A 57,671-nucleotide genomic window follows, 5' to 3' on the forward strand; every position below is an offset into this window, starting at 1 on the left:
CCGGGCCACGTGGCCGCCTCGCCCGCAGAGGGGGCCGGTGTGCTGCTCGTCGTCGACTACGCCGACCGCTGGGCGCACAGCGAGTTGGAACGCCTGCTCTCCGAACCCGTCCTGCACCAGCAGCGGCCCACACGTGTCCTCCTGATCGGCCGCACGGTCCGCTGGTTCGCGGCCCTTCGAGGTGAGCTCGCCGACCGCCGCGCCGCCACCGGCGACCTGCTCCTTCCCTCCCTGGACGCGGACCGGCCGCGGATGTTCACCGCCGCTCGGGACCGCTTCGGAGCAAGCGACTTGTACGACCTGCCGGACACGGCGAGCGTCGAACCGCCCGCTTCCCTGGACCGCCGTGACTTCGGCCTGACGCTGAACCTGCACATGGCCGCCCTGGTCTCCGTCGACGCCCACACGCGCGGTGAGCGGCTGTCCCTCGCGGAGCCGCACGAGCTGTCGGCGTACCTCCTGGACCGCGAATACCGGGCATGGCAGCGGCTGTTCGACGCCGGTGGGCACGGGCAGGACTACCGAACCCGGCCCGCGGTCATGGCCAAGGCGGTGTTCACCGCCGCACTCACCGGTGCGGTGAGCCACGACACCGGGACGCGGGCGCTGCGCACCCTCGATCTGCCGGGCCATCCGCAGGAACTCCTCCTCGACCACCGGTTCTGCTACCCGCCCTCCGACCGCGAACTGGTGCTGGAGCCGCTCTACCCCGACCGGCTCGCCGAGGACTTCCTCGGCCTGCTCACCCCCGGGCACGACATCAGCGCGTACGACCCGGACCCGTGGGCGAGCGGTGTCCCGGCCGCCCTGCTGGACGGTGAGCTGAAGCCCACCGTGGCCCCGCGGGCCGTGACGTTCCTGGCGTCCGCCGCCGACCGATGGGCCCATATCGGCGAGCGGGTGCTCTACCCCTTGCTGCGCGCCGAACCCGGCCTCGCGATCGCCGCCGGCAGCCCTGCCCTGACCGCGCTCGCCGCTCTCGCCGACGCGGGCGGCGCGGGCGGCGCTGCCGAGGGGGACCTCGACCCCTCCCTGCTCGCGATCCTGGAGGCCGTCGAAGCGGAGCTGCCCTCGGGCCGCCACGCGGATCTCGACAGCGGAATCCTGGCCGTCGTCGAGACCCTGATCGCGCACCGTCTGGCCGTGACCACGGACCTCGGTCAACGCGCCTGGCTGTACGGTACGTTGGCGTGGCGCCGGGCCAACGCCGGCCGCCGGGAGCAGGCGGTCGCCCCCGCCGAGGAGGCCGTGCGCCTGCACCGTGAGCTCGCCAAGAGCGACCCCGGCCACCTTCCTCAGCTGGCGAACTCCCTCAGCGTGTTCGGCGACCGGCTGTCCGCCGCGGGCCGCTGGGAGGAGGCACTGTTCGTCGCCGAGGAATCCGTGGCGATCAGCCGCCGTCTGGCCGACGCCGACCGCGCCGCTCACCAGGACCGCCTGGCGGGCTCGCTGGCGGGGCTCGGCAACCGGCTTTCCCGGCACGGCCGCCCCGAGGAGGCCCTGGCCGTCACGCAGGAGGCGGCCGAGCTGTACCGGCGCCTGGCCGCCGCCGACCCCGTGTACCGGCCCGACCTGGCCGGGCTGCTCAACAACCTGGGGCTGCGCCTGATCGACGCGGGCCGCATCGATGAGGGCCTTGCCGCCAGTGAGGAGGCGGTCGGGCTGTACCGGCGCCTGGCCGCTGCCGACCCTGATGCCGAGCGGCACCACTTCGCCATGTCGCTCGCCAACCTCGGGGTCGCGCTGCGTGCTTCGGGCCGCTCCGAGGAGGGCCTTGAGGTCACGGAGGTGGCCACCGACCTGTACCGGCAGCTGGCAGCCGCCAACCCCGCCGCCCACCAACCGGACCTGACGACCGCGCTGATCAGCCTCGGGGCCTTCCTCGCGGACGTGGGCCGCGGGGAGGAGGCCCTCGCCCCGGCCGAGGAGGCCGTGGTCATCCAGCGGCAGTTGGCTGACACCGACTTCGCCGCCCACCGCCACGATCTGGCCAAGGTACTGAACAACCTCGGCACCCGGCTCCTTGCCCTGGGCCATGAGGAGCGGGCCCTGGCAGTCACGCGGGAAGCCGACGACCTGTACCGGCAGCTGGCACTCGCCCACCCCACGGTCGACCTCCCCGAGCACGCGGACGTACGCCATCGGCTGGCACAGGCCCCGAGCAGGATCCGGGAGGAGGCGCTGGCAGCCACGCGTGAAGCGACCGAGCTGTACCGGCAGCTGGAAGTGACGTCCTCCGGTGCCGAGCTCTCAGATCTCGCGTCGTCATTGGGTAAGGCCGGCCAGACCCTGGCCCGCCTCGGGCGTTTCGAGGAAGCCGTCATCGCCGTGGAGCGGGCCGCGGCCGTCCACGTCGAGACCGGTGACCGCCGTCGCGCGGCCGAACTGCTCCTCGAATCGGGCCACGCCGTGATGGGCATGGGGCGCTCCAAGGACGCGGCCGCCCTCTTCGACGGGGCCGCCGGCCATTTCCGCCGGACCGGTGACCGCAGCCTGGAAGGCGCCGCGCTGACCAACCTCGGCACCGCACTGGCCGACGACGGCCGCCCCGACGCGGCCGTCGCCGCCTGTGAACGGGCCGCGGCCATCTTCCGGGGCGCCTCCGAGCGGCTTCTCGAGATCGCGATGCTCACCAACCTGAGCAATGCGCTGACGGCCGCGAAGCGGTTCGCCGAAGCCGCCGACGTCAGCCGGCGTGCCTCCGCTCTCTCCGACGGGACCGGCGGCGGCCGCCGTGAAGGCCTACCACTCCACAACCTCGGCAACGCCCTCCTCAGCCAGGGGCGGTACGAGGAGTCCCTCGTCCCCACGCGGCAGGCCGCGGCCATCTACCGCGAGAACGGCGACCGCCGCCGCGAAGCCGACTCCCTCAGCAACCTGGCGGACGCCCTGTACGAGACCGACCGGCTCGACGAGGCGATCACCGCCTACCAGCGTTCGGCCGCGCTCTTCCACGAGACCGGCGAGCGCGGCAAGGAAGGCCGGGTGCTCAGCCGGCTCGGCACCACCCTGGTGCGCACGCGGCGCTACGACGAGGCCGTCACCGCCACACTGCAGGCCGCCGCGGCCTTCCGCGAGCTCGGCGACCGCACCGGTGAGGCCATGGCGCTGATCAACCTCGGCAACGCCTGCACGGAAACGAGCCGTTACGCGGAGGCCGCCACCGCCTGCGGGAAGGCCGCCGCGCTCCTGCGGGAGACCGGTGACCACGAGCGCGAGGCCCATGCGCTGGCCAACCGCAGTGAGGCCCTGGCCAGAGTGGGGCGGTTCGAGGAAGCCGTCACCGCCTGCGAACAGGCCGCCGCCGGTTACCGCAAGGCGGGCAACCGCGAACGCGAGCGCGTGCTGCTGCACAGCCTCGGCACCCATCTCTTCCAGGCGCACCGGTCCGCCGAAGCGATCACCGCGTACCAGCAGGAGCTGCGGATCTGCCGGGAGATCGGCGACCGCGACGGCGAGCGGACGGTGTTGCACAGCCTCTCCCTCGTCCTCGTGTACGAGGGCCGGTACGCGGAGGCCCTGCCCGTCTGCGAGCAGGCCGTAGCCGGCTACCGCGAGGCCGGCGACCGGGGCCGCGAGGGCGAACTGCTCGACCGGCTCGGGTCCGTGCTGGTGGAGCTGGGGCGCGTCCAGGAGTCCGTCGCCGCCCGCGAGCAGGCCGTCACCGCGTTCCGTGCCGCGGGTGACGCACGCGGCGAAGGTACGGCGTGGAGCGGACTCGGTGAGTCATTGGTCCGGTTGGGGCGGTACGCGGAGGCCATCACCGCCGGCCGGCACGCCGCCCGGATCCACCGGCGGTCCGGCGACCGCCCCCGGGAGGCCCACGCCCTCACCATCGTCGGCCGCGGCCTGGAGGGTCGGGGAGAGCCGAAGAAGGCCATCACCGTCTGCACACAGGCCGCCGAGATCTTCCACGAGACCGGCGACGGCCGCGGCGAGGCGGAAGCGCTGGTCCGTCTCGGCGACGCCCTCTCCTCGGCGGGCCGGCAGGCGGAGTCCGTCGCCGTCGTGCAGCGGGCCGCCGTCCGTTACCGGGAGTCGGGCGACCCACGTGGCGAGGGCTTGGCCCTCTACCGCCTGGGCGAGGCGTTCATGGACGAGGGCCGGTTCGAGGAGGCCATCGCCACGTACACGCGCGCTGCCGCTCTCTTCAGGGAACTCGACCTCGCCGACCTGGAGGGATCCGCACTCCTCAACCTGTGCCGTGCCCTGCGGGCACTGGACCGGAACGAAGAGGCCGTCACCGCCTACCGGCGGGCTGCCACCGTCTACCCCCGAACGGACGACCGCGACCGGGAGTCCCAGGTCCACTTCCACCTCGCCCACCTGCTGGAGAAGATGGGCCGGTCCGCGGACGCCGTCCCCGCCTACCGGCGCGCCGCGGAGCTGTTCCGCGCCGGACAGGACCGCGCCAACGAAGGCCAGGCGCTGTTCCGGCTCGGCGTGGTGACGGTGGAACTCCGGCGGTACGAGGACTCCGTCCCCGCTTTCGAGCGGTATCTGGAGATCTGCCGGGAGACCGCGGACGGTCAAGGAGAGGGCACGGCACTGCTCCTCCTCGGCGGCCTGCTGGTGGATGTCGGGCGGTACGAGGAGGCCGTCACCGTCAACCAACAGGCAGCCGACCACTTCCGCGACTCCGGCAGCCCCGACGCGGCGAACCTGGCCTTGAGCCACCGGCGGAAGGCACTTCGCGCACTGGGGCGCGGTGACGGGTAGGCATGGGCGGCCTGGGACGGGGTGAGCGTGCCGTCCTCGACCGTGCAGTCGTCGTTCAGGAAGCTCCGGCGGCGCATCCATGGTGGACGCGCGCACTCCTGCGCCCAGAACTATGGCGTCCCGCCACATACGCCGCTGACCCGCCCCTTCCTACGGTGTGGCGACACGGAAACGTCCCCACCCGGTCTCGGGCCGCCGCGGTCCGGCATCCGCCCGAGGCGACAAACTCAAGCTGCCCTCATGCCGGATGACCACCGCCACCGCGTCCGGGGCGTACCCCTTCCTCGCCGAGGGCGGACTCGGGGCCGAGGGCATCTACATCGGCCGTGACGTTCACGCCCGGCCTGTCGATGGTCGCTGCCTGAGGCGAAGTTGGCGGGTGGGCCGACCGGGAGGCCGACCACGGGCGAGACGGCACGGACGCGTCGAGGTGCCGTCGACCGGCGGGTGGATCTGCTCTTGTCACGTCGTGGCGATGAGACGTATAACGTTGCAAGCCCGGCATGAGAACTTCCGAGCCAGGGCCGCGGCTCCGGGCCGAGCACGCGAACGGAACGATCGGCCGGGCCTCAGGCAGCAGACCGGAAGGAACGTCGTGCGGGTCAGCCTCAAGGACGTCGCGTTGCGTGCGGGCGTGTCGATCAAGACGGTCTCCAATGTCGTCAACAACTACCAGCACGTCACTCCGGCCATGCGGGCCCGGGTGCAGCAGGCCATCGACGAGCTCGGTTACCGGCCCAACCTGACCGCACGGCACCTGCGAAAGGGGCGCACGGGCATCATCGCCCTCGCTCTCCCCGAGCTCGGCAATCCGTACTTCGCCGAGCTGGCCGCCGCGGTGATCGACGCGGCGGCCCGGCACGACTACATCGTGCTCCTGGACCACACGGGCGGCCTGCGCGAGCAGGAGCTCCTGGTGAGCCAGGGCTTCCGGGCCCGGGTGATCGACGGTCTCATCCTCAGCCCCATCGAGCTGGAGCCCGAGGACCTGCGCGGGCGCGCGGAACAGGTGCCCCTGGTGCTGCTCGGCGAGCGCGACTACGACCTGCCGTACGACCACATCGCGATCGACAACGTGGCGGCGGCGCGCAAGGCGGTCCGCCACCTGATCGACCTGGGCCGTACCACCATCGGATTCATCGGTGCCCGCCGGGGCCGCAGCCAGCCGGCCCAGCTGCGGGTGCGGGGCTGGCGCGAGGAGCTCACCGCGGCGGGACTGCCCGCCGACGACGGACTGGTGGCCACCACGGACGGATGGGGACACGCCGACGGGGCACGCGCCATGGCCCGGATGCTCGACGCGGGCCGGCGCCCGGACGCCGTGTTCGCGTACAACGACCTCGTCGCCATCGGGGCGATGCGGGTGCTGTCCGAACGCCGGCTACGCGTACCCCAGGACGTTGCGGTCGTCGGCTTCGACGACGTGGTGGAGGGGCGGTACGGCGCGGTGACCCTCACATCGATTTCCCCGGACAAGACGGCGATCGCGCGGATGGCGGTGGAGTCGGTGCTGGCCCGGCTCGACGGCGAAGAGCACGAACCCCGGCGCGTACGGGCGGACTACAGCCTCATCGAGCGCGAGAGCACGCGCGGCCGGGGCTGACGCGCCGGGCCGTCGCGCCCGAACGCCTTCCTGGCGGCCTCGCGCGCCAGGCCCCGAGTTTCCCGGCCTGAGCCGGACGTCCAGCGGGCCGTGTCGCTCCGCGGCCGGTGGACGGTGTCGCAACGACCGAAGCTCAGTCCGATCGGGGTCTCCTTACGGTGGAGGCGCTCGCGTCACCCTTCGAGCCGGCCCGCATCCGGTAGCGGCGCCGCATCTCCGGATGGTGACGCGCCTCAAGGTCCACCACCTCCTCGCAGTGACCGAAGTACTTTTCGAAGGTGCGCTTCTCCGCTTTCTTACATCGTTATAAAGTCTCGGGCCCCACCCCGAGCTCCCCGTAGTCGCCCTCGTCGCAAGACACGTCGAGTGGTCCGCGGGGGCCATCGCGCCCGAGGAGATCCATGTCGTCCACCTCCCTGTCCCGCGAGGACTTCGGCACCTCACCTTCCGGCGCCCCTGTCGACCGCTGGACCCTGCGTTCGCCGAGCGGCGTGGAGGCGGCTGTGCTGACCTTCGGCGCCGTACTGCACTCGCTCGAGGTGCCCGGCCCTTCCGGGGCCGCCCCCGCCGACATCGTGCTGAGCCTGCCGGACGTGAAGCATTACGCGACGCACGGCGCGTACCTGGGCGCGGTTGTCGGGCGCTACGCCAACCGCATCGCACACGGCTCCTTCACCCTGGACGGCCGTACGCACCGGATACCGGCCAACGACCGGGGCAACGCCTTGCACGGCGGCCCGGACGGCTTCGACCGGCGGGTGTGGCATGCCGAGCCGGTGCGGCGGCCGGACGGCGCCGCGGCCGTGCGCATGAGCCTGCGCAGCCCCGACGGCGACCAGGGCTTTCCCGGCACGGTACTGGTGACCGTGGTGTACAGCCTGCACGCCGACGGGACGCCGGCATTCGACTACCCGGCGACGGCGGACCGCCCGACGGTCGTGAACCTGACCCAGCATGCCTACTTCAACCTGTCGGAGCGACCCGGTCCCGGCATCCTCGATCACGTGCTCACGGTGGACGCGGACGCCTACCTCCCCACCGACGCCACGGGCATCCCGCTGCCGGGGGCACCCGTACCGGTGGCCGGCACACCGTTCGACTTCACCCGCCCACGGCGCATCGGCGAGCACATCGCACAGCCGGATCCCCAACTCGCCCTGGCAGGCGGGTACGACCACTGCTGGGCACTGCGCGACAGACCGGCGCGCCCGTCACTCGTTCTGCGGCGAGCCGCGCGACTGGAGGACCCGGGCAGCGGCCGGGTGCTGGAGGTGCGGACGAGTGAACCGGGCCTCCAGGTCTACACCGGTCACCATCTCGACGGGGCAACGCCCGACATCCATGGCCGACCGCTCACCCCGTACGCCGGCGTGTGCCTGGAAGCCGAGGCCTTCCCCGACTCCCCGACCGCCCCGATCACCCGAGCACCCTGGTCCGGCCAGGGCAACCGATGCGCAGCCGCACAGAAATCAACTTGCCTCACCTCACGCTGAGTTGATTTTCCATCAAGTGCCGAGTCGGGCTGATGTCACGGCAGGGTCACGCCATGCGGAAAGCCTTTACAGCCCTCTTCCAACGATGTAAAAACCTCGTGCGGAACAGCCCGGACACCGCGCTCCAGCTCACTGGAAGCAGGCTGTGCTGCGCGCAGTCCTCCCTGCCCACCACTGCCATCGCCATCGCACCACCCGGATCGGGGTCACTCATGAAGTGCAGCACCATCCACCGCAAGAAGTTCCTCGTCCGTCCCGCGATCGTCTCCCTCGCCGCGGCCGTGACTCTCGGCGCCGCCGCCGGCTGCGCCAAGTCCGAGGACGACGCGTCGAACACGCCCGAGGCCTCGGCGCCGGCCGCGGAGGCCGGCCAGAAGGTGGCTTCTCCGAGGCCGGGCGGCAAGGGCTGCACCATCGAGGCGTACGGCGGCGAGAAGACCGACCTCAAGGACGCCACGATCGGCTTCTCCCAGTCCGAGAAGGAGGCCAATCCGTTCCGCATCGCGGAGACCGAGTCCATCAAGGACGAGGCGGAGAAGCGCGGCCTCAAGCTGCTCACCGCCAACGCCCAGTCGCAGTTCTCCAAGCAGATCAGCGATGTGCAGGACCTCCTCGCCAAGGGCGCCGACTTACTCGTGATCGCCCCGCTGAACTCCGACGGCTGGGAGCCGGTCCTGCGCGCCGCCGCGGCGAAGAAGGTGCCCATCGTCACCATCGACCGCAAGATCAACGCCACACCCTGCAAGGACTACGTCAGCTTCATCGCCTCGGACTTCGTCGAGCAGGGCAGGCGCGCCGCCGACCAGATGATCGAGGCGACCGGAGGCAAGGGCAAGGTCGCCATCCTGCTGGGCTCCGCGGGTAACAACGTCACCACCGAGCGCACCAAGGGGTTCAAGGACCGGATCGCCGAGAAGGCGCCCGACCTGGAGATCGTCTTCGAGCAGACCGGCGACTTCGCCCGGGAGAAGGGCCAGCAGGTCACCGAACAGCTCATCCAGTCCCAGCCGGGCATCACCGGGATCTACGCCGAGAACGACGAGATGGGCCTGGGTGCCGTCGGCGCCCTCAAGGGCGCGGGCAAGAAGCCCGGCGACATCAAGATCATCACGATCGACGGGACGCGCAACGCCGTCCAGGGCATCGTCGACGGCTGGATCCACGGAGTGATCGAGTCCAACCCGCGCTTCGGGCCGCTCGCCTTCGAGACGCTGGACAGCTTCACCCGGGGCGAAGAGGTCGCGCAGGACATCGTCATCCAGGACGGCGCGTACGACACGAAGAACGCCAAGCAGGACATCGGGAAGGCGTACTGACGGCGCATCGAGGCGGCTGTCGGGACGTGACCACAGGGCACAGCCCCCGGACCCGTTGCCGCAGGTTACTGAAGGGACGTCAGTTCTGTGGGCGTTCCCCCTGGCTGTTTCGCGGCCCGCCGCCCGGACCGTGCACGCACACCCGCTGGGACCGCGCCTCACACCCCCCTGGGACCGCACATCTCGCGCATCCCCTCCCACGCCCCCACCCACCCCCTGGAGGCACAGGTGGCACCCCCCGCCGAAGTCCTCGCCGCCCGCGGACTGTCCAAGGCGTTCCCCGGCGTCCGGGCCCTGGACGGCGTCTCCCTCTCCCTGCGCGAGGGCGAGGTCCGCGCACTCATCGGCGAGAACGGCGCCGGCAAATCGACCCTCATCAAACTGCTGACCGGTGTGTACCGGCCCGACGCCGGAGAGATCACTTTCCGGGGCGACCCGGTGCGGTTCACCACTCCCCTGGAGGCCCAGCACGCCGGGATCTCCACGATCTACCAGGAGGTCAACCTCATCCCGCTGATGAGCGTGGCCCGCAACCTGTTCCTGGGCCGCGAGCCCCGCAACCGCTTCGGCCTGCTCGACTTCGGCCGCATGCACCGCGAGGCCGAGGAGACCCTGCGGACGTACGGTGTCCGCGTCGACGTCCGGCAGCCGCTGCGCGCCCTCGGCGTCGGCGCCCAGCAGATGGTCGCCCTCGCCCGGGCCGTCTCGGTGGACGCCCGGGTCGTCATCATGGACGAACCGACGTCCTCACTCGAACCCCGCGAGGTGGAGACGCTGTTCGGGGTGATCCGCCGGCTGCGCGAGCACGGTATCGCCGTCGTCTACGTCAGCCACCGCCTGGACGAGCTGTACGCCGTGTGCGAGACCGTCACGGTGCTACGGGACGGGCGCCTCGTGCACCAGGGCGACCTGGCCGGGTTCGACCGGCTCTCCCTGGTGTCCGCCATGCTCGGTCGCGAGCTGGGCGAGGTGCGCCGCGACGGTACGACGAAGTTCAGCGGCCGCCACAGCGCGGCGGACGAGCGGCCCGTCCTGGAGGCCGGCACGCTGAGCGTCCCGCACAAGCTGCACGGCGTGTCGCTGGCCATCCGGCCCGGCGAGGTGGTCGGCCTCGGCGGACTCCTCGGCTCGGGGCGTACGGAGACGGCCAAGGCGATCGCCGGTGCGCTGCCGCCGCAGTCGGGCGGTGTCACGGTCGCCGGAACCCCCCTGCGTACGGGATCGACACCGGCCGCCATCCGCGCGGGCATCAGCCTGCTGCCCGAGGACCGCAAGACCGAAGGGATCGTGCCCGGCCTGTCGGTGCGCGAGAACATCGCGCTTGCCGCGCTCCCCCGGCTCTCCCGCTTCGGGCTGGTGTCGGAGGCGCGTATCGACGACATCGTCGACACGTTCATGAGGAGGCTCCGGATCAAGGCGTCCGACCCGCACCAGAAGGTCGGCGAACTCTCCGGCGGGAACCAGCAGAAGGTCCTGCTCGCCCGCTGGCTGGCGATGAACCCCAAAGTGCTGCTGCTGGACGAGCCGACCCGCGGCATCGACGTCGGCGCCAAGGCCGAGGTGCAGAAACTCATCGACGAACTGGCCGAGGACGGCCTGGGCGTCCTGCTCATCTCCTCCGACCTGGAGGAACTCATCGAAGGGTCCGACCGCGTGGTCGTACTGAAGGACGGCGCCGTCATCGGCGAGCTGACCGGCGACGACGTCACCGAGGACCGGCTGATGCGGACGATCGCCACGGCTTCCGCCGGGGAAGCGAAGGCGCATGACTGACACGACCGCCCTGCGCCCGGCCGCCCTCGACCGCGCCCGGGTGCTGCAATGGCTCCAGAACTACGGGGTGTACGCGGGGGTGGTAGCCCTGATCGTCGTCAACATCGCCGTGACACCGCACTTCCTGTCCGCCGAGAACTTCCGTACGCAGGCGGTGCAGGTCGCCCCGGTGATCATCGTCGCGCTCGGCATGGCCCTGGCGATCGGCACCGAGGGCATCGACCTGTCGGTGGGCGCCGTGATGGCGCTGTCGGCCTCCGTCCTCGCGCTCTACCTCGGTTACGGACTGCTGCCCGCGCTGCTCGTGGTGGCCTTCTTCGCCGCCGCGGTCGGTCTCGCCAACGGTGCGCTCGTGGCGTTCGTGGGCGTACAGCCCATCGTGGCCACGCTCGCGCTCATGGTGGCGGGCCGGGGCATCGCCCTGGTACTGCTGCCCCAGCTGGAGGACATCCGCAACCCCGCCATGGCCTCGCTCGGTTCGGGAGCCCTGTTCGGCGTCCCGTATCTCATGCTCATCGCCGCCGCGCTCGCCCTGGCCGTCGCCTTCGTCGTCCGCCGCACCACCTTCGGCCGGCAGCTGCTGGCCATCGGCGACAACCGCACCGCCGCCCAGCTGGCGGGGCTGCCGGTCCGCCGCGTGCTGACGCTGGTGTACGTGGGGTGCGCGCTGCTGGCGGCCGTGGCCGGGGTACTGGCGACCGCGCGGCTCCAGGCCAGCGACCCCACCTCGCTCGGCACCCTCATGGAACTCTCCGCGATCACCGCCGTCGTGGTCGGCGGCACACCGCTGAGCGGCGGCCGGGTGCGGATCGCCGGCACGGTGGCGGGCGCGGTGCTGATCCAGCTCCTCACCGCCACCCTCATCAAGCACGATCTGCCGCCCTCCTGGACGCAGATCGCCCAGGCGGTGGTGATCGTGCTGGCTGTGTACGCGGCACGAGGACGGGGGAAGCGATGAGCGCGACCAGGACAGGCGAAAAGCCCGCAGTGAGCGCCGGACGCTCCCCTTCCCCAGGGCCGGTGAGCGGCGGCCGTACGGAGCGGCTCAGCGCCCTGGCCCAGCAGCACGGCGCGCTCGCCGTGCTGGTGGTCGTCACCGTGGCGGCCTCGTTCGGCTTCGACTCCTTCGCCACTGGCGACAACTTCTCCAACATGGCGGTGTCCTCGGCGTTCCTCGCCGTCGTGGCGCTGGGGATGACCTTCGTCATCATCACGGGCGGCATCGACCTGTCGGTCGGCTCGCTCTTCGCGCTCGGCGGCGTGCTCGCCGCCTGGGGGTCGCGATACGGCACGGTGGTGGCGCTGCTGCTGCCGCTGGCCGTGTGCGGGCTGATCGGCGTGGTGAACGGGCTGCTGATCGCCCGGTCGCGGCTGGCTCCGTTCATCGTCACACTGGCGGCGATGCTCGGTGCCCGCGGACTGATGCTGACCATCACCGACGAGGGCGCGGAGACCTACCTGGTGACCGAGGGGACGCTCCTCGCCGAGCTGGGCCAGGGCACGACGTTCGGCCTCGGCAACCCGGTGTGGATCACCCTCGCCCTGTTCGTCGCCGGGGCGGTGGTGCTGCGCCGCAGCCGCTTCGGCCAGCACGTGTACGCCCTGGGCGGCAACGAGGACGCCGCGGCGCTGATGGGCGTACCCGTGGCCCGTACGAAAGTCATCGTGTACGCGCTGTCCGGGCTGCTCGCCGGACTGGCCGGAGCGCTGAACGCGGCCTGGCTGGCGTCGGGGGTGACGATCCTGGGCGCCGGAATGGAGCTGGAGGCGATCTCGGCGGTCGTCATCGGCGGCACGCTGCTCACGGGCGGACTCGGCTTCGTCAGCGGGTCGCTGGTGGGGGTGCTGCTGCTGAAGGTCATTCAGAACGTCATCAACCAGATCGGCTCCCTCGACTCGGCGTACCAACAGGTCGTCAGCGGCGTCTTCCTGGCGCTCGTCGTCATCGCCCAGACCTGGCTGGGGCGGCGGCGCCGGGTGCTGTGACCGCTGTCCCGTCCGTGTCGTGCGACGGTCCCCGTCCGGAGGTCTTCCCGTGGTACGGGCGGGGGCCGCGGGACAGTCAGGAAAGGGGTGCATGGGGGATGGACAGGTCACCACAACCCTGTTGTCATGGCTCTGGCAGTAACTTTCCAACGTTGCAAGGTCGGTGGACGGCGCCACGGCCTCGCACGGCGGCAGCCCGCCCCGCCCGTCGGCGGGCGCGCGCCCTGACCGCTCGCTCCCTCGCACCGTGGCCCTCTTATCGGCGCGTCCGCACACGTCCCCCCACCCACGGAGAGCCGTATGTCCTTGAGCCGTCGCCATTTCGCCGTCCTGGCGTCGCTGGTGATCGCCGGTGTCACCAGCGGCGCCCCCGCCCTGGCCGCCGCTCCCTCCCTCCGCCCCTCGCCGGCCCGCGTTCGTCCGGCGCCGGGCGGCCTCTACCACCCCAACGCCGCCCCCCTCCATCCGACCGCGCTACTGAGACTGCCTGTCACGGCCGTCCGGCCGCGCGGCTGGCTCGAAGGTCAATTACGCCTCCAGCTCGCCGGGCTGTGCGGCCGGTACGACGAGATCTCGCACTTCCTCGACTTCACCACGTCCGGCTGGGCCCATCCCGAGCGCGGCGCCTGGGAGGAACTCCCGTACTGGCTGCGGGGGTACGTCGACCTCGCGATCGTCACCCGTGACGCGGACGCGCTCGCCACCGCACGCCGCTGGTTCGACGCCATCCTCACCACGCAGCAGTCCGACGGTTTCTTCGGCCCCCGCTCGTTGCGCACCTCCCTCGGCGGCGGCCCCGACTTCTGGCCCTACCTGCCACTGTTACAAGCGCTGCGCTCCTGGCAGGAGTACACCGAGGACAGCCGGATCATCCCGTTCCTCACGAACTTCTTGCGCTATATGAACGCTCAGGGCCCGTCGGCGTTCAACCAGAGCTGGGTCTCGCTGCGCTGGGGCGACGGCCTGGACACCGCCGTCTGGCTGTACAACCGCACCCGTCACTCCTTCCTCCTCGACCTCATCGACAAGATCCACGCCCATGGTGCCGACTGGACGGGAGCGCTGCCCAATCCGCACAACGTCAACATCGCGCAGGGGTTCCGAGAGCCGGCCCAGTTCGCGCTGCGCTCCGGCTCACCGGCCGACACACAGGCGGCGTACACGACGTACGACGGTGTGATGCGGGCGTACGGCCAGTTCCCCGGCGGTGGCTTCGCCGGGGACGAGAACATCCGCGCCGGGTACGGCGATCCCCGCCAGGGCTTCGAGACGTGCGGGGTCGTGGAGTTCATGGCCAGTCACGAGCTGCTCACCCGGCTGACGGGCGACCCGGTGTGGGCGGACCGCTGCGAGGAACTGGCGTTCAACTCGCTGCCGCCGTCGCTCGATCCGGAGGGCAAGGCGGTCCACTACATCACCAGCGCCAACAGCATCGACCTGGACAACGAGCCGAAGACCCTCGGCCAGTTCCAGAACGGCTTCGCGATGCAGTCCTACCGCCCCGGTGTCGACCAGTACCGCTGCTGCCCGCACAACTACGGCATGGGCTGGCCCTGGTTCACCCACGAGCTGTGGGCCGCCACCCCGGACCGGGGCCTGTGCGCGGCGATGTACGCGCCGTGCACGGTCACCGCGCGCGTCGCCGACGGGGTGGAGGTCACGGTCCGGGAGGACACCGTCTACCCCTTCGGGGACACGGTCACCTTCACGGTGTCCACGCCCCGGAACGTGGCCTTCCCGCTGGTGCTGCGGGTCCCGGCCTGGTGCCGCGCCCCGGTGGCGGCGGTCAACGGGCAGCCGGTGGACGCGCCCGCCGGCCCGGCGTTCACGACCGTCAGCCGCACCTGGTCGAACGGCGACACCGTCACTCTGCGGCTGCCGCAGCACCTCGCGGTGCGCACCTGGCCGGGCAACGGCGGTTCCGTCACCGTCGACCGGGGGCCGCTGAGCTACTCGCTGCGCATCGGCGAGCAGTACGTCCGTACGGGCGGCTCGGACACGTTCCCCGAGTACGACGTCCACGCCACCACGCCGTGGAACTACGGCCTCGCCCTGGACCCGGCCGACCTGACGGCCGGGCTTTCCTTCTCGGCTTCCGGCGGCACGCTCCCGGCCAACCCGTTCACGCTCGCGACCACTCCGTACCGGATCACCGCCCCGGCGCGCCGCATCGCCGAGTGGACCGCCGACAGCCAGCATGTCGTCACACCGCTCCAGCAGAGCCCCGCCCTCAGTACGGCCCCGGTGGAGACGGTCACCCTGGTACCGCTGGGCGCGGCTCGACTGCGGATCTCCGCCTTCCCCCTGGCATCACCCACGGGGACGCCGTGGACGGCGGGCGGTGCGGCCTTCCGTATCGCCAACCGCGACAGCGGCAAGGTGCTCGGCGTCCATCTGATGTCGCAGGACGACAGCGCCCAGGTGGTGCAGTTCCGTGACAACGGCACGGCCGACCACCTGTGGCGGCTCGTCGACAACGGCGACGGCTGGTACCGCGTCCGCAACGAGCACTCCGGCAAGGTGCTGGGCGTGGACGGCATGTCGAAGGACGACGACGCCCGGGTCGTGCAGTACGCCGACAACGGCACCCCAGACCACCTGTGGCAGCTCGTCGACAACGGCGACGGATTCCTCCGGGTGCGCAACCGCCACAGCGGCAAGGTCCTGGCCGTCCTCGGCGGCTCGGCGGCGGACAGCGCGCCCGTCGTGCAGTACGCCGACAACGGCGCGGGCGGCCATCTGTGGCGGCTGCTGCCGGACGGCGCGGTACGGCTGGAGAACCGGCACTCCGGCAAGGTGCTGGCGGTGAGCGGTATGTCGAAGGAGGACAGCGCGCGGGTGGTGCAGTACGCCGACAACGGCACGGCCGACCACCTGTGGACCTTCCTGCCCGACGCCGACGGCTGGTACCGCGTCCGCAACGAGCACTCCGGCAAGGTGCTGGGCGTCCACCTGATGTCGAAGGACGACAGCGCACCTGTCGTCCAGTTCGCCGACAACGGCACCGCCGACCACCAGTGGCGGCTGGTCCACGACGGCGCCGGCTGGTTCCGGCTGCGCAACCGCCACAGCGAAAAGGTGCTCGGCGTGCACCTGATGTCGCGCGACGACAGCGCGCCCGTCGTCCAGTTCGCCGACAACGGCACCGCCGACCATCTCTGGCGCTTCCGCTGACCTGGGCCCGGCCCCGTACATAGGCCGGGACCCACGTGAACCACCCGCCCCCCCGTGGACGGCGGGACCATCCGCACGCCTACCAAGGAGCATTGATGCGCTCTTCGCCCTTCCCGTGGACGGGACGACGACGGCGCGGCCTCGCCGCACTGCTGACCGTCTGCGCACTGCTGTGCGCCGGTCTGCTCACCGCCACGGGCACCGCCGGCGCCCGTGAGGCCGCATGGACGCCGAAGCCCTCCCCCATGACCACCCCGTGGACGAACCAGGTCCCCGTCGACAACCCGCTGCCCGAGTATCCGCGCCCGCAGCTGACCCGCTCGGACTGGGTGAACCTCAACGGCATCTGGGACTTCGCCGTGACGGCGGCCGGCGCCGGGCAGCCCGGTTCGTTCCCCGACCAGATCCGGGTGCCCTTCCCCGCCGAGTCGGCCCTCTCCGGCATCCAGCGGAAGATCACCCAGAACGACAAGCTCTGGTACAAGCGGACGTTCACCGTCCCCTCGAACTGGAACGGCCGCCGCGTCCAGCTCAACTTCGGCGCCAGTGACTGGCGTACGACGGTGTGGGTCAACGGGCAGCAGGCCGGTGCCCTCCACAGCGGTGGCTACGACTCCTTCACGTACGACATCACGCCCTTCCTCAACGGCGGCACCAACACCATCGTCGTCTCGGTGTGGGACCCGACCGAAACCGGCGGTCAGGCCGTCGGCAAGCAGCGCATCCGTGACGTGACGCCGCACCCAGGTGGTGGCATCTTCTACACCGCCTCCTCCGGCATCTGGCAGACGGTGTGGCTGGAGCCCACGGCCTCCGCCCACATCACCCGCCTCGACATGGTGCCCAACCTCACGAACAACACCCTGAAGGTGACCGTGCGCGGCGCCGGCGTCAACGGCCACCAGGCCCGGGTGACGATCACGTCCGGCTCCACCACCGTGGGCAGCGCGACCGGTCCGGTCGGCTCCGAGTTCACGGTCTCGATCCCGAACCCGCGCCTGTGGTCCCCGGAAGACCCCTTCCTGTACGACGTGAAGGCGGACCTGCTGTCCGGCACCACGGTGACCGACTCGGTGGGCAGCTACACCGGGATGCGCTCCATCACCGTCGGCAAGGTCGACGGCGTGATGCGCACCCTCCTCAACGGCAAGTTCGTCTTCCAGACCGGCACCCTGGACCAGGGATACTGGCCGGACGGCCTCTACACCGCCCCCACCGACGCGGCTCTCAAGTACGACCTGCAGAAGCACAAGGACCTGGGCTTCAACATGGTGCGCAAGCACATCAAGGTCGAGCCGCAGCGCTGGTTCTACTGGGCCGACAAGCTCGGTCTGCTGGTGTGGCAGGACATGCCGTCGATGGACCTGCGTACCCCTGACGCCGCCGCCCGCGTGCAGTGGGAGGCGGAGTACGACCGCATCATCGACCAGCACCGCAGTTCCCCCTCCGTGGTGATGTGGGTCAACCAGAACGAGGGCTGGGGCCAGTACGACCAGGCACGGATCGCGAACGAGGTCAAGGCGTACGATCCGTCCCGCCTCGTCAACAACATGAGCGGCGTCAACTGCTGCGGATCGGTCGACGGCGGCAACGGCGACGTGATCGACAACCACATCTACGTGGGCCCGGGCGTCACCACGCCCACCGCGACCCGCGCCGCCGTCCTCGGCGAGTTCGGCGGCCTGGGCTTCAAGGTGCCGGGCCACGAGTGGTACCCGGGCGGCGGGTTCAGCTACGAGGACCAGCCAAGCCTGACGGCCCTCAACAACCGCTTCGTCGGTCTGATCGACGCCATCCGGGAGAACCAGATGCCCGCGGGGCTCTCCGCCTCCGTCTATACCGAGATCACGGACCTCGAGAACGAGGTCAACGGTCTGCTCACGTACGACCGTCAGGTCGTCAAGGTCGACCAGGCCCGGGTGAAGGCCGCCAACCAGGCCCTGATCGCGGCGTCCCGCAACCCGGCACCGCCGGTCACCCTGCCCACCGACCAGAACAAATCCCTTCGGGTGACCACGCCCGGCCACACGAACAAGTACCTGCGGCACAAGGACGGGGCGGCCTTCACCGAGGTCGTCGACGCCAACAGCAGCGGCCTGCTGAAGAACGACGCGACCTGGAAGATCGTCCCGGGTCTCGCCGACAGCAGGTGCTACTCCTTCGAGTCGCGCAACTTCCCCGGCGAGTACCTGCGCCACCGCGACTTCCGTGTCTACAAGGAGGGCGGTGACGGCTCGGCGCTGTTCAAGGCAGACGCCACCTGGTGCGCCGTCCAGGGAGCCGGCGGAGTACGGCTGTCCGCGTACAACTTCCCCGGCCAGTACCTGCGCCACTACTACTCCGAGCTGTGGCTGGCCACCCCCGGCGGCTCGCACGCCTGGGACAACCCGAACACCTTCACCGAGGACACCACCTGGGCCGTCGAGAACCCCTGGGCCCCGTAACGGGGGCCCTGAAGCGACGGGACGAGGGAGTGGCGACTGCCGGCCACCCCCTCGTCCCCTGTGGTCCCGCCCGAAAGCGTTCGGACCTGACGGATGCGTTGTTGGACATCGCCGGTTCGCTGCTCGGCGCCGCGACCGCGCCGATGGCCGACAACGGACCGGGTAGGCGCGCATATCGAGGGAACACCGCGTGCACCTGCCGTGGTGTCAGGTCCGCCGTAGGAAGCGGCGGAGGATCAGGCGCAGGGTGATGATGGCGGACCGCTCCTCGTCGTTGTCGCGGCTCAGCAGCGCTTCGAGGTCAGGGTCGCGGTAGGCCTGGATCATCGCGTCCATGACGAGAGCGGAAACCAGCGCTTCCAAGGGGGCGGCCAGAGGGTCCACCCTGTCGAGGAGGGCGGTCCACGGGTCGTCGGCGGTACGGGCCGCGGCGAGACGCTCGGCCCTGGCGGCGCCGTCGCCCGGTCGGTGGGCTGCGCTGCGGGCCCGGACGCGGCTGTGCTCGACGACGAGGACGGCGCGGAGGACTGACGGCATCAGCAATCGACCAGGGTGACTGAGTGTCGTAGTCGGCCCGTACGGCCGACTACGACACTCGCAGCGCTGCTTCGTACGCCTCGCGGATGGAGGCAGGGATACGCCCCTTGTCATTGACGACGTAGCCGTTCGCACCGGCCCAGAGGCGTATCGCCTCGCCCTCCGGACTGTGATCGCGCATACGGCCCGCTGGGGGCGATTCCCTACACCCCAGCGTCACCAGACACGATCCGGCGTGGGGATGCCTTCCAGCACCGACGTCCTTCGCCAGAAGCCACTGCCGCGTCTCCCTTGGCATTTCAGCCCCATACGCGCTTCAGCATCGCTGATGGCCGTAGGGCTCCCCAGGCCGCCGAGGGCAGCGAAAACCCCGGTGCTGTTCGAGCCACCTGATGACCCGGCCCCACGCCTGGCGTACGTCTTCTGCCTCGTGTGTCGGGCTCCCGAGGCGGGCTTCCCACCGCGGGCGTCGTCGGCGGCGCGGGGCCGGCTGAGGTGGGGGTTACCGCTTGCCGGGGCGTCGGCCTGGGCCAGGGGACTCCTCAGCGCCTCCTGGCCACCTGGGGCCATGGCCTGCTCCGTCTGTCACCTACCGGCCCCGTCCGCCCCATGACGGCGCTTTGGCACGGCTCTGACAAACCCCGCGGTTTCCGAGCTAGGAGGGGTACGTCCAGCGCTGGTTGGCGGCTCCGGTACAGTCCCAGATCTGGACTCGGGTGCCGTCGGCCGTGCCGTTGTCGGCCACGTCCAGGCACTTGCCCGACTGGGGGTTGACCAGCGATCCGTTGCCCTGCGTGGACCAGGTCTGCGCGCCGGTGCCGTTGCAGGTCCACAGTTGTACGGCGGTACCGTTAACGGTGCCGCCCGACCGCACGTCCAGGCACTTGTCAAAGGCGCGCAGGGTGCCGTCGCCGCCGAGCGTCCAGCGCTGGACGCCCGTGCCGTTGCACGTCCAGATTTGGATTTTGGTTCCGTCGGCCGTATTGCTCGCGCTGACGTCCAGACACTTGCCGGTCGCCGCGCTGACGACCGGGCCCACCCGGGTTCCACCGGATCCTCCGGGGATGGAGACGCCGAAGTCCTGCTGCGCCTTCTCGAAGCCCGCGAAGCCCAGGCCCGAACCGCCCGCGCGGGTGGTGGTGCCGCGTGCGGTCACGGTGCCGTCGCCGTGATCCAGGTAGACCGGGCCACCACTGTCGCCGGGCCGTGCGGCGGTCTGGCCGTCCATCTGCCGCGCCTCCCACAGCCGCTGGGAATCGGTGTACTCGTACTGCACCTGGAAGTTGCAGACCGGGCCGCCCACCGCATTGGCGCTGGTATTGCCCGAGTGGCACAGCCGCTCACCGATGAACGGAGCGCCGCCGCCGGTGACCGTGCGCTGCTGGGAACTGCCGCCGCCACCCACGTAGATGCGGTTGCTGACGGAGCCGGTGGGGATGATCATCACATCGAAGTTGTTGTCGTCCGCCCCCCCGTTGCCGATGAACTCGCCGGCGCCGTCGGTGAAGCGGTGGCCGCTCTCGCCGCAGTGCCCGGCGGTCAGCACCGCTTGCACGCCTCCCGGGGTGGTGACGCCGAAGCCGGAGGTGCAGCCTGCCCCGATGCTCGTGTTGACGATTTCGGCCCCGCCCGACCACGGCGGGCTGTCGTTGCCACGGGAGACCGGTCGCAGCCGCTCCTCGACGCTCACGGTCGCCGGTACACCCGTATCGGGCAGGCGGGTGTCGGCGGGCACCGGATCGGCCGCGTCGAACTTCACGATGAGGCCGGAGCCGTCGGGTTCGGCCTTGATGCCGTGGAAGCGGGGATCGGTGTGCAGTGCGTGCTCGATTTTCGCCGAGGCGGCCCGTAGTTCGAGGATCGTGAATTTCGCGTCGGCCACCCGGACGGGGGCCGCTCGGTTCGCCCGCCCGACGGCTGTGGCGACCTGGCGGGGCAGGGCTTCTTGCCCGCCCTTCCACCACACCGTCACGGACTTCGTCCCGATGACGATCGACGCCAGGCCCTTGGCGCCGCTTTTCTCGACCGCCGAGCGCACGAGGGTGGCGGCGTCCACCAGCGGGCGCTGGTCCGGTGTCCGTGGCGGTTCCACGGCGGCGGACCGGCCCGGCAGCCGGGTTTCGGCCTGGGCTGCGAAGACGGGCCCGGCCACCAGGCACGCGACTGTGGCAGCCGCGCCGAGGATCATCGACCCCCGGCGCGGGTGGGGTAAGGACATACTCATCGATTTCGCTCCTCGCTCGGGGATGCTCAGGATGCGGATCTCGGGAGAGCGGGCGGATCGTGGGCGCACAGGCACAACAGCACCGAAACGATGCGCTCCGCGTCATGTCCGTCGGACCTCGTCATCGACGTGCACACGCCTCGGGTACGACGGACGGGGAGTGGCGTGCGGCCACCGTCCAGGACGGTTGCGGGCAGCCATTTGCCATGTACCCTTCATGTGGTTTCTAACGATGCAATGACCAGGTGTCAACGGCTGCGGTCCAGACTTTTCCGACCGGGGCGTCGGCAACCGGACCGCGCAGCCCGTACCCGGTGGCCACGGCCTTGCCACCGAGAACCGCACGTTCACAGGGCGAAGTAATCGGTGTAGTGCGGGGCACGGCTGCCGCCGAGCGCGTCCTCGCCGGTGATGTCCTTGAGCCCGATGTACACGTTGCGCAGGGCGCTGCCGAGAATGGGGTGTGATCCAGATACGCGCCAAACCCGCCACGGGATGATCTTGGAAGGTTGAGAGCTCCGTCCGTCACCCGATTGGCCCTGCCTCGTTGGTGGTGACGTTGGGCTGTCGTCCTCTGCGCGGCGACGAGACAGCGACCGAGGGATTTTCACAGGCCGCGTGAGCCCGTGTCCCGAGTCGGCGTCCGTCAGATCACCGCTCCACCTGGTCGGGCGTGATCTTCACGTCTCCGTGGGCTCCTGATCGTTGTGTTCTTGCTCCTGCGCCCAGGTGACCGCCCATTCGTCGAGCGGACGGAGGGCATGACGGAGTGCTGTCCCCAGCCGAGTCAGCTCGTAGCCATCGGCCGAGGGGGCGATGATCCCGCTCGATGCGAGTTCGCGGAGCCGCTGGTAGAGGACGCTGGATGATAGCCCTTCGCACCGTGCCAGCAGCGCGCGGGCGCCGAGCGGACCCTCACGCAGTTCCCAGAGAATTCGCAGCGCCCACCGACGGCCGAACAGGTCCATCGCGGCCATGAGGGGACGGCCGGTCGTCGATCCACGAACCGGTGTTCCTGGGCGCGGTGTCGGCATGACCCTCCTTGCGTTTCGTTATTCGAAACACTAGCATCCACCCAGCGTTTCTGATTTCGAAACGAACTCGACGGGAGAGCCGATGTCGCGGATAGCCCTGCTGGAACCGCCGTGCACCGACCAGGACGGCGCACTGCTCGCGCGCATGATGCCCGGGGACGCCCCGCCGATCGGGCTGTTCCGGATGTTCGCCAGAAACCTCCCGATGGCTGGCGCCATGCACGGGTGGGGTCGCTACGAGTTGGGCAGCCGGCTGACGTCTCTGGACGGAGGCCGTCATGCATAAGCTTGTTGTCCTGTATTCCGAGCCCGCCGACCCTGACCACTTCCGCGACTACTACGTGACCAACCACCTTCCGCTGGTCACGAATTGGCCCGGCCCGCTTGCGTGGCGCTACAGCTTCGACGTGGCGGCGCTCGAGGGAGAAGCGCCGTATTTCGCGGTCTTCGAAGCCGACTTCGCTGACGCCGCCGCCATGGACGCGGCGCTGGCGTCGCCGCACGGCCAGCGGCTGGCCGCCGATGTCGCCAACTACGCCACCGGCGGTGCGGTCATCATCCACTATCCGGTACAGGACGGCACCGGCTGAGGCAGGCCGGTACGCTCCGGGACGCGTTCGGTCGGCCGCTTAAGGCCAGGTCCGGCTAGCGGCGGACGCCGTTGGCGGTTGCCGGTTCGTTGAGCGTCAAAGGTGGGCCGATGTCCTGGCCGGATGTCACGGTGGTTGATGCGTGCGTGCGGCGCGACGGCCGGGGCGGTAGCCCCACGGCCGTCACCGACGACGACCTGGCGGCGACGGACGCGGACCGGCGTGCGGTCGCTGCTGCGGTCGGCACCTCGCACGCGGCGTTCCTCGGCCCGGGGCGGACGCCGGACGGTGGCTGGCCGGTCCGGTTCTTCACCGCCACCGCCGAACTGTCCGGCTGCGGCCACGGCACCGTTGCCGCGCAGGCCGTCCGGTTGACCCGCACCGCGCTGGGCGAGCTGAACGACCGCCAACACACCGGCGGGCGCACGTTCGACACCGTCGCGATCCGCCGCCCCGCCGGCATCGAGGTGTGGTTCGACCAGGGCCTCGTCGCGCTGCGTCACCCGGCACCGGACGAGCGCGCCGCGATCGTCGCCGCACTCGGGCTCACCGCGGACGATCCGCATCCGACCGACGCGCCACGGGTCGCCGCGCCCGGCGCACCACGCATGCTGGTACCGGTCCACGACCGGTCGGCGCTGCTCCGAGTCTGCCCACACCTCGGCAGGCTGACATCGGCGTGCCGGCGGTACGGGCTCCTCGGCTGTTTCGTGTACGTACCGCCGGTGGGCGACCGACCGGGTGCGGCGCGGATGTTCGCGCCGGCGATCGGTGTCGACGAGGACGTCGCCAACGCCAACAGCACCGGCTGCCTGGCCGCCCACCTGCTCGACACGACAGGGGCGCAGACGGTCGCGATCGAGGTGGAGCAGGGTGACACCCTCGGTCGACCGGCCAGCGTGCTCGCTTCGGCCCGACGCGGGCCGGCGGGCATCACGACCCGGGTCGGCGGGTTAGCGGTGGTCCGCGACTCTCACAAATGACCATCTCTACGAGTTCTGCGAACGCCCCCTCGGCGATCACGTTTCCGCAGGTCGCCGTTCGCAAAAAACCTCTCAAAACCAGGGCGTTCTGAGAATCGGTTCTGAGAGGGTGATCGCGTGGATCTCACCATCGTCAGGCCGCGAATGCGGTAAACGCCACGACTGCCTCAAATGCGATGCTCCGGCCGGAAGTCCTTGCCGCACCCGTGGCGGCAAGACCGCGACGAAGTACCACACCGCCCGCTTCATCCTCGTTCCCGCGCTCCGCGAAGAGCTCGATGTCGCCGTGCCCGACGACCGCGGCCCGGGCCGGCCCTGGGTGCCTGGCCCGCGCATCGAGCCCGCCGAGCAGGCGCCGGCCGCGGCCGCTATCCGGATCGGATACGCCCGCTGCTCCACCGCCCAGCAGGAGCTGCAGTGGCACCCCTGTGCCCGAGATCGCGAAGAAGCTCACCATCAAGACCGGCAAGAACGCTGGCCAGCACCCCTCCGTCGCCTCGCTCTACCGCGCGCTCGCCGAAGCCGACGACTAGAACAAGATCATCCCATGGCGGGTTCGGAGCGTATCTGGGTCACACCCCAGAATGGTCCGCTCCGCGTCGGTGCCACCGTCGACCGCGACCCGACCGAGCACGTCGCGCCACTCGGCGCGGGCCCGCGCCAGCGCCACGTCGAAGGTGCGGGCCGCACGGTTCGCGTGGCGGCGTGCGCCCACCACCGAGGCCAGGGACATGCCGGTGTGTGCGGACACCCGCGCGCCGGCCGGGAAGGTCAGCGTGATGCCCGCCCGGTGACCGGACCCGAGGGCGAGGCCGCGTCCGCCCGGTGTGTCAGGCTGCTGTCCACCCACGTCGCCGTCGCCGTGAAGGCCGTGTCGAACCGCGCGCTGAAGTACACCGTGCAGTGACCGCTGTTCCAGCCTCCCGCGAACTCGACCAGGCCCTCCGCCCGGTCATCGCCCACTGCTCGGGCCTCGATTTCTGCGGGCGCTGCTGCCACGACTGGGCGGTACCGAAGTCGACCGCGCTGGTCACGTCCAACTGCAGCTGTGCCGCGCGGGATGCCGGATAGGTGAAACGGGCATGACCGGTCATCCGCTCGGCGGTCAGTTCGGCCCGAACGCCGGAGGCGGTGAGCGTACCGGCGTAGAAACCGGCCTCACCGGTCTCGTCCGCGCACGGCGCGGTCGCGGGCTCGGCCCGCGCCTCGCCGGTGTAGGGCAGGAGGCGCAGATTGCCCCACATGCCACCGCCGGTGCCGCTGGCCTTCGTCTGGCTGAAGCCGAGGACGGGTCCGCCGGTGCGGTAGCCGTGCGGGGCGGCGCCCTCCATGTCGGGGCCGAGCTGGGCGAAACCGAAGGGGACCTGGGCACCGGGAAAGACGGTGACCCTCGCCGTCGGCACCGAGGAAGGTGTCGGCGGGGAGAACGTCACGGCGGACGGCTGTGCTTGCGGGAGAAGCGGAGGGGCCGGACGGCACCGAGGACGCGGCGGCCCGCGGTGGGCCGGAGAAGACGGCGGTCCCTGCCACAGCGGTGGCAGCCGCGACGAACGCGCGTCGCGAGGGAGGGGTGGCCGGGCTTGGTGCGGTCATGCGGGTTCCTCCAGGATGTCGGTGGTCGGGCGGGATCGGACGGGAGGGCCGTCGGCCGGAGTCGGTGCCGGTACGGCGCCGGGCGCGAGTGGTGCCGGCGCCGGACGGCTCGGTGCACTCCGGGCGGAACTGCGGGCCATGGACGCATGGGCCTATGACCGGATACGGGTGCGGAGCGACGGGTGGGCGGTACGGCGGGGGTAGGCATGCGACGGCCTCTCCTCGCCATCATGACAACGTTCTCACCTCGTTCGGGCGTCAGCCTCGTTCCGGCTCACGATGGGGGCCGCGCCTCGGCGGTCGAGGTGCGCAGTTCGAGTTCCGCCATGTTGCAGTGCCCCCCCGAGACGGACCCGTGTAGCGGTAGTACCGGTAGGGCTTGTCGTTCGCGATGAATACGGTTTGCCAATTCCCGGGCCACACCGCGTACCTGAGGTGTGCAGCGTGGTCCAGGGCCCGCCGGGGCCGTCCGCGGCCTGTACCTGTCCGCCGACGGTCCGGTTGACGTCGGCGTTCGCGCGGGGCCAGAAGCGGAGCTGGTCGACGGTGGTCGGCGCTCCGGCGTCCATACCCGCGTAGCAACCGTCGCCGTGCGCGGCGTCGTAGGCCGTGGCCGTGTCGCCGTCGAAGAGCGCGGCGGGCCCCGCCGTCTCGGAGGTGCCCGGGGTGCCGAAGACGCCGGCGGTCTCCGCCTTCGCGGGGAGTGGCACGTTGTGCACCGGGTTGCCGTCCGACCGCTGCCACACCCGCACGTAGTCCACATCAGTGGTGGTCGTGGACGGCGTACTGCTGTCCGGGCCGGATGTCCACCCGCTCCTGCCCCAGATCTCGGCCGACAGCAGCAAGGTGCATGGGCTCGGACGCCACGCCTTCGGGGTGGCGGGAGCGGGTGACTTCCCGGCCGTCGACGTACCAGATCAGTTGGCCGGGCTGCCAGTCGACGCCGATGGTGTGCCAGCCGCCGTCCGCCAGCGCGGCATTCACGAAGTCCTGGCTGTTGCTGGTGTTGCCGCCTTCGGGGCGGGCCCAGTGGTGGGTGGCGTGGCCGAGGTCGGGGCGGTCGCCGAGGTACTCGATCGCGTCGATCTCGGGCGGCCACTGGTCGTCGGAGGGGGCCGCCCAGAAGGCGCTGTACGCGCCGTTGCCGGGCGCGAACCGCATCCGCGCTTTCATGTGACCGTACGTGAAGTCGAACTTGGCCGGCTTGTCGGCGCGGCGTTGCCGATCCGTCCGGTGGTGACCATGCCACTGGTCCACTCGTACGTCTTGTCTCCGACGGTGTGCTGTTCGCGTACGGCCTTCATGTGCAGAGCCCCGTCACTGACCGAGACATTGCGGTCCAGCACCCATGATTGCTGCGGGTTGGCCCCGTTCGTGCAGCCGTCCTGTTCGCTGGATGCCCAGAACCAGCAGGTGACCCAGGTAATAGAGGCACACGCCGAGAGCCTGCGCCGGGTCAGGGACCGGGACCCCAGGGGCGCGGCCGCTGCCATGAGGGCCCACCTGGAACAGACTGAGCGTGATCTCCGCGCCGCGCTCCGGCTCGAGTGAGGCCCGGTCCGGCTCAAGCTCCCATCGGTGACCCCGCCGGTGGACGGCGGCGACTGCGGCACCGACGGCGCGCAATGCCGCTGCCGACGTCGTAGCCGGCGGCACGGGGCGAGTAGTTGGCGGGAGCCGAACCGCCCCCCAGGAGAGGCGTTCTCACCTGGTGATCCGGGCTCACCCCGTGCCACCCTCGTCCAGCTGCTCGCCGTTGGCCTGAACTACCGTGCTGCCGCGGCCCGGTCGCGTCATCTCGTGTACCACAAGCGTGACCTTCGCCGCCGGTGAGCGGTACTCGCGGGCCGAGGCCGACATGCGGGCGCACCCGAGAGGGGACCTCCATCGGCACGGCCGTTGCCGTGGACCTCGCGAGAGGCAGCACCTGCCGTGCGGAGCCGGGGTGGCGTACGGCCCGGGTGGCCACGTGCGGTGCGGAGCGCTGGGACGAGCTGGAAGCGTGCGAGGTATTGAGCCTACGACCGGACGCCCGCGTCGGCTTGGCGTCGCCTGCCCTCCACTGTGCGTCGGAAAGGTCCATCCACGGGTCCGACCGGAACTTTGCACACACCGGTGACAAAGTATGGACGCTCCGAGGAGAAGTCCTTACTGTGTCCGATGCGACGATGTGAGCCTCATGCCTCCCCGTTCGCACCTCTCCGTATCCGGGGCGACGGCGCGCTCCGGCAGCGATGGATTTCCCACTTGCCCGATCGAGTTCCTCAATCCTGAGGGACCGACAGGAGGACACGTGTATCCACGGCTGCACCCGCGCCGGCTGGGCAGACGCCTGGCCGGAGCGCTCATCGCCTCGTTACTGACTCTCGGGCTGTCGTCGTCTCCGGCCGCCGCGGACGACCCGGCCGCCGCCGATCTCCCTCCCCAGGTACCCGGTGTCACCCTGCGCGTCTTCGACGTGCAGGTACCGCTGAGCGAGATCTGCACCCTGAAGGCGGGACAGACGCCGAACGTCGACAAGCTGATGCCGGTGATCGACTGGTCCTCGGCCGCCGACTTCGGGCTGGAGTCCCAGTTCGTCTCGCACGTCATCGGCAATCTCAGCGCCCCCACCGCCGGGAGCTATTCCTTCCGGATCACCAGCGACGACGGTTCCCGTCTGTGGATCGACGACCAACTGGTCATCAACCACGACGGTCTGCACGGCCCCGAGCCGAAGGACGGCACGGTCCAGCTCACGGCCGGTTACCACTCCCTGCGCATCGAGCACTTCGAGCGCGACGGCGGTCAACAACTCACGCTGGCCTGGAAACCGCCGGGCGCCTCCGGCTTCAGCGTCGTACCGAACTCCGCGCTCAGCACAGACGCCGATGTCGTACGCGTGACGTCGCCGGGCCGCAAGGAGTGCGAGGGAGGCGCGGACTCGCCGGGTGACGGCCTGCCGCTCACCGGCGTGCACCCGAATTACACCCTGACCAACCTCCGGCCGAACGGCTTCGAGCCGCAGGTCTCCGCGATGGACTGGCTGCCCGACGGCCGCCTCGCCGTGGCCACCTGGGGCGGCAGCAACAACACGGCCGGTGAGGTCTACCTGCTGGGCAACGTCACGGGGAGCACCGGCCCGGACAAGGTGACGGTCAAGAAGGTGGCCGGGAACCTGAAGGAACCGATGGGCATCAAGTACGCCGACGGCAAACTGTACGTCTCGCAGAAGCACGAGCTGACCGAACTCAACGACACCAACGGCGACGAGGTCACCGACCAGTACCGCAGGGTCGCGGCGTGGCCGTTCGGCGGCAACTTCCACGAGTTCGCCTTCGGACTGCTCCACCGCGACGGGTACTTCTACCTCAACCTGTCGGTCTCCATCAACTACGGCGGCGCGACGACGGATCCGCAGCCCGCGGCGAACCGGGGCACCACGATCAAGGTGAACAAGGCGACCGGAGAGGTCTCGTACATCGCCGGAGGCCTGCGCACCCCCAACGGCATCGGATGGGGACCCGAGGGCGACATCTTCGTAACCGACAACCAGGGCGGCTGGCTGCCCTCGTCGAAGCTGGTGCACATCAAGCAGGACCGGTTCTTCAATCACTACACCAACCCGGACGGGCCCTTCGACTCCCGGCCGGTGACCAAACCGGTGCTGTGGCTGCCCCAGAACGAAATAGCCAACTCCCCCAGCACACCGCTGCAGTTGAAGGACGGTCCCTTCGCCGGACAGATGCTGTTCGGCGACGTGACGTACGGCGGCATCCAGCGCGGGTTCCTGGAGAAGGTGGGCGGCGAGTACCAAGGGGCCGTCTTCCGCCTCACGCAGGGGCTGGAGGCCGGAGTCACCCGGATCAGCGTCGGCCCGGACGGCGCACTCTACGCCGGCGGGCTGGGCGCGGGCGGCAACTGGGGCCAGGAAGGCAAGCTCACCCACGGCCTGCAGAAGCTGACGCCGAACGGCACCAACGCCTTCGACATCCGCGTTATGCGCGCCGTACCGGGCGGTTTCGCGCTGGAGTACACCCAGCCGTTGTCGACGGAAACGGCTGCCAACCTGGCCGGGCGCTACAAGATCAAGCAATGCGTTACGTACCGACCGCCGGCTACGGCGGCCCCAAGGTCGACGAGGAGACTCTCACGGCGCAGTCCGCCACTCTCTCCGCCGACCGCAAGACGGTCACCCTGGCGATCCCGGGGCTCAAGGCCGACCGGGTCGTCCACGTGCGCTCGCCCCGCTCCTTCACCTCGGCCGACGGTGCGCAATTGTGGAGCACCGAGGCGTGGTACACGCTCAACCAGCTACCCGGCGTGACGTCCCGCCAGGGTGAGGTGAAGGGAGTCAACGGCAAGTGCCTGGACGTCGACAACTCCCAGACCGCCGACGGCACGAAGATCCAGCTGTGGACCTGCAACGGCACCGGCGCCCAGACCTGGACCCTCCCCGGCGACGGAACCGTACGGGCCCTGAGTAAGTGCCTGGACGTTTCCAACGGGGGCAGCGCCGACGGCACCAAGGTCCAACTGTGGACCTGCAACGGCACCAGCGCCCAGACCTGGCAGCCCCAGGCCGACGGCACGCTGCGCAACCCGCAGTCCGGCAAATGCCTCGACGCATCCGGCGGCACCTGGAACGACGGCACGCCCGCCCACCTGTGGACCTGCCACACCGGCCCCAACCAGAAATGGACCCTTCCGTAGAAAGGAGGCGACGGTACATGCGCAACCGACTCAAAGCGACCGTCGGCCTGTTCATCGGCGCCGCGCTGTGCGTGGCACCCCAAGCCCTGGCCCTGCCCAGTCCGGCGGCCCATCCGCTCGCCACCGCACAAGCGGAGACGGCCGGGCACCCGGCGGCCGGCCCGGCGGCCGATCCGGCCTACAAAATCCTCGTGTTCTCGAAGACGGCGGGCTTCCGCCACTCCTCGATCGACAACGGCCTGGCGGCACTCAGGGACCTCGGCACGGCCCATGACTTCACCGTGGACGCGACCGAGAACGCCCAGGCCTTCACCACCGGCAACCTCACCCAGTACAAGGCGGTCGTCTTCCTGTCGACCACGGGTGACGTGCTGGACGGTGCCCAGCAGACGGCGTTCGAGCAGTACGTCAAGGGCGGCGGCGGATACGTCGGCATCCACGCCGCGGCCGACACGGAGTACGACTGGCCCTTCTACGAGGGGCTGGCGGGCGCTCTCTTCCACTCCCACCCGGCCGTTCAGTCCGCCACCGTCGAGGTCGAGGACCGGGCCCACGACTCCACCGCCCATCTGGGCAGCGCCTGGCAGCGGACCGACGAGTGGTACAACTACCGCTCCAACCCGCGTGCCACCGCCCACGTGCTGGCCTCCCTCGACGAGACCAGCTACTCGGGCGGCTCCATGTCCGGCGACCACCCGATCGCCTGGTGCAAGGACTACCAGGGCGGCCGGGCCTTCTACACCGGCGGCGGCCACACCGACGAGTCCTACGGTGAACCCGCCTTCCGCCGGCATCTGCTCGGCGGCATCCGCTGGGCCGCCGGGATGACCAAAGCCGACTGCCGCCCCGAGACCGGCTACACGGCCCTGTTCGACGGTTCCGGCACCACCGGCTGGAAACAGGCGGGCCCCGGCGGGTTCACTCTCGCCGACGGTACGCTCACCTCGCACGGCGGGCTGGGCATGCTGTGGTACTCCGCCAAGGAGTTCACCGGCGACTACTCGCTCAAACTCGACTGGAAGCTGGACGGCGACGACAACTCCGGTGTCTTCGTCGGTTTCCCGGCCTCCGACGACCCGTGGTCGGCGGTGAACAACGGCTACGAGATCCAGATCGACGCCACCGACGATCCCGCACGCACCACCGGAGCGGTCTACGGGTTCAAGTCCGCAGACATCACCGCGCGCGACGCGGCGCTGAACCCGCCTGGCGAGTGGAACACCTACGAGCTGCGCGTCACCGGGGAGCGGTTGGAGATCTTCCTCAACGGGCGCAAGATCAACGACTTCACCAACACGGACCCGGTGCGCAGTCTCCGGCAGGGGCACATCGGTATCCAGAACCACGGCGACGGAGACACGGCGGCGTTCCGCAACATCCGGATCAAGGAGTCGGGTGGGACCCAGCCGGGTCCGCGGTCCGGTGAGGTGAAGGGGGTGAACGGCAAGTGCCTGGACGTCGACAACTCCCAGACAGCCGACGGTACGAAGGTCCAGCTGTGGACCTGCAACGGCACCGGCGCCCAGAAGTGGACCCTCCCCGGCGACGGAACCGTACGGGCCCTCGGCAAGTGCCTCGACGTCTCGGGCGGCGGCACCGCCGACGGCACCAAGGTCCAGCTGTGGACCTGCAACGGCACCGGCGCCCAGAAGTGGACGCACCAGCCCGACGGCACGCTGCGCAACCCGCAGTCCGGCAAGTGCCTCGACGCATCCGGCGGCACCTGGAACGACGGCACGCCCGTCCACCTGTGGACCTGCCACACCGGGCCCAACCAGAAATGGACCCTTCCGTGACAGGACGCGGCGGAACCGGAGAGGCCGAACCGAGCCGAACCGCCCGCCAGTCGGCCGCTCGCGTTCCCAAGTGCGCAGATCCCCGCCCCCGACCCGAACGCATCTCCAAGCCCTTCCGGACGGCTGACAGCGACGCCCAGTAACCCACCGCGTGACAGAAGCCCCGCCCGAAACATTGCCGGCGGGGCTTCGTCGTCTCACGCCGCTCTCACACGGCTCTGGTTTCACTCGCCCGCTCACCGCGGCCGCGGCCTGCTTACCCGCGCCACCCTCGCCGCAGATCAGCACGACGGGGTCGGGGATGAGGAGCCGTTCCGCGGCATCCGCCATCATCCCCGGCGATCGTTCCGGATGGGTGAGGCCTTCATCATTGGGCCTTCGTCGCGAACGCTGCCGCGGTGGCCATGCGGTTGGAGGATGTCGCTCGGGAGGCGGGGATCTCGCGTGTGGGCGGCAGTCCTCCCGCTGCTGCCGGTGCCGGCCTGGTTTCAGGGCCTCGCGGGCGGTGCCCGCGGACTTCCCCGCCTGGGCCGGGTCTATGCCTTCTTCCGCCGGTGGCGCGAGCACGGGCTGATCGCGGAGTCCCACGACCGGCTGCGTGGCATGGACGACAAGACCTTTCGCCGACGGCTCGATGAACGGGAGCCGGTGGTCGCCGAGCGACTGCCCTACTCCCTCGAGCTCAAGCAGAACGCCGACGCCCGAGGAACCGTGCGTCTGCAGTGCCGGCAGCCGGCCCGTCCCCTTCGGTGAACTGTCCACGTCGAGAACGCCTCCGCCCAACGCGGCCAACCACCTCTGGCCCGCCTCAAACCGTGGTCCGGCTGGCAGATCGCCGATCCCGGGCCGGCCATCCATCGGCTCGCCCCACCGCCCAGCTTCCCGACAGCGAGTGGATGGATCCTCCCGGCGAGAACGTACTGCCGACCGTCTGCGTGGCATCCGCGATCAGCATGCCCGCCGACGCGGCCGGAGACCTGCAGACCGCCGCGTTCCGGCAGGACAGCCACTACCTCAGCCTGGCCTGGGAGCGAATCTACAAGCCGATCCGCTCCCACAACGAGGCATCAACGGCCACCTCAAGAGCGCCGGGAATCGGCTTGACCTCTGTCCCCCCCGTAAATGGACACAGAAGATGCGTGTGCCTGTTCTGTGCCGTATGCCGAAGTTCAACGCACCGTAGTCAGCTCCAGGTCAGCACGGGAGGGGTGGGAACAGGTGATGACGTGGGCTTTCAGTCAGCACGGAGCCGGCACGGCACCACCACAATCGTGCCCGAATAGTGCAACTCGGACAGCTCCCTTCGGGGGCCTCGCCGAGGCCCCCGAAGAGGCTCCGGCCGTCGCGCCGCAGGTGCCTCCATGGTGGCCACGCGCACACCGGCGCACAGAACTATGGTGTCCCGCCACATACGCCGCTGACCTGGGCGTTCCTACGGTGTGGCGACACGGAAACGTCCCCACCAACTGTCCGGAAGTGGTGTTCATGGCCGCCCCCGCATCCGTCCCACCAGCGCCGTCGTCGCTCAAGCGCATCGTCGCCGCGAGTCTCATCGGGACCACCATCGAGTGGTACGACTTCTTTCTGTACGGGTCTGCCGCCGCGCTCGTCTTCAACAGGCTCTTCTTTCCCGACTCCGACCCGCTCGTGGGCACGCTGCTGTCCTTTCTGACGTACGCCGTCGGGTTCGCCGCGCGGCCGCTCGGGGCGTTGGTGTTCGGGCATTACGGGGACCGGCTCGGGCGCAAGAAGTTGCTCGTGCTGAGTCTGCTGCTCATGGGCGGGGCGACGTTCGCCATCGGGTTGTTGCCGACGCACGCCACCATCGGGACGGCGGCGCCCGTGCTGCTGACCGTGTTGCGGTTGGTGCAGGGTTTTGCGCTCGGGGGTGAGTGGGGCGGGGCCGTGCTGTTGGTGTCGGAGCACGGGGACGCGCGGAGGCGCGGCTTCTGGGCGTCGTGGCCGCAGACCGGGGCGCCCGCCGGGCAGTTGCTGGCGACCGGGGTGCTGTCCGCGGTCACCGCGCTGCTGTCGGACGCGGCCTTCACCTCGTGGGGATGGCGCATCCCGTTCCTGCTGTCCGGGGTTCTGGTGATCGTCGGCTTGTGGATCCGTCTCTCCGTCGATGAATCGCCCGTCTTCAAGGCTGCGTTGGCCCAGGCCGAGGCGCGCAAGGCGGAAACCGCGCAGGTGGAGAAGATGCCGCTGGTCGCCGTGTTGCGGCACCACTGGCGCGATGTCCTGATCGCGATGGGCGCGCGGATGGCCGAGAACATCAGTTACTACGTCATCACCGCGTTCATCCTGGTGTACGCGACGACGTCGACCGGGCTCAGCAAGCAGACCGCGCTCAACGCCGTACTCATCGCCTCAGCCGTGCACTTCGCGGTCATCCCCGCGTGGGGCGCCCTGTCCGACCGTGTCGGGCGGCGGCCGGTCTATCTGATCGGGGCGGTCGGTGTCGGGGCCTGGATGTTCCCGTTCTTCGCGCTCATCGACTCCAGGAGCTTCGGCAGTCTGCTGCTCGCCGTGACCGTCGGGCTGGTGCTCCACGGAGCGATGTACGCGCCGCAGGCGGCGTTCTTCTCCGAGATGTTCGCGACCAGGATGCGCTACTCGGGCGCCTCCATCGGCGCGCAGTTCTCCTCGGTGGTGGCCGGCGCCCCGGCGCCGCTGATCGCGACCGCGCTGCTGGCCGATCACGGCACCTCGACACCGATCTCCCTGTACGTCATCGCCGCGGCGCTGCTCACCGTGGTCGCGATCGCGTGTGCCCGGGAGACCCGCAACCGCGACCTGGCCGATGTGGCCGAGGACCGGGAGAGGGTCGTGGTGGGGCGCTGAGCCTGTCGGCCTGGAACGGCCGGTCGCCCCTGCCGGGGGCGGCCGGCCGTTTCAGCGTGCGACCGCCGCGGACATCGCGTGCAGCCGCAGCGCGAGCTGGATCTCCAGGGCCCGGGGCGGGGACTGCCAGTCGGGGCCGAGGAGCCGGCCTATGCGTTCCAGGCGCTGCGCCACCGTGTTGACGTGGACGTGCAGTTCGTCCTTCGTACGGACCGGGCTCATCCCGCTCGCGAAGTACGCGTCGAGCGTGCGGACCAGGTCGGTGCCACGACTCCGGTCGTACGCGACGACCTCGCCGATCGTGCGGGTGACGAAGCCGGTGATGTCCCGCGTGTCGGCGAGCAGCAGGCCCAGGAACCCCAGCTCCGAGGCGGCCGCGCCCTCGCCGGGGCGGCCGAGCAGGCGCAGGGCGTCCAGGCAGCGGCGGGCCTCGGCGTACGCCGGGGCTATGGCGCCCGGCCGGGCGGCGGGCGCGTCGACCGGCGAGGAGGCCCCGACGGTGACCGGTTCGCGCAGGGTGCCGCCGAGGTGCTTGGCGGTCTGGCGGGCCAGCTCGGCCGCGGTGTCGCCCGGCCCCAGTGGGAGCAGCAGCACGGTGCCGCCGTCGCGGGCGGAAGCGAGGCCGCGGCGGGTGGCCGCCAGGTGCGAGGCCGCCGACCAGAGGCGCCGCCGGTCGGCGCTCTCCCGCTCGGTGACGTGCGGATCCGGGTGCGGATCGACGTGCGGATCCGGCCTGTCTATGCGGGCGGCCAGCACCACGTGCGGGGCGTCGAAGTCGGCACTGAGGCGGGCGGCGCGCTCCCGCAGCAGCCGCCGGTCCCGCTCGGGCGCGTCCAGCAGGTCGTCCAGCAGCTCCCCCCGTACCCGCTGTTCCGCCTCCCCGGCGGAGCGGCGCGCGAGCAGCAGCAGGGAGGTGACCATCGCGGCCCGCTCCAGGGTGCGCTGGTCGACCGGGTCCAGGTCCGGGTGGCCGCGCAGCACGAGCGCCCCGAGGGCCTCGCCGCCCGCCGACACGGCCGCCACCCACTCGTCGCCGCGCCGCGTCGCGTGGCCGTCGACGCACTCGGCGGGGAGCGGCCCTTCGGTGAACTCCACCGATCCGTCCAGGACTTCCGAGAGGGCCGCCGCCACGTCGTGGACCCCGCCGCCGCGCAGGACCAGCTCGGTGAGCCGGTCGTGCACCTCGGAGGCCCGCTCGATGACGCCGCTGTGGGCGCGGATGATGCCGTTGGCCCGCTCCAGCTCGGCCAGCGCCGACCGGGTCTCCGCGAGCAGGTTGGCGGTGTCGATGGCGACCGCCGCGTGCGCGGCGAACGAGCCGAGCAGCGCGACCTGTTCGCGTTCGAAGACGCGGGCGCGCCGGTCGGCGGCGAAGAGCACACCGATCACCTGGCTGCCCAGCATCAGCGGCACGCCCAGGATCGCCACCAGGCCCTCGTCCCGTACGCCGGAGTCGATGGCGCGCGTGTGCTGGAACCGCTCGTCGTCGAAGTAGCTCTCCGTCACATACGGTCGGGCCGTCTGGGCGACGAGACCGCCGAGCCCCTCCCCCATGCCCAGGCGCAGCTGCTGGAAGCGGGCGGAGACCGAGCCCTCGGTGACCCGCATGTAGGTGTCGCCGGCGGCCGGGTCGTTGAGGCTCAGGTAGGCGACCTCGGTGCCCAGCAGTGAGCGCGCGCGTTGCACGATCGCGCGCAGCACCGCGTCGAGGTCGCGCAGCCCGGCGAGGTCGTGCGCGGTCTCGAAGAGCGCGGACAGCTCGGCCTCGCGGCGCCGGCGGCCCTCCAGCTCGGCGCGGACGCGCAGCGCGAGCTGCTTGGCGTGTTCGAGCGCGGTGAGCACGTCGGGACCGGCGCCGCCGGCCCGGGCGAGCAGCACGGGCCGGTCGTACGCCTCGACGGCCGCCCCACGCGCCAGAAGCCCCAGGTAGGCGGCCGGGTCGGCGCTGGGCTCCGGCTCACGGAGCGGTTCTTCGGACATGGTCACAGGGATACCTGTCGTACGGGTGCTCGCACCAGCCCTGTGGACAACTCGCGGCCCGCCTCGCGGCGCGCTCAGTGCGCGGTCCAGCCGCCGTCGAGGACGAGCGAGGTGCCGGTGATGAACGAGGCGTGCGGGGCGCAGAGGTAGGCGACGGCTTCGGCGACCTCTTCGGGTTCGATGAGCCGCTTGAGCGCCGAGTCCTTCAGCAGGACGTCGGCCAGGACGCGCTCGGGCGGGACGCCGTGGGCCTCCGCCTGGTCCGCGATCTGTGCTTCGACCAGGGGCGTGCGTACATAGCCGGGGTTGACGCAGTTGGCGGTGACGCCGTGGGGTGCGCCTTCGAGGGCGGCGGTTTTGGACAGCCCCTCCAGGCCGTGTTTGGCGGCCACATAGGCGGACTTGTAGGCGGAGGCGCGCAGCCCATGGACGGAGGAGAGGTTGACGATACGCCCCCAGCCTTGCGCGTACATGTGCGGCAACGCGCCCCTGATCAGCCGGAAGGGTGCCTCCAGCATCACGGTGAGGACGGTGTGGAAGACGTCCGGAGGGAACTCCTCGATGGGCCGCACGCATTGCAGTCCGGCGTTGTTGACCAGGATGTCGGTGCCGGCCGCCAGGTGTTCGGCGGCGTCGAGGTCGGTCAGGTCGAGTACGTGGGGTTCGACCGCCCCGGCCAGTGCGGGCGCCGCTTCTGCCAGGGCGTCCAGTCCCGGGGCGTCCCGGTCGACGGCCCTGACCTTCGCCCCGGCGGCCGCGAGCCGCAGCGCGCAGGCGCGGCCGATGCCGCTCGCCGCGCCGGTGACGAGGGCGGTGCGGCCGCCGAGGTCGAGAGGGGTGACGGTGGGGTGGGGTGCGGTCATGCTTCGCACCCTAGGGAGCGCGGACCCCCTGACCGATGTGGCGTGGACCCACACTTTTCCCTAGTCAGGCATGGTGGAGAACCATGTGGGGCCGTCGGTGAGGGCCTGCTTGATCCGGAACCGTTCGCTCTCGCGCAGTGGCGGCAGTGCGTCCAGCGGGAACCAGCCCACCTCCAGCGACTCCTCGTCGTTGACACGCGCCTCCCCGCCGACGGCTCGGCAGCGGAAACAGGTGTCCATGTACTGGCACTGGTCGCCGTTGGCGTACGTGACCGTCGGCAGCGTCTCCACGAGGACCACGCGCTCGACGACGCACTCCACGGCCGTCTCCTCGTACACCTCCCGTACGGCGGTGACGGCCGGCTGCTCCCCCGGCTCGGGGATCCCGCCGATGATCGACCACTTGCCGGTGTCGGCGCGTCTGACCAGGAGGACCCGCCCCTCGTCGTCGAAGACGACGGCGCTGACGCCCGGCAGGAACAACAGCTGGTGTCCGGCGGTGGCCCGTACGGCCCGGATGAAGTCGGGAGTTGCCATGCCCCGACCCTAGGTGGTGGCGGTCCTCCGGCGGCGTGCGGCGGCGCCGAACGCCGCCCAGCCGAGGCCCGCGGCGGCGAGCGCCACAAGCGCCGCCTCGGGGAGGGGGCCCATGCGGGTGGCCGGTGTCAGCGAGGAGCGCAGCGGCACCTCCGCGACCAGGGCGTCGGGGGTGAACATCCGGGACTCCCGCACGATGGTGCCGTCCGGCCGGATGATCGCGCTGACGCCGCTGGTGACGGGTACGACGACGGAACGGCTGTGCTCGACGGCCCGCACCCGGTCCATGGCGAGCTGCTGGTAGGTCATCTCGCTGCGCCCGAAGGTGGCGTTGTTGCTCGGTACGGAGATGAGCCGGGCGCCGTGCGTGACGGTGTCCCGTACGGCCCAGTCGAAGGCCGCCTCGTAACAGGTGGCGAGCCCGACGCGGGTGCCGGCGAGGTCGAAGACGCCCACCTTGTCGCCCGGTCCGAAGTCGCGGCTGACCCGGTCGACGTTCTTGTTGAAGACGCGGACGACGGATCGCATCGGGATGTACTCGCCGAACGGCTGGACGTGCCGTTTGTCGTACGTCGCGACGGGCCCGCGTTCCGGGTCCCACTGGATCAGGGTGTTGCGCAGCGTGCCGGTCTCGGGGGTGAGGACGGCACCGATGACGGTCGGTACGCCGATGGCCCTGACCGCCCTGTCGATGACGCCCCGGGCGTCATCGTTGCGGTAGGGGTCGAGGTCGGAGGAGTTCTCCGGCCACAGGACGAAGTCCGGCTTGGCGACCCTGCCCGCCGCGACGTCGGCGGCGAGCTGCTCGGTGCGGTCGGCGTGGTTGTCGAGGACGGCTCGGCGCTGTGCGTTGAAGTCCAGGCCGAGGCGCGGCACGTTGCCCTGGATGGCGGCGACGGTCGCGGTGCCGTCCTCCGCGGCGTCGGAGACGAGCGGCTGGGCGGCGAGGGCTGCCGTGACCGGCACGAAGAGGGAGAGGGCGGCCGCGGCGAGGGGGCCGCGCGGGAGGGTGCCGGTCGCCCTGTACGTACGGAGGACGCGTACCGCCTCGTACAGGCCGAAGCCGCACAGGGCGACGGCGAAGCCGAGCACGGGCGTGCCGCCCACCGCCGCGAGCGGCAGGAACAGGCCGTCCGCCTGGCCGAAGGCGATCTTGCCCCAGGGGAAACCGCCGAAGGGCACGCGCGCGCGTGCCGCCTCTCCCACGATCCATGCGGCGGCGGCGAACACCGGCCATGCGGGGAGCCGCGACACGGCGGCGACGAGGAGGCAGGCGGCCGCGATGAAGAGCGCCTCGACGGCGGCGAGCGCCAGCCACGGCACCGCCCCGACCTCCTCACCGGTCCACGCCAGGAGGGGCAGGAGGAAGCCGAGGCCGGCGAGGTGGCCGAGGCCGAAGCCCGCCCTCAGCCGCCGGCCGCGCAGGGTCCACCCGAGCAGGGCGAAGCCGGGCACGGCGAGCCACCACAGGGGGCGGGGCGGGAAGCTCAGGTACAGCAGGGCCCCGGACAGCACCGCTGCCGCCGGTCGCACCAACCGCCACGGCAACCGGACCCGCCGCTTCTCAGGCGCGGGGGGAGGGACATCGACGGCGGTCATGGTGGCGCTCACGTGCGGAGTCTACGGCGACCTCCGGTGCGAACGGCAGCGCGGGCGGCCACGGGGGCCCTGGTGGTACGTGTACGCCCGGACGCCTGCCGGTGCCCGGCCCGCTCGTCGTCGTCGGCGGCGGGGGACGGTCAGGGTGGGCCCGGCAAGGACACGCCGTCCGGGCCGGGGTCCTCCGTGTCCGTCAGGATGGCCCACTCCACTGTGGCGGCCGTGCTCCGCTGGAGGCGGAGGAAGTGGTGGATGACGTGGACGGCCGTTTCGGCGCCGTCCACGGTGACCGTGAAGCTCCGCCCGTCGCGCAAGGTGAGCACCACGCCCTCACCTCGGCGGACGACGACCGCCGTGCCCTTGTCGGGCAGCCACCGGTACCCCCAGCCGCCCCACTGGCGCGGGGTGACCAAGGGGGCGTGTTCGGCGCCCACCACGGTGTCGAGCGGGATGCGCCGGCGCGGCACGCCCATGTGGCCGCACCGCACGTCGAGGGCGTGCCGGTCCACCGTGAGCTCGACGTACACGAAGGCGAGCGTCCCGAAGAGCACCAGCAGCCCCGCCGCGACGCAGCCGACCACCGCCATCAGCAGGGCGGCGGTGCCGGAGGTCCACGGCAGGTCCACGGCCAGTTCGATGCCGAGGGCCACACAGGCCGCTCCGGTGGCGGCGAGCACCCACTGGACGCGGTTGGTGGCTCGTCCGGTCCATCTGTCGGGCACCGGCTCTGCGGGAGGTCGCTCGTCGCGGGGCTGGTCGGAGTGGTCCCTCATGAGTAGCAGCGTACTCACGTTCCGCGATCAGGGCCCGCTCGCGCGGAGCCGGACGACCGGCTCAGTGCGTGGGCGCCGCCGCGCCGAGCAGGCGGCCTTCCGCGTACGCCAGGGCCGCCTCCGGCAGCTCCGCCTCGCGGCCGCTGAGCAGCACGGTGAGGCCCGTTACGGGGGCCGCGGCGGGTTCCGGCAGGGCGCCGATACGGCGCAGCGCCTGGGCGGCGACCGCGTCGGCCGAGCCGTGCAGCACCACGGGCGGGCGGCCGGCGGGCTGTACGGCCGTCCGGATGCGTTCGGCGACCAGTTCGTAATGGGTGCAGCCCAGGACGACGGCCCTTACATCGGTGGGGGTGAGCGCGGCGGCCGCGGCGATGGCCCGGTCGATGGCGTCCTCGTCGGCGTACTGGACCGCGTCGGCGAGACCGGGGCAGGGCACCTCGGTGACCATGACGGAGCCCGCGAAGTCCCGGATGAGCCCGCGCTGGTAGGGGCTGCCCGTGGTGGCGGGGGTGGCCCAGATGGCGACGGGCCCGCCGCCGGCCGCGGCCGGCTTGATCGCCGGGACGGTCCCGATGACGGGGATCGCCGGCTCCAGCTCGGCGCGGAGCGTCGGCAGGGTGTGTACGGAGGCGGTGTTGCAGGCCACGATCAGCGCGTCGGGCCGGTGCGCGGCGGCCGCGCGGGCCACGGCGAGGGCGCGTGTGGTGAGGTCGGCGGTCGTGCGGGGACCCCAGGGCATGCCGTCGGGGTCGGAGGAGAGGACGAGAGCCGCGTCCGGCCGCAGCCGACGCACCGCGGCGGCCGCCGCCAGGAGGCCGATTCCGGAGTCCATGAGCGCGATCTTCACCCGGTCACCCTAGCCGACACCCCTTGCAGTCCCGTCATTGTGGGGCAGACTGCGACGAATGAGCGCCATTGCGTGGATCGCCCTGGGGTCGGTGGCCGCCTGGGTGTGGCTGCTGCTGGGGCAGGGTTTCTTCTGGCGTACGGATCAGCGCCTGCCGCGCCGCGCGGACCCGGCCTCGTGGCCGTCGGTCGCCGTGGTGGTGCCGGCCAGGAACGAGGCGGAGGTACTGCCGCTGAGCCTGCCGTCGCTGCTGGCGCAGGACTATCCCGGCCCGGTGGACATCTTCCTGGTGGACGACGGCAGCGAGGACGGTACGGGGGACCTCGCGCGCGCCCTGTCCGTGCGGTACGGCGGGCCGCCGGTGACGGTGGCGTCGCCCGGGGCGCCGGAGCCCGGCTGGACGGGGAAGCTGTGGGCGCTGCGGCACGGAATCGGGCTGGCACGCGCGCGTGGAGAGGGGGAAGGGCCGGGCGGCCCGGAGTATCTGCTGCTGACGGACGCGGACATCGCGCACGAGCCGGACAGTCTGCGGGAGCTGGTCGCCGCGGCCACCGCGAACCGTCTCGACCTGGTCTCGCAGATGGCGCGGCTGCGGGTGGCGACCGCCTGGGAGCGACTGGTCGTTCCCGCGTTCGTGTACTTCTTCGCCACGCTGTACCCGTTCCGCCGGGTCAATACGGCGGGTGCGCGGACGGCGGCCGCCGCGGGCGGGTGCGTGCTGCTGCGTACGGAGATGGCCGACCGGGCGCGCGTTCCGGAGGCGATCCGTCAGGCGGTGATCGACGACGTGTCGCTGGCGCGGGCGGTCCAGCGGGCCGGTGGCCGGATCTGGCTGGGGCTCGCCGACCGGGCGGACAGCGTCCGCCCCTATCCCCGGCTGGCGGATCTGTGGCGGATGGTGGCGCGCACTGCGTACGCCCAGCTGTGGCACAACCCGCTGCTCCTGGCGGGAACGGTGGCGGGGCTGGGGGTGGTGTACCTGGCGCCGCCCGCCGCGCTGGGCGCGGGCCTGTTCATGGGGGACGCAGCGGCCGGTGTGCTGGGCGCGGTGGCGTGGGCGGTGATGACGGGGACGTACATCCCGATGCTCCGCTACTACCGGCAGTCGCTGTGGCAGGCGCTTCTGCTGCCGTTGACGGCGTCCCTCTATTTGTGCATGACGGTCGATTCGGCGGTGCGGCACTACCGGGGCCGCGGGGCGTCCTGGAAGGGCCGCACCTACCCGCGTCCGGAGGTCGCGCCGGACAGGTGACGGGCGGTCAGGAACGGGCGGTCAGATACGGTCGCGCGGTCCGGTGCCAGATTGAGGAGGCCGGCACCTCAGCGCACTTTTCCCGGCACACGGAGTAACGCCGACGCAATTCGACGGTGAGGGCGAGTGAACACCGCGCACGTCCAGCGGAACATTGATCCTCTTTAAGCATGGACATGCCGAGCCTCATCCCCCGCGGGGCGCCCGGGGATTTATGTATACGCCACCTTGCCGACACGCTCCAGCGGGCACGGGGACCTGCCGGTAACCCCCCGTCAGCCTGGCCTTTACACGGACGGTGACCGTTTTTCCCGGGTTCGCTCGTATTGGCGATCCGCGGCCACTCATACCGCGTAAAACAACCTGCTTATCAGCCTCCCCAACCAGCACATCGTGGGCTTAACTTATGTGCCATGACCTCCCCCCGTTCCTACGGCGGCGCTTACTACCACGCGCCGTCGTTCCCGGACACCCCGATCTACGACTCTCTCGTCGCGGAACGGGGCACGCCTCAGATCGCGCCGATCCGAGTGCCCGCCGCGTACGACACCGGCAGCTCCTACCTGCCGGCGCTCCCCGCGGCCCTGCCCGCCCTCCCGGCGGCTCCCTCCCAGCCCATGCCCTCCTATGGCGGCGGCTCGTACGGCTATCCCCAGCAGGCTGCCCCGCAGCCCGCCCCGCTGCAGCACATGCCGGCGCCGTACATCCCGCAGCAGCCGACCGCCGCCCGCGGCGGCTATCCGGGCCCTCAGCCCCCGTATCAGTCGCGGCCGGTTCCGACCGGGTACGAGGCGATGCGCCCGGCGGCGCCGCGTCCCGTTCCGGCGCCCGCGCCCTCCCCGTACGACGACCCGTACAACCGCCCCTACCAGGGCGGGGGGTACTGACCGTTCCCCAGGGACGTCATGCCTGCTGACAGGATGAGGCCATGCCCACTCCTGCCCTGCACTCGCTGTACGTCCGTCCGGTCAAGTCGCTCGGGGGGTCCTCACCCGTCGAGGCGGCGGTCGAGCCATGGGGGCTCGCCGGGGACCGCCGCTGGATGCTCATCGACACCACGGCGAAGGTGGTCACCCAACGCCAGTTTCCTAGGCTGGCGTTGGCCTTCGCCGAGCAGTTGCCGGACGGCGGGGCACGGCTGTCCGCGCCGGGCATGGAGCCGCTGTCCGTCGCCGTACCCGAGCCGTCGGCCACCATCGCGGCGGAGATCTTCCAGTCGAAGGTGGAGGCGGTACCGGCCGGGGCGGCCGCGGACGCGTGGTTCACCGCCCACCTGGGCCATGACGTACGGCTGGTGCACCTGGACGACCCGGCCCGCCGCCGCCCCATCAACCCGAAGTACGCGCGGCCCGGGGAGACCGTCAACTTCGCCGACGGCTATCCCCTGCTCGTCACCACCGTCTCCTCGCTGGACGCCCTGAACTCGCTCATCGCCGAGGGCGACCACCCCGAGGAGGGCCCGCTGCCCATGGACCGTTTCCGGCCCACCGTCGTCGTCGAGGGCACCGCCCCCTGGGACGAGGACCGCTGGACCCGTATCGCGATCGGCGAGATCACCTTCCGCGTCGCCAAGCCGTGCGCCCGCTGTGTCGTGACGACCACCGACCAGACGACCTCCCGGCGCGGCAAGGAACCGTTGCGCACCCTGGCACGGCACCGCCTCATCGGCAAGAAGATGATCTTCGGCCAGAATCTGATCCCCGAGCACACCGGCACCCTCCGGGTCGGTGACCCCGTGGAGATCCTCGGTTAGGCGGTCCGTCGTCAGGCCCGTCCGCGGCCGGGCCGGTCCGCCCCCGGTCTGTCGCATAGGCCGTGCCGTCCCGGGAACCCGGGACCTCGGCAGATGCGTTGACGGACACGAAAGGGGGTGCGGGCCTGTGCGTGCGGTCGTCGGACTCTGGCGCTGGCGGCACAATCCCCTGCGCCGGGACACCGATCTCGCCGAGGCATGGGTGGCGCTCGTCGCCCTGCTGCTGATGTGTGTGGCCGCCCCGGTCACCGGCTGGATCTGCGGCGGGCTGACCAATGCCTCGCTCCAGCAGTCGGTGCGGCTCCAGCAGGAGCAGCGCCACCCCGTCACGGCCCAGGTGCTGGGCCACGACGAGGGGGCCCGGACGGCGGCACGCGACGCCGAGGCGGCCACCGATCACCAGATGCGCAGGTCGGTACCGGCCCGGTGGACCGCGCCCGACGGCACGTGGCACACCGGGACACTGACCACCGCGCCGCTCGGCGCCGACCCGGGCGACACCGTCCGGATCTGGACCGACGACCGGGGCCGGCCCGTCGAGCGCCCCATGACCGAGGAGACCGCGCGGGAGCAGGCCGTGCTGGCGGGCATCGGCACCATGCTCCTGGCCGCCGGGCTCGTCGAGGGAGTCAGGCGGGTCGTCGTATGGCAGCTGGTGCAACGGCGGTACGCGCGGCTGGACCGGGCGTGGGCGCAGGCCGGTTCCGACTGGGGCCGGACGGGCGCGGGCAGTTGACCGGTCGCCGTCACCACGGTGGCCGACCGGTCAACTCGCCCCCGCCGCGCGCGCTACGGTGGTGCGATCGTCGGGAAAGACGCGCGGCGCACGAGGTGGGGGCAGAGCAGCACCATGGCACAGGGCACGGTCCAGGTGACGCACACCGGCACATCGCGGTGGCGGCGCCGCACGGGCGAGTACGCCTCCCTCGCCGCGGCCCTGGAGGCCGCCGGTGACGGCGATGTCCTGACCATCTCTCCCGGTACGTACCGGGAGAATCTGGTCCTGCACCGCGCCATCACCCTGCGGGGCACGGAGGGCGCGGTCGGTTCGGTGCGGATCGCCCCCGCCGACGGCGTGCCGCTGACCGTGCGCGCCTCGGCGACCGTCCAGGACCTGCATGTGGAGGGCCAGGACACCTCGGCGCCCGCGCTGCTGATCGAGGACGGCACCCCGGAGCTGCTGGACCTGCGGATCGTGACGCGCTCGGCGGCCGGTGTGGAGGTACGGGGCGCGGCGCGGCCCACCGTGCGGCGCTGCACGGTCGACAATCCGGCCGGGGTCGGGATCGGCGTACTGGACGGCGCGGGCGGCGTGTTCGAGGAGTGCGAGGTGGTCTCGGCGGGGCAGTCGGGCGTCTCGGTGCGCGGTGGCGCGCATCCGCGCCTGGAGCGGTGCCGGGTCCATCACGCCTCGGGCGCGGGGCTGTCGGTGACCGGTGAGGGCAGCGGTCTGGAGGCGATCGGCTGCGAGGTGTACGAGATCAAGGGCAGTGGCGTCCAGGTCGCCTCCCGGGCCGCGGCGCACCTCACCGACTCGTCCGTGCACCGGACGACGGCCGACGGGATCACCCTCGACACGGACGCCGTGCTGACCCTCTCCGACTGCGACATCCACGACATCCCGGAGAACGCGGTCGATCTGCGGTCCCGTTCGGTGCTGACGCTGACCCGCTCGACGGTGCGGCGGTTCGGCCGCAACGGTCTGTCCGTGTGGGACCCGGGCACCCGCGTGGACGCCAACCAGTGCGAGATCCACGACAGTACGGGCGACTATCCGGCGGTCTGGGTCAGTGACGGCGCGACGGCCGTCCTGGACTCGTGCCGGGTCCACGACGTGCCCGACGCGCTGTTCGTGCTCGACCGCGGCTCGCGCGCCGACGTGGTGGACAGTGACCTCTCCCAGGTGCGGAACACGGCGGTGTCGGTCAGTGACGGTGCCACCGCGCAGCTCGACGACTGCCGCATCCGGGAGGCGTCCACCGGGGCCTGGTTCCGTGACCACGGCAGTGGCGGCACGCTGAACGGGTGCACCATCGACTCCGTACAGACCGGGGTCATCGTGACCAAGGGCGCCGATCCGGTGATCGAACGGTGCACGGTCTCCTCCCCCGCCGAGGCGGGGTTCTATGTGTCGGCGGAGGGCCGCGGCACGTTCCACGGCTGCCGGGTGACGGGCAGCGGCGGGTACGGCTTCCACGTCATGGACGGCTGCCGTACGACGCTGAGGCGGTGCCGTACGGAGCGGTGTACGCGCGGTGGGTACGAGTTCGGGGAGGAGGGGCCCGTCGTCGAGGACTGCACCAGCGACGAGAGCGGGGTCCTCACCGCGCGGGCCACCACCACGGCTCCCGCCGCGACCGGGTCGGCCGGCGGGCTGCTCGGTACGGTGCCCTCCCGCGTCCCGGCCCAGGTGCCGTCCCCGGCCCCGCCCCAGGTACCGGAGAAGAGCCCGGCGGTGGCCGTACCGGAGCCTTCCGTACGCAGCTCCCAGGACGTGCTCGGCGAACTCGACGCCCTGGTGGGGCTCGACAGCGTCAAGCGCGAGGTGCGCACCCTCACCAACATGATCGAGGTCGGCAGGCGGCGCCAGGAGGCCGGTCTCAAGGCCGCCTCCGTCCGCCGCCATCTTGTCTTCACCGGCTCGCCCGGCACAGGCAAGACCACCGTCGCCCGGCTGTACGGCGAGATCCTGGCGTCCCTGGGTGTGCTGCAGCGCGGCCATCTCGTCGAGGTGTCGCGCGTGGACCTGGTCGGCGAGCACATCGGCTCCACCGCCATCCGCACCCAGGAGGCGTTCGACCGGGCGCGGGGCGGGGTGCTGTTCATCGACGAGGCGTACGCCCTGTCCCCCGAGGACTCGGGGCGGGACTTCGGGCGTGAGGCGATCGACACGCTGGTGAAGCTGATGGAGGACCACCGGGAGGCGGTCGTGGTGATCGTCGCCGGGTACACGGCCGAGATGGAGCGGTTCCTGACCGTCAACCCGGGGGTGGCCTCCCGGTTCTCGCGGACGATCACCTTCAACGACTACGTACCCGACGAGCTGCTGCGGATCGTCCAGCAGCAGGCGGAGGAGCACGAGTACCGGCTCGCCGAGGGGACGGCCGAGGCGCTGCTGAAGTACTTCACGGAGCTGCCCAAGGGCCCCGCGTTCGGCAACGGCCGTACCGCCCGCCAGACGTTCGAGTCGATGGTCGAGCGGCATGCGGGCCGGGTCGCCGTGCTCACCGAGATGAGCACCGACGACCTGACCCTCCTCTACCCGGAGGACCTGCCCGAGCTGCCCTGAGTGTTCTCACTTCGTTGCGGGGGGACCGGCAGCGGCAGGGCGGGCGGGAGCCGGTCGAGCAGTATGGTGCGTTCTTTGGCGAAGACCGGGTCGGCCTGGTAGTCGCCGTGTCCCAGGATCGGTTCGGGCAGCGGGTGTTCATGAGTGCGGCCGTAGACCACCGGGTCTCGCAGCGCCTTGTGGTCGACTTCCGGCTTGTCTCCTTCGGCGGGGACGATCACCGGGCCGCCTATCGGGTCGGTGCGGCGCCACAGGTTGCGCCAGCAGTGCAGTTCCCGGTGGAGGGCGGCCAGTGGCCGGGGGCCGAAGTAGGCGGGGAACCAGCGCCCGTACAGCCGCTCCAGGGGCGAGCCGTAGGTGAGCAGCGCGACCCGGCGGCGGGTGCCGGCCGGGAGCTGCCAGACGGCGGCCGCGGCCAGCACGCTGCCCTGCGAGTGGCCGGAGATGACCAGGCGCCCGCCCGTACGGCCGGTCCAGGACGACATGCGCCAGGCCAGGTCCGGCACGGCCCGCTCGGCGTAGCAGGGCGGCGCGAAGGGGTGGGCGGCACGCGGCCAGAACGTACCCACGTCCCAGAGGATGCCGATGGTGCGGCGGGCGGAGGCGTCCTTGTAGGCGCGGCGGCCCCAGGTGACGAACAGTATGAAACCGAAGCCGATCAGCCAGGACCCGAGCGCCTGCGCCGACTCGGCCGCGCCCTCCACGAAGGGGTGCCTTCCCGTGAAGGCCTTGCCGGGCACGGTTTCGCTCACCCACGCCCCGACGAGGGCGCCCGCGCCGAGCAGGAGGGTGGCGCCGGAGACGATGCCGGCGATGACGGGCGCGGCGTCCGTGAGGGCGGCACGCGCGCGCGTGGCGGCGATGCGCCGGGTACGGACGGAGTCGGGCTTCTCGCCCTCGTACTCGGCCTCCACGACGGGCGCCAGGCGGCGGGCGGCGAGCGCGGTACGGACGGCGAGGACGGCGGCCGGGACCAGGAGCAGGAGCAGCAGGACGGGGATGACGGAGGCCTGCCAGCTGAGCAGTACGGGCGGCCCGATGGGGTCCTCGCCGGTGCCGGGCGTGGCCGGACCGTCGAGCCAGTCGGCGACGCGCTGCGCGACACCGCCGCTCATGACGCCGCCGAGCGCGCACGCGAGCATCGCGGTGGCGGGCCCGCCGAGGCCGTGCAGGACGGTACGGGTGTGGGGGGCGCGGCGGTACAGGCGCCGGGCCACGACGGTGAGGGTGAGGACGAGGACGCCCTGGGCGAGGGTGATCACGCTGAAGGTGGCGTCCCCGGGGAGGGTGCCGGTGGAGCGCCAGCCGGGGCGGGACCAGGCGGCGTACAGCACCGCGAGGACGAGCAGGGCGATGGAGGCGCCGGGCAGCCAGGTGACGACGGTGCGGTCGAGCCGGTTGTCGAGCCGCTTCTCGCTGCGACCCCGGCGGCACACCACCCAGGTCACGACGACCGCTCCGACGAACAGGGCGCCCTCCAGGGTCCAGCCGAGCGCCTCGCGGGCCGGCCCGGCCGCTTCCCGGTCGTGCCGTGCCGCGGCCCCGCCGACCGCGGCGGCGACGGTGAGGAACCCGGCGGCGGTGTGCGCGGCGCGCAGCCGGGCGACGAGGCGGCGGCCGTACCAGAACCCGGGCCGGCCGAGCGCGGGCCGCAGCTTCCGGTCGGGCCCGCCGTCGCCGTCGAGGCCTTCCCGGGGCGGCCGCTGGGCCTCGTACGCGCTCCAGGTGCGGTTGGACAGGTACCACAGGAGCCCCACCAGGGCGGCGGGGACGAGGGCGGCGAGCGCGAGCCGGCGGCCGGGCTGGGACCACCAGCCGCCCTGGACGGCCGACATGAAGCCGAGCCAGGACCGCTCCTCGGCGCAGCGGGCGGACCCGGCGCACTGCCAGGCCGTCAGGTCCAGGGCGACCTCGCAGGCGGCGGCGGTGAGCAGGACGGTCAGGCTCAGGGCGACGAGCCGCACCAGCACGCCGTAGAGCCGGACGGCGGCGGCCTGCCGCTCGGCGGGCGGGCGCATCCAGTGGGCGAGGTTCACCACCATGAACGGCAGGAGCAGCAGCCATAAGGCGCGGGAGCCGTTGCCGGAGGTGAGGTTGCACCAGCAGTACGCCTCCGGGACCGGCCGCCCGTCGGCGAACCGCTCCGGTTCCTCCTCGGCGTGCTGGTCGACGGTGCGCCGGTAGATCGCCGCCGTCTCGTCGCCGGTCACCCGTACGGTACGGGGATCGTCGAGCATCAGCTCGGGCGTGGTGCCGCCGACGCCGTGGACGAGCAGTTCCAGCGCGGCGCCGGGGCGGGTGGGCTCCGGGGTGGCAGGGGGCACGTGTGGGGCTCCCTCTCAGGATGGGGGTTCGCGTTGCGGGGAGGTGCGCGTGACCGGGCGTGACCGGACGTGACAAGAATCGTCGACCGGGGCGGCTGATGGCAGGGTTCTCACGGAATCTCCCCCGGTCTGTCGCCGGCGGGGCCGTGGCAGGATGATGACCCTTGGCCAGCGGTGTTGACGATAGGGAAGGACCGGCCCCTGCGGTGAGCGACAACCAGAACCTCCTCGCGGAGCAGCGGCGCGCCTTGATCCTGGACGAGGTGAGGCGGCGCGGCGGGGTGCGGGTCAATGAGCTCACCCGCAGACTCAACGTCTCCGACATGACGATCCGCCGGGACCTGGACGCGCTGGCCCGGCAGGGCGTCATCGAGAAGGTGCACGGCGGCGCGGTGCCGCTGGTCGAGGCGAGCACCCATGAACCGGGGTTCGAGGCGAAGTCGTCGCTGGAGCAGAGCGCCAAGGAGGACATCGCGCGGGCGGCGGCGGCGATGGCGGCGCCCGGCAGCGCGATCGCCCTGTCGGGCGGTACGACGACGTACGCGCTGGCCCAGCACCTGCTGGACGTACCGGACCTGACGGTGGTGACCAACTCGGTGCGGGTCGCGGATGTCTTCCACACGGCGCAGCGCACCGGCTCGGGCGGCGCCCCGCGCCCGGGCGCGGCGACCGTGGTGCTGACGGGCGGTGTGCGGACGCCGTCGGACTCGCTGGTGGGGCCGGTGGCCGACCAGACGATCCGCTCGCTCCACTTCGACGTGCTGTTCCTCGGGGTGCACGGCATCTCGGTGGAGGCCGGGCTGTCCACCCCGAACCTGGCGGAGGCGGAAACCAACCGCCGCTTCATCCGCTCCGCGCGGCGCGTGGTCGTCGTGGCGGACCACACCAAGTGGGGCACGGTGGGCCTGAGTTCCTTCGCGCGGCTGGACGAGGTCGACGCCCTGGTGACGGACGGCGGCCTCTCGGACGAGACCCGCGCGGACATGGCGGAGCACCTGCCGGGGCTGGTCGTGGCGGGCGAGGAGGACGCGGCCTGACGGCCGTTCTCGGCCGGCCCCCGGGGCCCGGGCGGCCCCGGTACGGGGCCCGAGCGTCGGGCTCGGGCAGCACGGGCGAGGGGCCGCTGCCCGGCCGACGGCTTCGGCGGCACCGGCACGAGGCCAACTGCCCGGCCGGCGGCTTCGGCGGCACGGCGAAGGTCCTGCTGCCCCGCCGACGGTACGGCGGCACGGCTGGAGGCTCGCGGCCCCGGCCATCGGCACCCGCGGCAGCGGCGTCGGTGGGGTGGCGCGCATACGATCGGGGCATGGCCGTGTTCCGGATCGTCCGTGGTGCCCCCCTGTCCGTCACCGAGGCGTGGCGGCGGCTCACCGACTGGCCGGCTCATGCGGCGCGGGTCCCGCTGACGCGTGCCGCGGGGGTGACGCCGGGGCCCGTACGGGTCGGGAGCCGGTTCACGATGCGTACCGGGATCGGGCCGGTCGGGTTCGACGATCCGATGGAGGTCGTCCGCTGTGAGCCGCCCGGCCCGGGCGGCGGCGCCACCGCGGGCGTGTGCCGGCTGGTCAAGCGCGGCCGGGTGGTCACCGGCTGGGCCGAGATCGAGGTGCGGGAGGCGGCGCCCGGGGCGGTCCGGGTGACGTGGACGGAGGAGCTGCGCGTACGGGGGCTGCCGCGGGTGTGCGACGCGGTACTCGCGCGGGCGGGCCGGTGGGTGTTCGGCCGGGCCCTGTCCGGTCTTCTGGCGGACAACTGACGGTGCGCCAGCTATGGTGTGGGGCCCTGGCGCCACCCCCCTCGTATGCCGGAGGTACGGTCCATGGCACGCCGACTGCGACCTGTGCGGCTCGACTTCCTCGAGTCCGCGCCCCTGCGTCTCGTCTTCGACACGGAAGTGGCCGCGCCGCCCTCGGCGGTGTACCGGGCGCTCGCCGACGAAGTCGCCGACAGCCCGTCCTGGTTCACCGCCATCGCCGCCGCCCGCCCCATCGCCGGCGGCGCCGGCCGGGAGATACGGCTGCGCGGTGGTGTGGTCTTCCAGGAGCGGATCCTGGTGACGGACGCCGGTGAACGCTACGCCTACCGGGTCGAGGAGACCAACGCCCCCGGGGTACGGGCCCTGATGGAGGAGTGGCTGCTGACCCCGGCCCCGCACGGCACCGGCACCGGCACCGGCACCGGCACCCGGGTGCGGTGGACGATGGCGGCCGAGGGCACCGCGCCGTTCCGGCTGGTGATGCGGCTGGCCCGGTCCGGGGTGGGCCGCTCGTTCCGGGACGCGATGCGCAACCTCGACCGGCGACTCGCGTCGTCGCCGGCTCCGTAACGTCTCGTATCGTCTCGTCAGGCCGTCAGCGCGGCCAGACGCCGCTGCCGAGGAACTCGTCGATGGCCGCGCTGTACGGGGCGATGTCCAGGCCCTGTTCGGCGAGCCAGGTGTCGGAGTAGTACTTGTCGAGGTAGCGGTCGCCCGGGTCGCAGATCAGGGTGACGACGCTGCCGGTGCGGCCCTCCGACACCATCTCGGCGACGATCTTCAGCGCGCTCCACAGGCCGGTCCCGGTCGAGCCGCCCGCCTTGCGCCCGATGGCGTTCTCCAGGGCGCGTACGGCGGCCACGCTCGCCGCGTCGGGCACCTTCATCATCCGGTCGATGGCGCCGGGCACGAAGCTCGGCTCCATCCGGGGCCGGCCGATGCCCTCGATGCGGGAGCCGCAGTCGCTGGCGGCGTCCGCGTTGCCGGTGGTCCAGCCCTCGAAGAAGCAGGAGTTCTCGGGGTCGGGGACGCAGACGCGGGTGTCGTACAGCATGTAGTGGACGTAGCGGGCGATGGTCGCCGAGGTGCCGCCCGTACCGGCCGTGGCGACGATCCAGGCGGGTACGGGATGGCGCTCCAGCCGCAGCTGCTGATAGATCGATTCGGCGATGTTGTTGTTGCCGCGCCAGTCGGTGGCCCGCTCCGCGTACGTGAACTGGTCCATGTAGTGGCCGCCGGTGGCGACGGCGAGGGCGGCGGACTCCTCGTACATCTTGCGCGAGTCGTCGACGAAGTGGCACTGGCCACCGTGGAATTCGATGAGCCGGATCTTCTCGGGGCTGGTGGTGCGCGGCATGACGGCGATGAACGGCACACCGATCAGGCTCGCGAAGTACGCCTCGGAGACGGCGGTCGAGCCGCTGGACGCCTCGATGACGGGCTTTCCGGGGCGGATCCAGCCATTGCACAGGCCGTAGAGGAAGAGTGACCGCGCCAGGCGGTGCTTGAGGCTGCCGGTGGGGTGGGTCGACTCGTCCTTCAGGTAGAGGTCGATGCCCCACTGTTCGGGCAGCGGGAAGCGCAGGAGGTGCGTGTCGGCGGACCGGTTGGCGTCGGCCTGGACCTTGCGTACGGCTTCTTTCAGCCACTCCCGGTACGTGGGATCGCTGCGGTCCACGTCGATGGTCTCGGCCGGGTACGCCGGGCCCGGCCCCTGCTCCGGCTGCCCTGTGTGTTCCATGGTGCTCACGCGCCACTCCTCGTCCTTCTCAGCTCTCCTGCCCCATCCCGAACATACCCTCCTCACCTGCGCAAACGATGACTTTGATGACCCATAGGCAATGCTTGCAGGGGCGCCCGGCGCGGCGCATGGGGCAGCCGAGGGGCGCATCCACCCACGCGCCCTGGTGTACGGGCGGGTACTTGTGCAGACTGACCGGCATAAACCTGCGCGAAGGGGGCTGGGTACGTCATGGCCGAGGCCGATTTCAGCGCCACCGGCGTACGGATCGAACGGTGGCCGCGTTCGCTGACCCGGGCGGGCGAGGTCCTGATCAAGGACGGCAGGCTGGCGCTCCTCACCAGCTACGGACGGGTGATCGACAGCGCGCCGGTCCGGGCGGTCAGGGCGAGCAGGCCCTGGTTCGCGGGGCGCGACGACGCCATGGTGGCAACGCTGAACGGCACGCGGTACCGGCTGACCATGGGACAGCGCAGCCGGAGGCCCGACGGGGCGGCCGCGGGGGCGCTGGCCGGCCGCCTGCTGGAGGCCGTTCGCCGCGCGGACGGCGGCAGGGACTGACAGACGTGACGGCAGGGACCCACGGGTAACCGGACGCCGCGAGTTGCGAAGCGGTCACCCCTGGTCCACGCTGGACTGACATCACTACCCAGGGTGCACCGGCGGTGACGCTGCGATCCAGCCCGCCGGACCAACAGCCAGCCAACTACTGGATCCGATCTCCGTCTTCTTCCGGACCTCATTTCGGGGAGTCGCAGCCGTGATCAGCCAGGCAAGCAGGCAGTGCACGGTAGAGCTCCAAGCCCTGCCGTCGCGGATCGGTCAGGTCCGCAGAATCGTTTCAGCGCAGTTGCGCTACTGGAATCTCGATTGTCTGATCGAGAAGGCCGCGCTCGGTGTCACCGAGCTCCTGACGAATGTTCACCAGCACGCCCAGCCGGACAAGGTGTGCACCGTCGAGATCGAGCTGATGCTCGACCGGCTGACGGTCTCGGTCCACGACCACGACCCCCGCCTCCCCACGGTCAACACGTCCGACCCGCTGGCCACTTCGGGCCGCGGTCTGGCTCTGATAGAGGCGGTCAGCGAGAGTTGGGGCGCCAGACCGCAGGGCGAGTCCGGGAAGGTCGTGTGGTTCACCCTTCCGGCGCCCTCGTCCTCACCCCTGCCGATCCCGCCCCTCCCGGTGTACGGGGCGGCCACCAGCGGTCCGTTCACGGGCACCGTGCCCTTCGGGGACACGGCGGAGGCGGCGGACGCGGTGCGCGAACGGGCCGCTGTCCGGCCGGCCGTGGCGGGCTGACCGGAGGTGGTGCCCGCCACGCGGGGAGTAGGCTCGCCGGTGACGGAGGGGGAAGGATCATGGGCGAAGACCGCGAGGGCGTGGTCGTCTACTGGCGGCCCGGCTGCCCGTACTGCATGAAGCTGCGCCTCCAACTGCGCTTCACACGGCTGCCGTACACCGAGGTGAACATCTGGAAAGACCCGGAGGCGGCGGCTTACGTCCGCTCCGTCGCCGACGGCAACGAGACCGTGCCGACCGTGAGCGTGGCGGGGACGGCGTTGGTGAACCCGTCACTGCGGCGGCTGCGGGAGGCGGTCAGGACGCATGCCCCGCACCTGATGTGACCACTGCCGGGACCCGGGCCGGGGCCCGGCCGGCACCGGGTTCAGGCGGGTTCGCCGCGCACGCGTCGCCGCCGTTACGCGGCCGGGCGGCCCAGGGCGGCGAGGGGGTCGTCCAGCACCGGCTGCCAGGCCAGTTCGGCGGCGCCGACGAGGCTGTTGTGGTCCAAGGTGCAGCCCAGGATCGGTACGCCGCCGCTGCGGCCCCACAGGCTGCGGTCGGCGACCACCGCCCGGAGCCGCTCGGGGTCGGCGGCGAGAAGTTCGCGGTGGAGGCCGCCGAGGATGATGCGGTCGGGGTTGAGGATGTTGACCAGGCCGGCCAGGCCGAGGCCGAGGCGGTCGATGAGTTCCTCGGTGGCCGCCCGTACACCCGGGTCGCCGGCATGGTCGCGGAGCAGGTCGCGGCTCTGCTGGAGCAGGGAGACCTCGGGGCCGGGGGCGCGGCCGGCGGCCGTGAGGAAGGCGAGCGGGTCGGCCTCGACGTCGAGGCAGCCGCGGCTGCCGCAGTAGCAGGGGCGGCCCTCGGGGTTGACGGTGAGGTGGCCGACTTCGAGGGCGAGCCCGGAGCTGCCGGTGTGGAGGCGCCCGTCGAGGACGAGGGCGCCCCCGACGCCGCGGTGACCGGTGGCGACGCAGAGCAGGTGCTGGGCGCCGCGGCCGGCGCCGTGCCGGTGCTCGGCGAGGGCGGCGAGGTTCACGTCGTTGCCGGTGAAGGCGGGGCCGTCGATGCCGGCCGCCCGTACCAGCCCGGCGAAGATGTCGCGGACGGGCGCCCCGGCGGGCCAGGCGAGGTGGAGCGGGTTGAGGGCGGTGCCTTCCGGTTCGGCGACGGCGGAGGGGACGGCGAGCCCGGCACCCACGCAGCGGCGCCCGCTCTCGCGCAGCAGTCCGGCGCCCGCCTCGACGACGGCCGCGAGGACCTGCGCGGGGTCGGCGGAGACGGTCACGCAGCCGGGCGCGGTGGCCACGATGCGGCCGCCGAGGGCGACGAGGGCGGCGCGGAAGCCATCGGCGTGGATCTGGGCGGCTAGGGCTACGGGTCCGTTCTCGTCGACGGTGAGCCGGTGCGAGGGGCGGCCCTGGGAGCCGGCGGCGGCACCGGGGCGGGAGTCGACGCGGATGAGGCCGAGGGCTTCCAGTTCGGCGGCGACGGCACCGGCGGTGGCGCGGGTGACACCGAGCTCGGCGGTGAGGACGGCGCGGGTGGGGGCGCGTCCGGTGTGCACCAGTTCCAGTGCGGGGCCGAGCGCGCTGCGGCCTCTGTCCAGCCGGGGTGATCGGGTCGTGGTCGCCTTGCCGTTCATGGGGGCGAGTCTCCCATGATCCAGCGGCCCCTCCGGCCCGGCGGTGCAGTTTCGGCCGGTCGTGGACGGGTACTGCGGGCGGCAGGATCACCGGAGGTCGCGGTCCCCCGGAGGCTTCCGGAGGCACCGGAGGCCGGTCACCGGAGGTCGCGAAAGGTCCCGGGAGGTTCCATGGCACGACCCGACAGCGAGACGACGGTCAGGACCCTGCTCGACGAGGCGGGCCGCACGTACGCGGAGCAGGCCGGGATCCGTCTGAAGGACACGCCCCAGCCGCTGTACCAGCTGCTGGTCCTGGCGCATCTGCTGAGCGCCCGGATCCGCGCCGACACGGCGGTGGCGGCGGCCCGCGCCCTGTTCGACGCGGGGATGCGGGACGCGCGGCACATGCGCGACGCCACGTGGCAGCAGCGGGTGGACGCGCTCGGCGAGGGTGGTTACCGGCGCTACGACGAGCGGACGTCGACCCAGCTGGGCAAGGCCGCGGAGCTGGTCGTCGACACGTACGGCGGCGATCTCCGCCGGTTGCACGACAAGGCCGGAGGCGACGTGGACGAGCTGCGCGCGCTGTTGCAGGAGGTGCCGGGGATCGGTCCGGCCGGCGCGGACATCTTCCTGCGTGAGGTACAGGGCGTATGGCCGGAGCCGGCGCCGTACCTGGACGACAAGACGCTGGACGGAGCGGAGCGGCTGGACCTGCCGGCGGACCGGGAGGAGCTGGCCCGCCTGGTCGGGAAGGAGGAACTGCCCGCGCTGGCCGCCGCGCTGGTGCGGGCCGCGCTGGACAAGCACGTCGTCGACGAGGTCCACGAGAAAGTCAGCGAGACACAGGGAGGATCCGGATGACCACCCACGACCGCGGCGGACTTCCGCTGCCCGACTACGACCAGCTGCCCGTCGGCACGCTGGAGCACCGCATCCGGTCGCTCAGCGTCCCGGAACTCGACCAGTTGCTGCACTACGAGCATGAGCACGCCGACCGCGCCATGGTCGTCCAGGTCATCACGGCCCGGAAGCGGCAACTGGACGCCGGAGCCCCCCTGTCCGGCGGCAACCCGGCCGCCTCCAAGCCGGAAACGGCCGGTCACGGCCAGGGCGGCTCACGAGTCTCGCCCGCCACGTCGCCGGAGCCCATGAGCCCGCCGCCACACGGCACGCCGGACCAGCAGGGCAAGCCGAAGGGCGACCGCACCGGCTGACCGCACCGGCTGACCGCACCGGCC

At 71.5% G+C, this 57,671-nt stretch carries 43 protein-coding genes and 2 pseudogenes (1 of these 45 cut by a window edge); 28 read left to right on the plus strand and 17 right to left on the minus strand.

Translation table 11 applies throughout. The features are described 5' to 3' along the window. The 9 genes and pseudogenes from BKD26_RS05815 to BKD26_RS05860 all read left to right on the plus strand — a co-directional run. Nucleotides 1-4,719, plus strand: partial view of a tetratricopeptide repeat protein gene (locus BKD26_RS05815; protein ID WP_084896480.1) — the 3' portion only. 411 nt of this gene lie to the left of the window's left edge; only the last 4,719 of its 5,130 coding nucleotides appear in the window; its start codon lies off the left edge, out of view; it ends in the stop codon at nucleotides 4,717-4,719. A 595-nt stretch (nucleotides 4,720-5,314) separates the two neighbouring features. After that, on the plus strand, nucleotides 5,315-6,322 hold the full coding sequence (locus BKD26_RS05820; RefSeq protein ID WP_084896482.1) for a LacI family DNA-binding transcriptional regulator: 1,008 nt from the start codon (nucleotides 5,315-5,317) through the stop codon (nucleotides 6,320-6,322). 401 nt (nucleotides 6,323-6,723) lie between these two features. After that, nucleotides 6,724-7,820, plus strand: a pseudogene (locus tag BKD26_RS05825) (aldose epimerase family protein). 207 nt (nucleotides 7,821-8,027) lie between these two features. Further along, entirely contained in the window at nucleotides 8,028-9,131 is a 1,104-nt protein-coding gene (locus BKD26_RS05835) for an ABC transporter substrate-binding protein (RefSeq protein ID WP_084896487.1), read from the plus strand. 228 nt (nucleotides 9,132-9,359) lie between these two features. Next, nucleotides 9,360-10,904 (plus strand): sugar ABC transporter ATP-binding protein, encoded by a 1,545-nt coding sequence (locus BKD26_RS05840; protein WP_084896488.1) that lies wholly within the window; start codon nucleotides 9,360-9,362, stop codon nucleotides 10,902-10,904. Beyond that, a complete protein-coding gene (locus BKD26_RS05845; protein WP_084896490.1) occupies nucleotides 10,897-11,862 on the plus strand; it encodes an ABC transporter permease in 966 nt (321 codons plus the stop codon). The genes BKD26_RS05840 and BKD26_RS05845 overlap by 8 nt, the downstream gene beginning before the upstream one ends. Then, nucleotides 11,859-12,890, plus strand: coding sequence for an ABC transporter permease (locus BKD26_RS05850; protein WP_084896492.1), 1,032 nt, complete (start codon nucleotides 11,859-11,861; stop codon nucleotides 12,888-12,890). Before BKD26_RS05845 ends, BKD26_RS05850 begins: the two co-directional genes overlap by 4 nt. A 300-nt stretch (nucleotides 12,891-13,190) precedes the next feature. Further along, nucleotides 13,191-16,064: an RICIN domain-containing protein gene (locus BKD26_RS05855; RefSeq protein ID WP_084896493.1), complete on the plus strand. Its 2,874-nt coding sequence runs from the start codon at nucleotides 13,191-13,193 to the stop codon at nucleotides 16,062-16,064. 95 nt (nucleotides 16,065-16,159) lie between these two features. Then, nucleotides 16,160-18,508: an AbfB domain-containing protein gene (locus tag BKD26_RS05860; protein ID WP_084896495.1), complete on the plus strand. Its 2,349-nt coding sequence runs from the start codon at nucleotides 16,160-16,162 to the stop codon at nucleotides 18,506-18,508. A 207-nt stretch (nucleotides 18,509-18,715) separates the two neighbouring features. On the opposite strand, the gene BKD26_RS41160 is transcribed toward BKD26_RS05860, so the two are convergent. The 4 genes from BKD26_RS41160 to BKD26_RS05880 all read right to left on the minus strand — a co-directional run bounded on the left by BKD26_RS41160 (nucleotide 18,716) and on the right by BKD26_RS05880 (nucleotide 22,246). Further along, on the minus strand, nucleotides 18,716-19,051 hold the full coding sequence (locus tag BKD26_RS41160) for a hypothetical protein (RefSeq protein WP_241518555.1): 336 nt from the start codon (nucleotides 19,049-19,051) through the stop codon (nucleotides 18,716-18,718). Between the two features lie 43 nt (nucleotides 19,052-19,094). After that, nucleotides 19,095-19,343 (minus strand): histone-like nucleoid-structuring protein Lsr2, encoded by a 249-nt coding sequence (locus BKD26_RS41970; protein WP_084896497.1) that lies wholly within the window; start codon nucleotides 19,341-19,343, stop codon nucleotides 19,095-19,097. 357 nt (nucleotides 19,344-19,700) lie between these two features. Continuing rightward, nucleotides 19,701-21,269, minus strand: coding sequence for an RICIN domain-containing protein (locus BKD26_RS41170; RefSeq protein ID WP_084896499.1), 1,569 nt, complete (start codon nucleotides 21,267-21,269; stop codon nucleotides 19,701-19,703). Nucleotides 21,270-21,949: 680 nt separating this feature from the next. Then, nucleotides 21,950-22,246, minus strand: coding sequence for a helix-turn-helix domain-containing protein (locus BKD26_RS05880; protein ID WP_084896501.1), 297 nt, complete (start codon nucleotides 22,244-22,246; stop codon nucleotides 21,950-21,952). 335 nt (nucleotides 22,247-22,581) lie between these two features. Between BKD26_RS05880 and BKD26_RS05890 the strand changes: the two genes are divergently transcribed. Both BKD26_RS05890 and BKD26_RS05895 read left to right on the plus strand, forming a co-directional pair. Further along, nucleotides 22,582-22,893, plus strand: coding sequence for an EthD family reductase (locus BKD26_RS05890; protein WP_084896503.1), 312 nt, complete (start codon nucleotides 22,582-22,584; stop codon nucleotides 22,891-22,893). 110 nt (nucleotides 22,894-23,003) lie between these two features. Then, nucleotides 23,004-23,876, plus strand: coding sequence for a PhzF family phenazine biosynthesis isomerase (locus BKD26_RS05895; RefSeq protein WP_084896505.1), 873 nt, complete (start codon nucleotides 23,004-23,006; stop codon nucleotides 23,874-23,876). Between the two features lie 529 nt (nucleotides 23,877-24,405). On the opposite strand, the gene BKD26_RS39695 is transcribed toward BKD26_RS05895, so the two are convergent. From BKD26_RS39695 to BKD26_RS40130, 4 genes are all read right to left on the minus strand, one after another. Next, complete coding sequence (locus BKD26_RS39695) at nucleotides 24,406-24,726, minus strand: glycoside hydrolase family 92 protein (protein ID WP_143662615.1); 321 nt, start codon at nucleotides 24,724-24,726, stop codon at nucleotides 24,406-24,408. Beyond that, entirely contained in the window at nucleotides 24,707-25,279 is a 573-nt protein-coding gene (locus BKD26_RS39700; protein WP_143662616.1) for a hypothetical protein, read from the minus strand. Before BKD26_RS39700 ends, BKD26_RS39695 begins: the two co-directional genes overlap by 20 nt. Nucleotides 25,280-26,231: 952 nt before the next feature. After that, the gene (locus BKD26_RS05915; RefSeq protein WP_179166433.1) at nucleotides 26,232-26,642 is read right to left on the minus strand and encodes a glycoside hydrolase family 16 protein; all 411 of its coding nucleotides are present in this window, start codon (nucleotides 26,640-26,642) and stop codon (nucleotides 26,232-26,234) included. Further along, nucleotides 26,639-26,962, minus strand: a complete 324-nt coding sequence (locus tag BKD26_RS40130; RefSeq protein ID WP_179166434.1) for a hypothetical protein — start codon at nucleotides 26,960-26,962, stop codon at nucleotides 26,639-26,641. The genes BKD26_RS05915 and BKD26_RS40130 overlap by 4 nt, the downstream gene beginning before the upstream one ends. Nucleotides 26,963-27,774: 812 nt before the next feature. Here BKD26_RS40130 and BKD26_RS05925 point away from each other — a divergent pair. The 4 genes and pseudogenes from BKD26_RS05925 (at nucleotide 27,775) to BKD26_RS05940 (ending at nucleotide 34,801) form a co-directional block, all read left to right on the plus strand. After that, nucleotides 27,775-30,161 (plus strand): annotated as a pseudogene (locus tag BKD26_RS05925) (ricin-type beta-trefoil lectin domain protein). A gap of 17 nt (nucleotides 30,162-30,178) precedes the next feature. Next, a complete protein-coding gene (locus BKD26_RS05930; RefSeq protein WP_084896515.1) occupies nucleotides 30,179-31,957 on the plus strand; it encodes a lectin in 1,779 nt (592 codons plus the stop codon). A 444-nt stretch (nucleotides 31,958-32,401) separates the two neighbouring features. Next, entirely contained in the window at nucleotides 32,402-32,710 is a 309-nt protein-coding gene (locus tag BKD26_RS41175; RefSeq protein WP_241518556.1) for a hypothetical protein, read from the plus strand. Between the two features lie 732 nt (nucleotides 32,711-33,442). Continuing rightward, nucleotides 33,443-34,801 (plus strand): MFS transporter, encoded by a 1,359-nt coding sequence (locus BKD26_RS05940; protein ID WP_084896986.1) that lies wholly within the window; start codon nucleotides 33,443-33,445, stop codon nucleotides 34,799-34,801. 51 nt (nucleotides 34,802-34,852) lie between these two features. Here the strand turns inward: BKD26_RS05940 and BKD26_RS05945 are convergent, their stop codons facing one another. The 6 genes from BKD26_RS05945 to BKD26_RS05970 all read right to left on the minus strand — a co-directional run bounded on the left by BKD26_RS05945 (nucleotide 34,853) and on the right by BKD26_RS05970 (nucleotide 41,400). Continuing rightward, the gene (locus BKD26_RS05945; protein WP_084896987.1) at nucleotides 34,853-36,781 is read right to left on the minus strand and encodes a GAF domain-containing protein; all 1,929 of its coding nucleotides are present in this window, start codon (nucleotides 36,779-36,781) and stop codon (nucleotides 34,853-34,855) included. A gap of 74 nt (nucleotides 36,782-36,855) precedes the next feature. Continuing rightward, the gene (locus BKD26_RS05950; RefSeq protein WP_084896517.1) at nucleotides 36,856-37,644 is read right to left on the minus strand and encodes a 3-hydroxybutyrate dehydrogenase; all 789 of its coding nucleotides are present in this window, start codon (nucleotides 37,642-37,644) and stop codon (nucleotides 36,856-36,858) included. Nucleotides 37,645-37,704: 60 nt separating this feature from the next. Next, nucleotides 37,705-38,181 carry an NUDIX domain-containing protein gene (locus BKD26_RS05955; protein WP_084896519.1) on the minus strand — a complete coding sequence of 159 codons (477 nt, stop codon included), beginning with the start codon at nucleotides 38,179-38,181 and terminating at the stop codon, nucleotides 37,705-37,707. Between the two features lie 9 nt (nucleotides 38,182-38,190). After that, the gene (gene lnt / locus BKD26_RS05960) at nucleotides 38,191-39,792 is read right to left on the minus strand and encodes an apolipoprotein N-acyltransferase (protein ID WP_084896521.1); all 1,602 of its coding nucleotides are present in this window, start codon (nucleotides 39,790-39,792) and stop codon (nucleotides 38,191-38,193) included. 128 nt (nucleotides 39,793-39,920) lie between these two features. Then, nucleotides 39,921-40,553, minus strand: a complete 633-nt coding sequence (locus tag BKD26_RS05965; protein WP_241518557.1) for a hypothetical protein — start codon at nucleotides 40,551-40,553, stop codon at nucleotides 39,921-39,923. Between the two features lie 61 nt (nucleotides 40,554-40,614). Continuing rightward, the gene (locus BKD26_RS05970) at nucleotides 40,615-41,400 is read right to left on the minus strand and encodes an aspartate/glutamate racemase family protein (RefSeq protein ID WP_084896523.1); all 786 of its coding nucleotides are present in this window, start codon (nucleotides 41,398-41,400) and stop codon (nucleotides 40,615-40,617) included. Between the two features lie 58 nt (nucleotides 41,401-41,458). On the opposite strand from BKD26_RS05970, the gene BKD26_RS05975 reads away from it, so the two are divergent. The 5 genes from BKD26_RS05975 to BKD26_RS05995 all read left to right on the plus strand — a co-directional run bounded on the left by BKD26_RS05975 (nucleotide 41,459) and on the right by BKD26_RS05995 (nucleotide 47,694). After that, the gene (locus BKD26_RS05975; protein ID WP_084896525.1) at nucleotides 41,459-42,652 is read left to right on the plus strand and encodes a glycosyltransferase; all 1,194 of its coding nucleotides are present in this window, start codon (nucleotides 41,459-41,461) and stop codon (nucleotides 42,650-42,652) included. Nucleotides 42,653-43,065: 413 nt separating this feature from the next. Further along, the gene (locus tag BKD26_RS05980) at nucleotides 43,066-43,539 is read left to right on the plus strand and encodes a DUF6643 family protein (RefSeq protein WP_073755774.1); all 474 of its coding nucleotides are present in this window, start codon (nucleotides 43,066-43,068) and stop codon (nucleotides 43,537-43,539) included. A 41-nt stretch (nucleotides 43,540-43,580) separates the two neighbouring features. Continuing rightward, nucleotides 43,581-44,405 carry an MOSC N-terminal beta barrel domain-containing protein gene (locus tag BKD26_RS05985; protein WP_084896527.1) on the plus strand — a complete coding sequence of 275 codons (825 nt, stop codon included), beginning with the start codon at nucleotides 43,581-43,583 and terminating at the stop codon, nucleotides 44,403-44,405. A gap of 127 nt (nucleotides 44,406-44,532) precedes the next feature. Beyond that, nucleotides 44,533-45,141, plus strand: coding sequence for a hypothetical protein (locus BKD26_RS05990; protein WP_084896529.1), 609 nt, complete (start codon nucleotides 44,533-44,535; stop codon nucleotides 45,139-45,141). 114 nt (nucleotides 45,142-45,255) lie between these two features. Then, nucleotides 45,256-47,694: a right-handed parallel beta-helix repeat-containing protein gene (locus BKD26_RS05995; protein ID WP_084896531.1), complete on the plus strand. Its 2,439-nt coding sequence runs from the start codon at nucleotides 45,256-45,258 to the stop codon at nucleotides 47,692-47,694. On the opposite strand, the gene BKD26_RS06000 is transcribed toward BKD26_RS05995, so the two are convergent. Further along, nucleotides 47,664-49,931 carry a hypothetical protein gene (locus tag BKD26_RS06000; RefSeq protein WP_241518568.1) on the minus strand — a complete coding sequence of 756 codons (2,268 nt, stop codon included), beginning with the start codon at nucleotides 49,929-49,931 and terminating at the stop codon, nucleotides 47,664-47,666. The two genes, BKD26_RS05995 and BKD26_RS06000, sit on opposite strands and share 31 nt — an antisense overlap. Nucleotides 49,932-50,224: 293 nt before the next feature. On the opposite strand from BKD26_RS06000, the gene BKD26_RS06005 reads away from it, so the two are divergent. The 3 genes from BKD26_RS06005 (at nucleotide 50,225) to BKD26_RS06015 (ending at nucleotide 52,344) form a co-directional block, all read left to right on the plus strand. Beyond that, on the plus strand, nucleotides 50,225-51,055 hold the full coding sequence (locus BKD26_RS06005) for a DeoR/GlpR family DNA-binding transcription regulator (protein ID WP_084896534.1): 831 nt from the start codon (nucleotides 50,225-50,227) through the stop codon (nucleotides 51,053-51,055). Nucleotides 51,056-51,324: 269 nt separating this feature from the next. Then, nucleotides 51,325-51,774 (plus strand): Immediate-early protein 2, encoded by a 450-nt coding sequence (locus BKD26_RS06010; protein WP_084896535.1) that lies wholly within the window; start codon nucleotides 51,325-51,327, stop codon nucleotides 51,772-51,774. 63 nt (nucleotides 51,775-51,837) lie between these two features. After that, nucleotides 51,838-52,344 (plus strand): SRPBCC family protein, encoded by a 507-nt coding sequence (locus BKD26_RS06015; RefSeq protein WP_084896988.1) that lies wholly within the window; start codon nucleotides 51,838-51,840, stop codon nucleotides 52,342-52,344. Between the two features lie 25 nt (nucleotides 52,345-52,369). Here BKD26_RS06015 and BKD26_RS06020 read toward each other — a convergent pair whose 3' ends face one another. After that, on the minus strand, nucleotides 52,370-53,515 hold the full coding sequence (locus BKD26_RS06020; protein ID WP_084896989.1) for a PLP-dependent cysteine synthase family protein: 1,146 nt from the start codon (nucleotides 53,513-53,515) through the stop codon (nucleotides 52,370-52,372). 231 nt (nucleotides 53,516-53,746) lie between these two features. Here BKD26_RS06020 and BKD26_RS06025 point away from each other — a divergent pair, with 231 nt between their 5' ends. The 3 genes from BKD26_RS06025 to BKD26_RS06035 all read left to right on the plus strand — a co-directional run bounded on the left by BKD26_RS06025 (nucleotide 53,747) and on the right by BKD26_RS06035 (nucleotide 55,144). After that, nucleotides 53,747-54,076: a hypothetical protein gene (locus tag BKD26_RS06025; RefSeq protein ID WP_084896537.1), complete on the plus strand. Its 330-nt coding sequence runs from the start codon at nucleotides 53,747-53,749 to the stop codon at nucleotides 54,074-54,076. Nucleotides 54,077-54,275: 199 nt separating this feature from the next. Further along, nucleotides 54,276-54,818: an ATP-binding protein gene (locus tag BKD26_RS06030; RefSeq protein WP_073755764.1), complete on the plus strand. Its 543-nt coding sequence runs from the start codon at nucleotides 54,276-54,278 to the stop codon at nucleotides 54,816-54,818. 59 nt (nucleotides 54,819-54,877) lie between these two features. Next, nucleotides 54,878-55,144, plus strand: a complete 267-nt coding sequence (locus BKD26_RS06035; protein ID WP_084896540.1) for a mycoredoxin — start codon at nucleotides 54,878-54,880, stop codon at nucleotides 55,142-55,144. Nucleotides 55,145-55,218: 74 nt separating this feature from the next. On the opposite strand, the gene BKD26_RS06040 is transcribed toward BKD26_RS06035, so the two are convergent. Beyond that, on the minus strand, nucleotides 55,219-56,448 hold the full coding sequence (locus BKD26_RS06040) for an ROK family protein (RefSeq protein WP_084896542.1): 1,230 nt from the start codon (nucleotides 56,446-56,448) through the stop codon (nucleotides 55,219-55,221). A 171-nt stretch (nucleotides 56,449-56,619) separates the two neighbouring features. Here BKD26_RS06040 and BKD26_RS06045 point away from each other — a divergent pair, with 171 nt between their 5' ends. Then, a complete protein-coding gene (locus BKD26_RS06045) occupies nucleotides 56,620-57,294 on the plus strand; it encodes an endonuclease (protein ID WP_084896544.1) in 675 nt (224 codons plus the stop codon). Continuing rightward, nucleotides 57,291-57,647 carry a hypothetical protein gene (locus BKD26_RS06050; RefSeq protein WP_084896546.1) on the plus strand — a complete coding sequence of 119 codons (357 nt, stop codon included), beginning with the start codon at nucleotides 57,291-57,293 and terminating at the stop codon, nucleotides 57,645-57,647. The genes BKD26_RS06045 and BKD26_RS06050 overlap by 4 nt, the downstream gene beginning before the upstream one ends. Nucleotides 57,648-57,671 lie beyond the last annotated feature (24 nt).

The sequence above is a fragment of the Streptomyces sp. CB03238 genome, assembly GCF_002099185.1.
Taxonomy (GTDB): Bacteria; Actinomycetota; Actinomycetes; order Streptomycetales; family Streptomycetaceae; genus Streptomyces.

Bases quoted from the DNA above. Each gene is read 5' to 3' on its own strand.
- BKD26_RS05835 (WP_084896487.1), top strand. From the start codon at position 8,028: ATGAAGTGCAGCACCATCCACCGCAAGAAGTTCCTCGTCCGTCCCGCG.
- BKD26_RS05845 (WP_084896490.1), top strand. From the start codon at position 10,897: ATGACTGACACGACCGCCCTGCGCCCGGCCGCCCTCGACCGCGCCCGG.
- BKD26_RS05850 (WP_084896492.1), top strand. From the start codon at position 11,859: ATGAGCGCGACCAGGACAGGCGAAAAGCCCGCAGTGAGCGCCGGACGC.
- BKD26_RS05855 (WP_084896493.1), top strand. From the start codon at position 13,191: ATGTCCTTGAGCCGTCGCCATTTCGCCGTCCTGGCGTCGCTGGTGATC.
- BKD26_RS05860 (WP_084896495.1), top strand. From the start codon at position 16,160: ATGCGCTCTTCGCCCTTCCCGTGGACGGGACGACGACGGCGCGGCCTC.
- BKD26_RS41970 (WP_084896497.1), bottom strand. From the start codon at position 19,343: ATGCCAAGGGAGACGCGGCAGTGGCTTCTGGCGAAGGACGTCGGTGCT.
- BKD26_RS41170 (WP_084896499.1), bottom strand. From the start codon at position 21,269: ATGAGTATGTCCTTACCCCACCCGCGCCGGGGGTCGATGATCCTCGGC.
- BKD26_RS05880 (WP_084896501.1), bottom strand. From the start codon at position 22,246: ATGGCCGCGATGGACCTGTTCGGCCGTCGGTGGGCGCTGCGAATTCTC.
- BKD26_RS05890 (WP_084896503.1), top strand. From the start codon at position 22,582: ATGCATAAGCTTGTTGTCCTGTATTCCGAGCCCGCCGACCCTGACCAC.
- BKD26_RS05895 (WP_084896505.1), top strand. From the start codon at position 23,004: ATGTCCTGGCCGGATGTCACGGTGGTTGATGCGTGCGTGCGGCGCGAC.
- BKD26_RS05915 (WP_179166433.1), bottom strand. From the start codon at position 26,642: ATGAAAGCGCGGATGCGGTTCGCGCCCGGCAACGGCGCGTACAGCGCC.
- BKD26_RS40130 (WP_179166434.1), bottom strand. From the start codon at position 26,962: ATGGCAGCGGCCGCGCCCCTGGGGTCCCGGTCCCTGACCCGGCGCAGG.
- BKD26_RS05930 (WP_084896515.1), top strand. From the start codon at position 30,179: ATGCGCAACCGACTCAAAGCGACCGTCGGCCTGTTCATCGGCGCCGCG.
- BKD26_RS05940 (WP_084896986.1), top strand. From the start codon at position 33,443: ATGGCCGCCCCCGCATCCGTCCCACCAGCGCCGTCGTCGCTCAAGCGC.
- BKD26_RS05945 (WP_084896987.1), bottom strand. From the start codon at position 36,781: ATGTCCGAAGAACCGCTCCGTGAGCCGGAGCCCAGCGCCGACCCGGCC.
- BKD26_RS05950 (WP_084896517.1), bottom strand. From the start codon at position 37,644: ATGACCGCACCCCACCCCACCGTCACCCCTCTCGACCTCGGCGGCCGC.
- BKD26_RS05955 (WP_084896519.1), bottom strand. From the start codon at position 38,181: ATGGCAACTCCCGACTTCATCCGGGCCGTACGGGCCACCGCCGGACAC.
- BKD26_RS05965 (WP_241518557.1), bottom strand. From the start codon at position 40,553: ATGAGGGACCACTCCGACCAGCCCCGCGACGAGCGACCTCCCGCAGAG.
- BKD26_RS05975 (WP_084896525.1), top strand. From the start codon at position 41,459: ATGAGCGCCATTGCGTGGATCGCCCTGGGGTCGGTGGCCGCCTGGGTG.
- BKD26_RS05980 (WP_073755774.1), top strand. From the start codon at position 43,066: ATGACCTCCCCCCGTTCCTACGGCGGCGCTTACTACCACGCGCCGTCG.
- BKD26_RS05985 (WP_084896527.1), top strand. From the start codon at position 43,581: ATGCCCACTCCTGCCCTGCACTCGCTGTACGTCCGTCCGGTCAAGTCG.
- BKD26_RS05995 (WP_084896531.1), top strand. From the start codon at position 45,256: ATGGCACAGGGCACGGTCCAGGTGACGCACACCGGCACATCGCGGTGG.
- BKD26_RS06000 (WP_241518568.1), bottom strand. From the start codon at position 49,931: ATGCTCGACGATCCCCGTACCGTACGGGTGACCGGCGACGAGACGGCG.
- BKD26_RS06010 (WP_084896535.1), top strand. From the start codon at position 51,325: ATGGCCGTGTTCCGGATCGTCCGTGGTGCCCCCCTGTCCGTCACCGAG.
- BKD26_RS06015 (WP_084896988.1), top strand. From the start codon at position 51,838: ATGGCACGCCGACTGCGACCTGTGCGGCTCGACTTCCTCGAGTCCGCG.
- BKD26_RS06020 (WP_084896989.1), bottom strand. From the start codon at position 53,515: ATGGAACACACAGGGCAGCCGGAGCAGGGGCCGGGCCCGGCGTACCCG.
- BKD26_RS06025 (WP_084896537.1), top strand. From the start codon at position 53,747: ATGGCCGAGGCCGATTTCAGCGCCACCGGCGTACGGATCGAACGGTGG.
- BKD26_RS06035 (WP_084896540.1), top strand. From the start codon at position 54,878: ATGGGCGAAGACCGCGAGGGCGTGGTCGTCTACTGGCGGCCCGGCTGC.
- BKD26_RS06040 (WP_084896542.1), bottom strand. From the start codon at position 56,448: ATGAACGGCAAGGCGACCACGACCCGATCACCCCGGCTGGACAGAGGC.
- BKD26_RS06045 (WP_084896544.1), top strand. From the start codon at position 56,620: ATGGCACGACCCGACAGCGAGACGACGGTCAGGACCCTGCTCGACGAG.
- BKD26_RS06050 (WP_084896546.1), top strand. From the start codon at position 57,291: ATGACCACCCACGACCGCGGCGGACTTCCGCTGCCCGACTACGACCAG.